Origin of the sequence: Candidatus Protochlamydia phocaeensis, assembly GCF_001545115.1 — a bacterium.
Classification (GTDB): domain Bacteria; phylum Chlamydiota; class Chlamydiia; order Chlamydiales; family Parachlamydiaceae; genus Protochlamydia_A; species Protochlamydia_A phocaeensis.
Window position 1 is genome coordinate 345,322 of the sequence record NZ_FCNU01000007.1, and the last position, 57,671, is coordinate 402,992.

General features: G+C 42.5%; 42 protein-coding genes and 3 tRNA genes (2 of these 45 only partly in view). 38 read left to right on the forward strand and 7 right to left on the reverse strand.

Features of this window, described 5'->3' with window-relative positions; genetic code table 11:
* A protein-coding gene (locus BN3769_RS02455; RefSeq protein ID WP_068467192.1) for a two-component system sensor histidine kinase NtrB crosses the window boundary here: on the reverse strand, nucleotides 1-172 show its 5' portion. It extends 1,109 nt beyond the left edge of the window; only the first 172 of its 1,281 coding nucleotides appear in the window; its start codon is at nucleotides 170-172; its stop codon lies off the left edge, out of view.
* A gap of 179 nt (nucleotides 173-351) precedes the next feature.
* On the opposite strand from BN3769_RS02455, the gene rpsD reads away from it, so the two are divergent.
* The 4 genes from rpsD (at nucleotide 352) to BN3769_RS02475 (ending at nucleotide 4,172) form a co-directional block, all read left to right on the forward strand.
* On the forward strand, nucleotides 352-972 hold the full coding sequence (gene rpsD, locus BN3769_RS02460) for a 30S ribosomal protein S4 (RefSeq protein WP_068467194.1): 621 nt from the start codon (nucleotides 352-354) through the stop codon (nucleotides 970-972).
* A 144-nt stretch (nucleotides 973-1,116) separates the two neighbouring features.
* The gene (gene yidD, locus BN3769_RS02465) at nucleotides 1,117-1,338 is read left to right on the forward strand and encodes a membrane protein insertion efficiency factor YidD (RefSeq protein WP_228840595.1); all 222 of its coding nucleotides are present in this window, start codon (nucleotides 1,117-1,119) and stop codon (nucleotides 1,336-1,338) included.
* A gap of 218 nt (nucleotides 1,339-1,556) precedes the next feature.
* On the forward strand, nucleotides 1,557-2,711 hold the full coding sequence (locus tag BN3769_RS02470) for a glycosyltransferase (RefSeq protein WP_079989370.1): 1,155 nt from the start codon (nucleotides 1,557-1,559) through the stop codon (nucleotides 2,709-2,711).
* A 597-nt stretch (nucleotides 2,712-3,308) separates the two neighbouring features.
* Nucleotides 3,309-4,172, forward strand: coding sequence for a class I SAM-dependent methyltransferase (locus tag BN3769_RS02475; RefSeq protein ID WP_195155530.1), 864 nt, complete (start codon nucleotides 3,309-3,311; stop codon nucleotides 4,170-4,172).
* A 47-nt stretch (nucleotides 4,173-4,219) separates the two neighbouring features.
* Here the strand turns inward: BN3769_RS02475 and BN3769_RS14895 are convergent, their stop codons facing one another.
* From BN3769_RS14895 to BN3769_RS02495, 4 genes are all read right to left on the reverse strand, one after another.
* On the reverse strand, nucleotides 4,220-5,620 hold the full coding sequence (locus BN3769_RS14895) for a LysM peptidoglycan-binding domain-containing protein (RefSeq protein WP_068467201.1): 1,401 nt from the start codon (nucleotides 5,618-5,620) through the stop codon (nucleotides 4,220-4,222).
* A 243-nt stretch (nucleotides 5,621-5,863) separates the two neighbouring features.
* Nucleotides 5,864-7,642, reverse strand: coding sequence for a phosphoenolpyruvate carboxykinase (GTP) (locus tag BN3769_RS02485; RefSeq protein ID WP_068467203.1), 1,779 nt, complete (start codon nucleotides 7,640-7,642; stop codon nucleotides 5,864-5,866).
* A gap of 42 nt (nucleotides 7,643-7,684) precedes the next feature.
* Complete coding sequence (locus BN3769_RS02490; protein ID WP_068467205.1) at nucleotides 7,685-8,776, reverse strand: rod shape-determining protein; 1,092 nt, start codon at nucleotides 8,774-8,776, stop codon at nucleotides 7,685-7,687.
* A gap of 70 nt (nucleotides 8,777-8,846) precedes the next feature.
* On the reverse strand, nucleotides 8,847-12,341 hold the full coding sequence (locus tag BN3769_RS02495; RefSeq protein WP_068467207.1) for a DEAD/DEAH box helicase: 3,495 nt from the start codon (nucleotides 12,339-12,341) through the stop codon (nucleotides 8,847-8,849).
* Nucleotides 12,342-12,997: 656 nt separating this feature from the next.
* On the opposite strand from BN3769_RS02495, the gene BN3769_RS02505 reads away from it, so the two are divergent.
* From BN3769_RS02505 to clpX, 7 genes are all read left to right on the forward strand, one after another.
* A tRNA-Gly gene (locus BN3769_RS02505) sits at nucleotides 12,998-13,070 on the forward strand.
* Between the two features lie 18 nt (nucleotides 13,071-13,088).
* A tRNA-Gly gene (locus tag BN3769_RS02510) sits at nucleotides 13,089-13,160 on the forward strand.
* 87 nt (nucleotides 13,161-13,247) lie between these two features.
* Nucleotides 13,248-13,319 (forward strand) — tRNA-Gly (locus BN3769_RS02515).
* Between the two features lie 31 nt (nucleotides 13,320-13,350).
* Nucleotides 13,351-14,667, forward strand: a complete 1,317-nt coding sequence (gene tig / locus BN3769_RS02520) for a trigger factor (RefSeq protein WP_068467212.1) — start codon at nucleotides 13,351-13,353, stop codon at nucleotides 14,665-14,667.
* A 594-nt stretch (nucleotides 14,668-15,261) separates the two neighbouring features.
* Nucleotides 15,262-16,053, forward strand: a complete 792-nt coding sequence (locus BN3769_RS02525) for a hypothetical protein (RefSeq protein ID WP_068467214.1) — start codon at nucleotides 15,262-15,264, stop codon at nucleotides 16,051-16,053.
* A gap of 302 nt (nucleotides 16,054-16,355) precedes the next feature.
* A complete protein-coding gene (locus BN3769_RS02530) occupies nucleotides 16,356-16,949 on the forward strand; it encodes an ATP-dependent Clp protease proteolytic subunit (protein ID WP_068467216.1) in 594 nt (197 codons plus the stop codon).
* Between the two features lie 177 nt (nucleotides 16,950-17,126).
* On the forward strand, nucleotides 17,127-18,368 hold the full coding sequence (gene clpX, locus BN3769_RS02535) for an ATP-dependent Clp protease ATP-binding subunit ClpX (RefSeq protein WP_068467218.1): 1,242 nt from the start codon (nucleotides 17,127-17,129) through the stop codon (nucleotides 18,366-18,368).
* A 62-nt stretch (nucleotides 18,369-18,430) separates the two neighbouring features.
* Here the strand turns inward: clpX and BN3769_RS02540 are convergent, their stop codons facing one another.
* Nucleotides 18,431-19,492, reverse strand: coding sequence for a hypothetical protein (locus tag BN3769_RS02540; protein ID WP_068467220.1), 1,062 nt, complete (start codon nucleotides 19,490-19,492; stop codon nucleotides 18,431-18,433).
* A 164-nt stretch (nucleotides 19,493-19,656) separates the two neighbouring features.
* On the opposite strand from BN3769_RS02540, the gene BN3769_RS02545 reads away from it, so the two are divergent.
* A complete protein-coding gene (locus tag BN3769_RS02545) occupies nucleotides 19,657-20,565 on the forward strand; it encodes a GNAT family N-acetyltransferase (RefSeq protein WP_068467223.1) in 909 nt (302 codons plus the stop codon).
* 6 nt (nucleotides 20,566-20,571) lie between these two features.
* Here BN3769_RS02545 and BN3769_RS02550 read toward each other — a convergent pair whose 3' ends face one another.
* Nucleotides 20,572-21,537, reverse strand: coding sequence for a GNAT family N-acetyltransferase (locus BN3769_RS02550; RefSeq protein ID WP_068467225.1), 966 nt, complete (start codon nucleotides 21,535-21,537; stop codon nucleotides 20,572-20,574).
* Nucleotides 21,538-21,872: 335 nt separating this feature from the next.
* Between BN3769_RS02550 and BN3769_RS02555 the strand changes: the two genes are divergently transcribed.
* A complete protein-coding gene (locus BN3769_RS02555) occupies nucleotides 21,873-25,034 on the forward strand; it encodes a hypothetical protein (RefSeq protein WP_068467227.1) in 3,162 nt (1,053 codons plus the stop codon).
* A gap of 67 nt (nucleotides 25,035-25,101) precedes the next feature.
* Nucleotides 25,102-26,346: a hypothetical protein gene (locus BN3769_RS02560; protein WP_068467228.1), complete on the forward strand. Its 1,245-nt coding sequence runs from the start codon at nucleotides 25,102-25,104 to the stop codon at nucleotides 26,344-26,346.
* Between the two features lie 110 nt (nucleotides 26,347-26,456).
* Nucleotides 26,457-27,923, forward strand: coding sequence for a hypothetical protein (locus tag BN3769_RS02565; RefSeq protein ID WP_068467231.1), 1,467 nt, complete (start codon nucleotides 26,457-26,459; stop codon nucleotides 27,921-27,923).
* A 193-nt stretch (nucleotides 27,924-28,116) separates the two neighbouring features.
* Nucleotides 28,117-29,472, forward strand: coding sequence for a hypothetical protein (locus tag BN3769_RS02570; protein WP_068467233.1), 1,356 nt, complete (start codon nucleotides 28,117-28,119; stop codon nucleotides 29,470-29,472).
* Between the two features lie 95 nt (nucleotides 29,473-29,567).
* Complete coding sequence (locus BN3769_RS02575) at nucleotides 29,568-30,857, forward strand: hypothetical protein (RefSeq protein ID WP_068467235.1); 1,290 nt, start codon at nucleotides 29,568-29,570, stop codon at nucleotides 30,855-30,857.
* A gap of 110 nt (nucleotides 30,858-30,967) precedes the next feature.
* A complete protein-coding gene (locus BN3769_RS02580; RefSeq protein WP_068467238.1) occupies nucleotides 30,968-31,546 on the forward strand; it encodes a SycD/LcrH family type III secretion system chaperone in 579 nt (192 codons plus the stop codon).
* Between the two features lie 256 nt (nucleotides 31,547-31,802).
* On the forward strand, nucleotides 31,803-34,064 hold the full coding sequence (gene sctE, locus BN3769_RS02585) for a type III secretion system translocon subunit SseC family protein (protein WP_068467240.1): 2,262 nt from the start codon (nucleotides 31,803-31,805) through the stop codon (nucleotides 34,062-34,064).
* 449 nt (nucleotides 34,065-34,513) lie between these two features.
* Entirely contained in the window at nucleotides 34,514-36,772 is a 2,259-nt protein-coding gene (gene sctE / locus BN3769_RS02590) for a type III secretion system translocon subunit SseC family protein (protein WP_068467242.1), read from the forward strand.
* A 15-nt stretch (nucleotides 36,773-36,787) separates the two neighbouring features.
* Nucleotides 36,788-37,393: a SycD/LcrH family type III secretion system chaperone gene (locus BN3769_RS02595; protein ID WP_068467244.1), complete on the forward strand. Its 606-nt coding sequence runs from the start codon at nucleotides 36,788-36,790 to the stop codon at nucleotides 37,391-37,393.
* An 11-nt stretch (nucleotides 37,394-37,404) separates the two neighbouring features.
* Nucleotides 37,405-38,085, forward strand: coding sequence for a hypothetical protein (locus tag BN3769_RS02600; protein ID WP_068467246.1), 681 nt, complete (start codon nucleotides 37,405-37,407; stop codon nucleotides 38,083-38,085).
* 33 nt (nucleotides 38,086-38,118) lie between these two features.
* On the forward strand, nucleotides 38,119-39,093 hold the full coding sequence (locus BN3769_RS02605) for a hypothetical protein (protein WP_068467248.1): 975 nt from the start codon (nucleotides 38,119-38,121) through the stop codon (nucleotides 39,091-39,093).
* Nucleotides 39,094-39,139: 46 nt separating this feature from the next.
* A complete protein-coding gene (locus BN3769_RS02610; protein ID WP_068467250.1) occupies nucleotides 39,140-40,243 on the forward strand; it encodes a hypothetical protein in 1,104 nt (367 codons plus the stop codon).
* 304 nt (nucleotides 40,244-40,547) lie between these two features.
* Nucleotides 40,548-40,934 carry a type III secretion system chaperone gene (locus tag BN3769_RS02615; protein ID WP_068467252.1) on the forward strand — a complete coding sequence of 129 codons (387 nt, stop codon included), beginning with the start codon at nucleotides 40,548-40,550 and terminating at the stop codon, nucleotides 40,932-40,934.
* A 38-nt stretch (nucleotides 40,935-40,972) separates the two neighbouring features.
* Nucleotides 40,973-42,916: a type III secretion system inner membrane ring subunit SctD gene (gene sctD, locus BN3769_RS02620; RefSeq protein ID WP_068467253.1), complete on the forward strand. Its 1,944-nt coding sequence runs from the start codon at nucleotides 40,973-40,975 to the stop codon at nucleotides 42,914-42,916.
* A 40-nt stretch (nucleotides 42,917-42,956) separates the two neighbouring features.
* Entirely contained in the window at nucleotides 42,957-43,202 is a 246-nt protein-coding gene (locus tag BN3769_RS02625; protein ID WP_068467255.1) for a DUF5398 family protein, read from the forward strand.
* 88 nt (nucleotides 43,203-43,290) lie between these two features.
* Nucleotides 43,291-43,749, forward strand: coding sequence for a CdsG family type III secretion system protein (locus BN3769_RS02630; protein ID WP_068467257.1), 459 nt, complete (start codon nucleotides 43,291-43,293; stop codon nucleotides 43,747-43,749).
* 100 nt (nucleotides 43,750-43,849) lie between these two features.
* Nucleotides 43,850-44,506, forward strand: a complete 657-nt coding sequence (locus tag BN3769_RS02635) for a galactosyltransferase-related protein (RefSeq protein ID WP_195155531.1) — start codon at nucleotides 43,850-43,852, stop codon at nucleotides 44,504-44,506.
* Between the two features lie 450 nt (nucleotides 44,507-44,956).
* Nucleotides 44,957-45,256 carry a DUF5407 domain-containing protein gene (locus tag BN3769_RS02640; protein ID WP_068467261.1) on the forward strand — a complete coding sequence of 100 codons (300 nt, stop codon included), beginning with the start codon at nucleotides 44,957-44,959 and terminating at the stop codon, nucleotides 45,254-45,256.
* Between the two features lie 155 nt (nucleotides 45,257-45,411).
* The gene (locus BN3769_RS02645; protein WP_068467263.1) at nucleotides 45,412-46,275 is read left to right on the forward strand and encodes a hypothetical protein; all 864 of its coding nucleotides are present in this window, start codon (nucleotides 45,412-45,414) and stop codon (nucleotides 46,273-46,275) included.
* Nucleotides 46,276-46,375: 100 nt separating this feature from the next.
* Nucleotides 46,376-47,689, forward strand: coding sequence for a flagellar protein export ATPase FliI (gene fliI / locus BN3769_RS02650; protein WP_068467265.1), 1,314 nt, complete (start codon nucleotides 46,376-46,378; stop codon nucleotides 47,687-47,689).
* A 19-nt stretch (nucleotides 47,690-47,708) separates the two neighbouring features.
* Nucleotides 47,709-48,206: a YscO family type III secretion system apparatus protein gene (locus BN3769_RS02655; RefSeq protein WP_068467267.1), complete on the forward strand. Its 498-nt coding sequence runs from the start codon at nucleotides 47,709-47,711 to the stop codon at nucleotides 48,204-48,206.
* Nucleotides 48,207-48,269: 63 nt separating this feature from the next.
* Nucleotides 48,270-49,520 carry a hypothetical protein gene (locus BN3769_RS02660; protein ID WP_068467269.1) on the forward strand — a complete coding sequence of 417 codons (1,251 nt, stop codon included), beginning with the start codon at nucleotides 48,270-48,272 and terminating at the stop codon, nucleotides 49,518-49,520.
* Nucleotides 49,521-50,141: 621 nt separating this feature from the next.
* A complete protein-coding gene (gene sctQ, locus BN3769_RS02665) occupies nucleotides 50,142-51,431 on the forward strand; it encodes a type III secretion system cytoplasmic ring protein SctQ (protein ID WP_068467271.1) in 1,290 nt (429 codons plus the stop codon).
* 242 nt (nucleotides 51,432-51,673) lie between these two features.
* Nucleotides 51,674-53,266, forward strand: coding sequence for a protein kinase domain-containing protein (locus BN3769_RS02670; protein WP_068467273.1), 1,593 nt, complete (start codon nucleotides 51,674-51,676; stop codon nucleotides 53,264-53,266).
* A gap of 196 nt (nucleotides 53,267-53,462) precedes the next feature.
* Nucleotides 53,463-57,671, forward strand: coding sequence for a secretin N-terminal domain-containing protein (locus BN3769_RS02675; protein ID WP_068467275.1), 4,209 nt, complete (start codon nucleotides 53,463-53,465; stop codon nucleotides 57,669-57,671).
* Nucleotides 57,668-57,671, forward strand: partial view of a tetratricopeptide repeat protein gene (locus tag BN3769_RS02680; RefSeq protein ID WP_068467277.1) — the beginning only. The gene runs 974 nt beyond the window's last position; 4 of the gene's 978 nt are visible here — the first part of the coding sequence; its start codon is at nucleotides 57,668-57,670; its stop codon lies off the right edge, out of view. The genes BN3769_RS02675 and BN3769_RS02680 overlap by 4 nt, the downstream gene beginning before the upstream one ends.

Here is a 57,671-nt window from a genome sequence, read left to right on the forward strand (position 1 = left end):
AACGCATATGCGATTCTTGCAGACTGCGCTGGATGCCCTTAAATTGTTCCTGCAAGCTGCCATAAGCAAGCTCTAAGCGTTCGGTTTCTAATGAAAATTGCTTAAAGGCCTGCGTCAGCACAATCCCTTGTTCGCTGCCTTCTTCTGGTCTGAGAGTTTGAGAATTAGTCATAGCTTTTAAAGAGAGTTCATACTATTTTTATTTTACTTGAAAGTTGAGAATAAAATAAACATTCGAAAAAAATCAGGAAAAAATTCAATATTCATTGCAAAAAAATCGATTCTTTTGTCATAATTCGCACTTGCGATCAATTAAATCATCGATCGCACTCGAAATCGTTAGGAGATAAAATGGCTCGTTATACAGGTAATAAAAATCGCATTGCCCGCCGATATGGTGTAAATATATTTGGGCGTGCGCGAAATCCTCTACTGCATAAGCCAAATCCACCAGGTGTGCATGGTGCTCGTCGACGTAAGAAGTCTGACTATGGCCTTCAGCTAGAAGAAAAACAAAAGCTTAAAGCAATCTATGGAATGCTAAGCGAAAAGCAGCTAGTTGCTTATTATAAAAAAGCACTTCGCTTAGAAGGCAATACAGCTAATCACTTTGTTGAAATGCTCGAATGCCGTTTAGATAACATCGTTTATCGTTTAAAGTTTGCTAGCACAATCTTTGCTGCTCAGCAGCTCGTTTCTCATGGACATATCCTCGTCGATGGCCAAAAAGTCGATCGCCGTTCTTTCCAAGTGAAGCCTGGTATGGTGATTTCTATTAAAGAGAAATCTCGCAAGATTAAAATTATTGGCGAATCGATGGACAGTCCTTCTCGCTCCGTTCCTGAATATTTATCTTTCGATAAAGATCATTTTTCTGGACAACTTTTAGCGAGACCAATGTTCGAGCAGATGCCTTGGCCGATTGAAATTAGTCTTCCTGTTGTTTGCGATTTCTTGGCTCATACGACCTAAGAAATGATTTAAACAACCCATCATCTCCTTTGTTTTAAGGCGATTGCTTTCGAGCAATCGTCTTTTATTTCTTCTTGATTGAGGCTATTTGATTTAATCATTAATTAAATGGACGCAATCTAACTCTCTAAGCTGCATTCACACGTGAAGACGATTCCTAAAAAAATTTTCATTTTTCTAATTAAAATTTACCAGCTTACAATTAGCCCCTTACTAGGACTCACTTGCCGTTTCTATCCATCCTGTTCCCATTACATGATCGAAGCCTTGCAAAAACATGGAATTTTTAAAGGAGCTTGGTTAGGTTTAAAGCGGATTGCCCGTTGCCATCCATGGAATCCTGGCGGACACGATCCCGTGCCTTGACAATTCGGATTTTGATAAGCGCATATCGTCGAATTTCTAATCGCCTAGATTCGAATTCTTTTCCCTAAGAGGAAAATAATCTCAAATATAGGTTATTATGGATTTTAACATCTCCTCTTAGCACGTCAAGAGCCAAAAATAAATAAAGATTTTCGACATAGGCTTGCGAAGCTTTTTTGGCGATAAGAAACGCGAATTGTTTGAGATGAGCTTTAACAATGAACAAAGAGAAAAATCCCTTGATTTACGCTTCCGCTCCACTCATTAGTGTGGTTATTCCCGCTTATAATCAAGCTCCCTTTTTACCTGCCGCACTCGATAGCGTCCTCGCTCAAACCTACACTTTGCTGGATGTCATTGTGATTGATGACGGCTCAACAGATGAAACCGCAGCTATTTGCCAACAATTCTCTAGAAAGGATCCCCGTATTCGCTGGTTAGCGCAGCCCAACCAAGGCCCCTCAGCTGCTCGCAACCGAGGCATAGCCCTTGCCAAAGGAGAATATATCTGCTTATTGGATGGAGACGATGTGATGGATTCCCGGCGGATCGCTTATCAATATGCAGTTTTTAAAGACAATCCGCAAGTAGATATCGTCTTCACAGCCTTGCGCATCATCGATATCGACGGACACTTTTTAGGAGAAATGCATAGCTTGGATTATCCACCCGAAAATTTTCTAGCTCACATGTTTTTTCGAAATGCTATTCCAGGGCCTAGCACCATTATGGCCAAACGGGCCTGCTTGATCACCCATCCTTACCATGAACAATTCAAACATGCTGAGGATTATGAATTGATGATGCGCTTGGCCCACCTCTACCGCTTTAAATATTTAGATATTCCTTTAACCAGCTATCGTCGGCATAAAGAGAATTTATCCAACGATTTAGCGGCTCATCGCCAAGCAGAATTGAAGGTCTTGCGGCAATACTCCCCTTCACATATTGATGCGGTCATTGAACGTGCAAATCTAAGTCCGCCAGAGAAAAAGTTGCTCAAAGGGAAAATTTTTTTTAATCGCGAGAATTTCAAAGAATCCTTAGAAATCTTTCAAAGCTTAGATATTCCCCTTGCCCATTTCTACGCTGGCAATTGCTACATTAAACTCAATCAATTCGACCAAGCTTTACGTGAGTATGTCTTTTCTCTCCAACAAGATCCTTCTAATGCCGCTTGTCAAAATAATTTAGGGGTAGTCTACGCTTACCAAAGCGATAACGAGCTGGCTAAAGCCTCTTTTGAAAAAGCTCTGAACTTAAAACCCGGCTATCTGGATGCTCAGCATAACCTTTCCCATTCATCCAGCCCACCTTCTTTACGCTTTACTTGGCGAGAGCTGCGCCAAGATCTTCTCCCTTATCAACCTTGATAACACAAATACAGACCAAGCCTCTCGCCGCATTCCCCATAGATTCATTTCTTAGGGATTGTAGATTCGACGACTGTTTATCATAACCGGTGTTTGAATTTTTTTTCCCTTTGGACTGACATAAAAGCTCTTGCCATTTTTTCATTTCCAAGGCTTTGACGCAGTCAAAAAAGCAAAAAAACTCAGGTTAATAGGTCATTCCTCTATTAAAATGACTAGTTATTTTTTTAAATTATTTTACAATTCCCATTTGATATAGGTTTTACTCAAACAATTTTAATTTAAAATGAAAATTTACAATAATAAATAAAACCAGCACATTTAAATATAAAAAATTAATTGGAAATTTAATCTATTAATTTTATGATAAAATTTAAATAAATAATGTGGAAAAGCCGGAACTTACTTTTTTTAATTCTTGCGTGCTTTTTGCCAGATATCTATCTAAATTTTAATTAATTCCTTTATTATAAGGCGGAAATGGAAAAAAAAGGATGAGCAAAGGACAAAAAATGACAGCTAATCCTTTAATCGCTATTATTCAAGCATTATTTATCTCGCCATTTCGTCTGACAAACCAAAGTCGTGTATATGTATATGTTTATTTTCGTATTTGCTTGCTCTTTATGTTGTATGCTAGAAGCGACAAACAATAAAGATGAACCTCTTTCCAATCAGGTGTGGTCCCAATTTGGCCCTCTTCGGCATGCTTATGTGGCAGGACGCAAAGAAAAGCCGCAAGAAGTATTTAATATTTTAAGATCATACGTCAGTTTGGATGCCCGAATTTTGGACTTAGGGGCAGGAACTGGAATTTCAACCAGGCAATTATTCAAGAATGGATTTAAGCATGTCATTGGCGTAGATCGCGACTTTTTAATGTTAGAAGAAGCGCGAGCGGCCAATACGAAGCCTTTTTCCATCAAATATCTTCAAGGAGATGTGGGCCAGGGGCTTCCCTTTCCCGATGCAGAATTTGATGTCGTTACCGCTTTTTCCGCTTTTCATTGGTTTGCCAACCCCTCCTCCATTCATGAAGTCAAGCGTCTTTTAAAACCCGGCGGCTATTATTTTATCGTTGGAGCAAATAGATATTCAAAAGAACAAAAGCCCGACAATCCACTAAGTTCTGGAATCAAAAAAATTATCGAAGAGGCTATTGGGCAAAAATTACCTAAAAAGAACGTCGATTCTTTACAAGATTTAGAAAGTCAGGGATTTAAAATTATCCTTAATGCCCGCATTCCCTATATCCACCAATATACGAAAGAAGAATATCTCGAATCCATTCAATCTCATAGCTATTGGAATTTTATCCGCAATGTCCCTCCTCAGGTACAGCAAAAAGTGCTGAGAAAGATCGAACGATTTGTCAATAGCTTTGTAGATGAAAACGGCCATATTCAGCAAGAGGGAATAGTTGTCGTTATTCTAGCCCAAAGCCCGGAATCATCCGATTAATTTAAAAAAATGAATAGCCATCGGTAGTTTTAGGACGGCTTCTTAGCTTAAGGAATTTTTAGAACCATTCCAGGTTTAATGGCGTCAGATTGAAGCTGATTGCCCTCCTTTAAAGCGTTCACGTCCACTTTAAACTTTTGGGAAATTTTCCAAAGAGAATCGCCTTTTTGAACTGTATAAGTACGAGTAGAGGAGATCGGCTGAGGAGGAGGGGCGGCTTTTTTAGCCGTGCGGGGCTTATTTGCCAACGGATCGTTTGAAAGGGCATCTTTAGCGGCAAGAGTTTTAGGTAAACTTATGGGGGCCTTCTCATTTATAGGTAAGGGACGCATAGGTGAAAGAGTTAGGGCAGGTGGCGGAGCAGTTAAAGGTAAAGAGGGAGAAGGAGATAATTTGACTTCGGACAACTTTTCGGGAGAAAAGCGTGCCAAAGCCATCTGGTAGTTCCATTCCTTGGGGGTTTGTTCGCCAGCAAATTCATATAGGCGCAAAGACGCTTGGCGCCAAACGCCTGTACTGCGCGGACTTATCAGCATTTCTTTAGCAAAGCGCTCGCTCTCAGGCGTTTTATCTAACAGCTGTAAAATGGCAGTGGCTTGGTTATCATCCAATTTCTTTACAGCAAAGTCCCAGTCAGACTTAATCATCCATTCGGCTGCCGATTTGGCCCCCTCTTTAATATAATCTAACAAAAATTTTTGTCTTCTGGCATCTGAAAGGTCGTGAAGCTGACGCTGTTGATCGGCAAATTGTTTTAACAGATCCCACTTGCCTTCTATTAAAATCGTTAGAATCTTTTGCTTGCTAATCGGTTGCTCGCTACGGCTGAATAAAAGCTCAACAGTCCAAAATTCAGGGGTAAGCATGAACGTTTCAACCAAATCGGGATCTAAATGCGCCTCCTTGCTTTGCCGCTGTAACATTAAAAATAATCCTTGGGCTGTCAGTGGCCAGCGTTCCGTTCTTGCAAAATGAATGAGTGCATCAAACTGTTTATCGCTTAAGCTCGGATAGACGGGCAGGTTGATCAGCTCGCCTGTGGCCGCATGCTTCCAGACTAGAAGCCTTTTTTGCTGAGGCTGATTATCTGGCGGAAGAGCGCGTTGAATATCAAAGTAGTGAAAGGCGATCAAGCACGATAACGCTAAATCCCGTTCGGCATATCCATTTTCGACGAGTTGATTGCGTGTGAGGCGATTGACTAGAGAATAGAAAGGCAGCTTATAAAGCTGGGCAACAACTTCGGTGCACCCGCGATGGTCTGCTAAAGGCAACTGTTGCTGGCTATCGCTTGCGGGCCTAAGTTCGCAGTAAGGAGTCGGGGGCCTCTCGCGCATCATCCAATACGAAAGAAGTCCTAAAACACCCATATTGAGCGCACCGCTAATGAGAAGCGCTTGCGTCAGCCGTCGAATTTTTTTTAATAACAATGAAGGGTCGTTTGTCATAATTTGAGCATCTAGTCTCAATCAATTGAGATAAATCCATTTTTGAGTTTTGCCCTTTGGACTATATCAAAGCATCGGATATGGCAAATGACAGGCAGGCACGCATGGCAACTAGGGGCCGGCTTATCATTTTTTATCTGCGAGAGCTTTACGTCGGTTCAAAGGGCAGAAAAATCAAAACTCAGGTTAAAAGCAATCTAGCCGAAAGATAAAAATAGCGAAGTTCAATTCGACTGATTGCCTTTATTTTTTTAATCGTTCTTTTAAGTCATTCAGTTCCTGGCGCACGCCATCTGGCAATCTATCACCGAATAATGCATAATAATGTTCTAATTCTTCGCTTTCCTTCATCCACGCTTGATTATCTACGATTAGCAACTGCTGCATGTCTTGCGGCTTGATGTTAAGGCTTGTGGTATCAATTGCGCCTTCTGCAGGAAGAATGCCTATTGGAGTATGGACGGCATGCTCTTTTCCCGATGTGCGCTCAAAAATCCATTTAAGAACTCGGCTGTTTTCTCCGAATCCAGGCCATAGGTACTGGCCATCTGCCCCTTTTCGAAACCAATTGACGTAATAAATTCTTGGCAATTTGGACGCATCGCTTTTTTCTCCTATGGACAACCAATGGGCAAAATAATCGCCCATGTTATAACCACAAAAAGGAAGCATGGCGAAAGGGTCATGGCGCAATTTTCCTACCTCGCCTGTTGCAGCAGCGGTTGTTTCCGATGAGATCATGGATCCCAAAAATGTTCCGTGCTGCCAACTAAAGGCCTCGTTTACAAGCGGAACGACGCTTGAACGTCTGCCGCCGAATAGAATAGCCGAAATGGGAACTCCTTTCGGATCTTCCCAAGAGGGATCAATGGCGGGGCATTGAGAAGCCGGTACTGTGAAGCGCGAATTGGGCTGCGCGGCCTTTTCACCGGACTGGGGATTCCATGAGTGGCCTAACCAGTTAATGGCGTGTGCAGGCGGGTTTTTTGTCATCCCTTCCCACCACACATCTTGATCGTCTGTTAAGGCGACATTGGTAAAGATGGCATTGCGCGTAAGCGTCAACATAGCATTAGGGTTGGAATCCATCGAAGTCCCGGGAGCCACGCCAAAAAAACCGGCCTCTGGATTGATTGCATAGAGACGGCCATCTGGGCCGAACTTCATCCAGGCTATATCATCTCCAACTGTCTCGACCTTCCAGCCAGGCAATGTCGGCCTGAGCATAGCTAAATTGGTTTTTCCGCAAGCGCTGGGAAAAGCGGCGGCTAAATATTTTTTCTCGCCGGCAGGATTGGTAATCCCCAAAATCAGCATATGCTCGGCCAACCATCCTTCATCTCTTGCCAAAACGGAGGCTATTCGCAAGGCAAAGCATTTTTTTCCTAGCAGGGCATTTCCCCCATATCCGCTTCCAAAAGACCAAATTTCGCGCGTCTCAGGAAAATGCACGATGTATTTTTCTTTATTACATGGCCAAGAGACATCGGCTTGGTCGGGCAAAAGAGGCATGCCGACCGAATGCAGGCAGGGCACAAAGTCTTGAGACTGAAGAAGATCCCATACCACTTTTCCCATGCGCGTCATGATGCGCATATTGCAGACCACATAAGGAGAATCCGTCAACTGAACGCCCAAACGTGAGATGGGAGATCCCACGGGCCCCATGCTAAAGGGAATGACATAGAGCGTGCGCCCTCGCATACAGCCTGTAAATAATTTATTTAAAAGAGCTTTCATTTCCTGCGGATCGCGCCAGTTATTAGTCGGACCTGCCTCTTGGGGAGTCTTCGAGCAAATAAATGTGCAATCTTCAACACGGGCCACGTCTTGAGGGTCCGACCGGGACAAATAGCTATTAGGCCTTTTATCTGGGTTTAGAGCAATAAAGGTCCCTTGCTCCACCATTTGCCGGCATAAATGCTGATATTCTAATTCCGATCCATCGCAATAGTGAATATTTTTAGGCTGGCAAAGAGCGGCAATTTCTTGAATCCACGCTTCTAACTGCGTATATTTCATACAACCTCTTTGTTTATGTGCTCTGAATCGGACCTTTTAAACTTATAGGGCTTTACGCTTTTTAAATTTATCTAAATATTCCAGCGCTTTTCCAGTTCCCAAGCAGACAGCTAGCAAGGGGTTGGGGGCAACAATGACTGGAAGCCCGGTCTCTTTGATAAGCGCTTTATCTAATCCCTTAATCAAAGCTCCCCCGCCTGCCAACACCATTCCTCTTTCCACAAGGTCGGCAGCCAATTCAGGCGGACATTTTTCCAAGGTCAATTTAACGCTTTCGATGACTTGTTGAATGGGCTCTGCCAAACATTCGCGAATCTCAACGGAATTGATGCGCTTTGTCACCGGCAATCCGGCCACTTGGTCCCTTCCGCGCACTTCCATTTCCAGCTCATTTCCCCCTAATGGGTAAGCTGAACCGATAGTGATTTTGATTTCTTCTGCAGTACGGGGGCCGATCATCAAGTTATACGTGCGGCGCATGTAATTGATGATGCATTCGTCAAATTCATCTCCGGCAATGCGCAAGGAGCGTGATTCGACAATACCTCCCAAAGACAAGATGGCAATCTCTGTCGTTCCACCACCGATATCAATGATCATACTGGCGCAAGCTTCATGAACGGGAAGATCTACTCCAATGGCTGCTGCCATGGGTTCTTCAATCAAAAAAACTTCTTGAGCTCCTGCATGCAAGGCCGAATCTTCCACGGCTCTTTTCTCCACTCCTGTAATACCCGAAGGGACTGCAATGAGAATTTTTGGTCTGAACAGACTGCGAGCAGGCGTTACCCGTCGAATTAAAGCCTTTAACATCCCTTCTGCTATTTCAAAATCGGCAATAACGCCGTCCTTCATTGGACGGACAGCATGGATCTTGCGCGGCGTCTTGCCCAGCATAGCCTTGGCTTTATGCCCGACAGCCAGAACTTCATTGGTCATTGAATCCACGGCAACAACTGAAGGTTCGGCTAAGACAATTCCTTTTCCCCTGACAAAGACCAGCGTATTGGCTGTCCCCAAGTCAATTCCAATATCGTTTGAGAAAACTCCTCTAAATTTATTGAGCTGTCCAAAGGCAGAGCGATAAAGCTGGTTGACCACGCCTTTAAAGCTCGTCTGATTTTTTTTACTCATTCCTTCCTCTCATCAAACGGAAATTTAATTCCGCCCGTTTCTCTGCCTCTTCTTTCAGAAACAAATGTTATTATGTTTGAAGCAATTCCAATACTTCTTCCCAAGTTAATTTGGCGATCATATCTTCATCGCGGCTGACCACTTCTTTGACCAAGCTTTTTTTGCGCTTGTGCAGCTCTAAAATTTTTTCTTCGATCGTATTCAGCGTAATCAATTTATAAGATGAAACTGAATTCTTCTGACCCAGACGATGAACGCGGTCCGTCGCCTGGTTTTCTACAGCCGGATTCCACCACATATCGTAATGAATGACTGTATCTGCTCCAACAAGGTTAAGTCCTGATCCTCCAGCTTTTAAGGACACCAAAAAAATGGGGATATTTTGATCTTCGTTGAATTTTTTGACAATGCTAAGACGATTTTTACTAGAACCATCTAGATATTCAAAGCGGATTCCCTGCTTTTGCAAATCTTCGCGCATAATGTTGAGCATACGCGTATATTGGCTGAAGATGACCGTTTTATGCCGCCCTTCCATTAAAGTCTGCAAAAGCTCCAATAGCATCTCGTATTTGGCCGAATCTCCATTCTCCGGACGGTCTTTTGCAAAAATCGCCGGATGGCAACAAATTTGCTTTAAACGCGTTAGAGTGGCCAAAACGTGAATTTGAACACGGTCAAATCCTTCTTTTTTAACAAGCTGGGATAACTCTTCGCGCGCCGAAGCGGCATAAGAGCGGTAGAGTTCTTGCTGAACGTCGGATAAATGGCAATGGTAAACAATTTCCGACACCGGCGGCAAATCGTCTAATACATCTTTTTTCATACGCCTTAGGATAAAAGGCGCGACCTTACGGCGCAAATTATCTAAATTCTTACCCGATTGCAGAGAGGGCGAATGGCGGATGTATTTTTCAACAAAGCGATCATATGTACTCAGCAATCCAGGCATGAGAAAGTCGAATAAGCTCCACAATTCTTCCAATGAATTTTCAATGGGCGTACCTGTCAAAATCAAGCGGTGGGCCGCCTGGATCATTTTGACAGATTGGGCATTGCGCGTTCCCCTGTTCTTAATGTGTTGCGCCTCATCCAGGATGGCATAACCAAAGGGAATAGTTTTATAAAATTCGATATCTTTTTGTAAAAGCGTATAGGACGTGATAATGACGTCATAATCTTCTATATCGCTGAGCAATTTTTTGCGCTGATTCGGATTGCCATCGACAGGCAACACTTTAAGATTAGGATTGAATTTGGCAAATTCCTCTTTCCAGTTATACACCAAAGACGTCGGGCATACAACGATGGATCGCTGCTCAGGATAGTCCAGCTTGTATTGCGTCAGCGTTGTAATTGCCTGAAGGGTTTTTCCCAATCCCATATCATCGGCCAAAATTCCGTTTAAATGCATATTGCGCAGGCGATCCAGCCAACGTATTCCATCTAATTGGTAGTTTCGCAAAGACGCTTGGATAACGGGTGGGATCTCGCAGCTGATACAGGGAATTTGTCCAAGCATCTGCTGCTGAATTTCTTTCAATTTAGCGGTCATAGAAAATTCAATCGGAAGGCCTTGGAATTGCTCTACATCCAAACTAGCCAAGCTCCAAAGCGGACGCTGCTCTACATGGTCATCTAAGCGGTTAATGCCCATTTCATCAAATATTTGTACGACGGGAGCGAGCTTTTCCAAGTCGAGAACAAGAATTTTGTGCAGCCCTTTTTTCTCTTCAGCCTTTGCCTTGCGCCGTCCCGATTTTTTCGTAGACAGCTCAATAAACGCCCGCTTTGAGGATAAGCAGTCCCATAGCAAATCTACCGTTACGCCATTGAGATAGCCTTCGACTTTAATCTCCACTTCGTACATGTCAATTCGATTGGTTTCTCGCAAGCGAAGAATAAAAGTGGAGTCATCATAAATAAATTGATCCAAGAGGTTTTCGGGGCAATTAAATTTGACGCGATGTTGATTGGCGGGAATCACCTCCGTCATGAATTCAACAATTTTTTTCTCATTTTTGGCACTATAAAGACCTTGAGCCGGATCATAAACAAAATCTTGAAAAAGCTGGTCGATAATCTTTTGTTCTTCCGTTAAGTTGCGGGCCAAAATTCCATCAGGCGTAACAAAGGTGGAAATGTGGTCAACAGTTAGCTGCGAGGCAGCAGCCGGAACTTTGACATTGCCATAAACAAAGCATAAAGACGCTTCCAACTCTCCATTTAAGTAATGAATATCGCATTCCGCTCCCACTCTTTCTACAAATGGCAAAGTCACAAAACGTTCGATAATTTCCTTATTGGAAACGTCTGCAAAGCGCTTTAATTCCGACAAAGCATTTTCCACAAAGGTTCCAAATAAAGGCTCTGGAATGGTCATATTGCGAATTGCAGGCAAATTGCGCAGATGCTTGCGTTTGATATTGGGCTGAAAGCGATGATAGATATTTTGATAGAGCATCCCAGGCTTAGCGCACTCAAATAATAAAGCCTCTTCGCTTGTGATAACTGCCTCATTGAGAAGAACAATCTTCGGCTTAAGCAAAATTTTAGGAGCAGGCACTTCCAAATAATCCAACTCAAAACGCAAAGCTGCGGGAGTCATAGCCAATTTTAAGGGCTCTTCTATAGTTCCACAATATAGACAAGGCATCGGATAGAGTTCCGATTCTTGCTCGCTCAAAGGCGCTGAACTGGAAAAACGCTCTTCCGCCAAAGTATAAGAAACCGCGAGCAGCGTTCCAAATGCCTCAATATCAATAAAGGCCGTTCTTTGCTGCTTGTCGCTTTTATTGTCTGGAAGGCGGGCAAAATCAATAACCATTTTGAGTATTTGGGAGCTGGCTTCATCAAAGGAGCTAAGCGAGAAGAAATAGCGTTTGCTTCCGATATAAAGCGCTTCGTTGTAGCGGACGGCATCTAAAAAAGTTTTAATTTGAGAAATATTCAAGGATTTCGATCGAAAAGGCAGCCGCAACGCCAATTGAATCTCAATTTGATCCAAATTTTTTTGTTGGGGAGCCGTAAAGATGACGGCCAGTTCAGCTTTGTCCTGTACAATCTCTTCTTCGGGATGAAAAAAAGAGGATTGCCCTAATAGCTGAGAAGCATAGATATATTCTTCCAATAATTCTTTTTGAAATTTCTTATCTTGCCTTGCATGCTCTTTGGTTTCGGCTTCTTTAAATGTTTCGCGCAAATGCTCTTTTTCTTGGTCGTCCACATGGGTGGCTTTATCTAAATCCGTTTCCTTGGAATAAGCGACCAAAATTTGATTATAGTGAGATTCTAAATGAAAAAGGACGGCCGCCAGATGTTGGCAATCGTATTTATAAGGACAATCGCAATCCGAATCAATGATAACCGATTCATGACGATCAATTTCAAGCTCTGATTCATAGCAATTATCAAAGCTTCCCATGACGCGACAGCTAAAACGAATTAAATCGGGCTTTAAGTTAATGATCTTAGTAGAAACTACCATCCCTTTATCGTAAAGGGCTTTTCCATCCTTTAAGATGGTCGGAGAAAAGTCATGCTTAAGCTTGCGAAAGTTTAACATTGTTCTATCTCGATCTATTGTGCGTTAATGTTAAAACCAAAGGCTATACACAAGGGAACTGGCAACTTAAGAATGGGCAACGCCCAAGAATCTGTTAAAAACCTTCTAATGGCTCAAATGCAAGCGATTATAAATGATTTAACAAGCTCTAAAGACTTCCTAGTCAAATTAAATCCTAAATTGATCAGTGTTAGATCATTTACAATCATTTAGCTCGAAGCCTTGGCGAAGCCAACAACCAACTTTTCAATTCCATCGCGTATAAATTTGGTTGAAGACCGTTATTAGCGAATCTGCATTAAATATGCGAACAAAATTTACTTTTCTTAGCTTTGCCCTAACATTTTTACCTGTTTTGATAGAATAATACAATAAAAACGCAATCAATAAGCTATTCCGATTTTCGATAAGCCATTCCCCTTTCGAAGTTTTAAGAGGGTGTATACAATCCCTAGCAATCGATATTTGAGAGGATTTTTCTTCTTAGGAAAAAGACGCGAATCTAAACCATTAGCAATTTTAATCCCCCTCTTAAAGGGTTTCTTAAAGGCTGCAGCGCTATTTTAAGGCAAATTTCAAGCCAACAAAAATTTTATGCTTGCTGAAAAAATTCTATAGTCCTTATAGTTATGCGTTCCACAAGACAAAAAAGTCTTGCGGGTGTAGCTCAGTTGGTAGAGCATCACCTTCCCAAGGTGAATGTCGTGAGTTCGAGCCTCATCACCCGCTAAAAATGGATATAATCTTGCGGGTGTAGCTCAGTGGTAGAGCATCACGTTGCCAACGTGAGGGTCGTGAGTTCGAACCTCATCACCCGCTATAAATTCTAACTGTTAATGTAAGGTAATTCAACTTCCATTAATATTGAAGCGAAGCATCCTTACCTTCGCTCACATCTAAAGCTTTGCGGGTGTAGCTCAGTGGTAGAGCATCACGTTGCCAACGTGAGGGTCGTGAGTTCGAACCTCATCACCCGCTAATTTTAAGATACCCATTATAAGAGGTTTTTGTGTCAACTCAAGAGACAGAAGTCGGTGTCCAGACCGTTAGCAATGATAATCTTAGCGTACAAGTAACCAAAAAGCCGCGTTGTCAAATAAAATTTGACATTACAGTCGCGCCGGCTGCTGTTGAAGCGGCCTATCATAAAGCTCTTAAGGCAATCAATAAGGAAGTCAATATTCCCGGCTTCCGCAAAGGAAAAGCGCCCGATCAGATTGTCTTAGAAAGATACGGCGCCTCGGTTCAAAAAGAATGCGTAGATATTGTTTTACAAACAGCTTTTAATGAAGCCATTCAGCTGACGCATCTTCATCCTTTAAAAGATGGGAACATTAAGCGACCAGTCGTCCATGAATGCAGCCGAGAAAAGGGCGCTCATGTTGTCATTGAATTTGAAGCCCGTCCTGTCATTCCTACTGTACAACCAGAAGACTTAAAGCTGAAAAAAGTGCAGCCTAACCCCATTACGGAAGAAGATCGCCAAAACGCCCTTCAGCAGGTTCTTTTGCAATTTACCACATATGAACCGATCGAAGACCGGGGTGTCCAAGAAAACGATTTTGTCGACTTAGACGTCACTGTTTTGGAAAATCCTCCCCGCCAAATCATTGATAATCAGCGTACGCAAGTCAATCAAGCGGGCCTCCCCTCTTGGATGCGCGAAAAAGTGATTGGACTAAAAGCCGGAGAGAGCGCGGAAGGACAGACAGAGCAAAACCCCGATCATCCAAATCCTGATTTCCAATCTGTGCCATTCCGAGTGACAGTCAAAGCAGTCTGGCAAGGTCAGTCTCCTGCTGTCGATGATGAATTGGCAAAAAAAGTGGGCTTGCAAACAATTGATGAACTTCATCAAAAAATTGAAGAGCGTTTAAAGAACGAAGTTCAAGACGAGGCTTACAAGCAGGAAGTGCAAGAATTAGAACAGCAACTCGTTGAGAAGTATCCGTTCGACTTGCCTCAATCTTATATTGATGCAAATAAGCAATCCCGCCTGGATGACTATCTTAAACAATTAGAATCGCGCAATCAAGAAGATTATGCCCAGCAAAATTACGAGCAGATCGAGAAGATGATCGAGCAAAGCACGTTTCATCACTTGCAGCTGTTCTTCCTGCTCCGCAAAGTTGCGGCAGACAATCACGTTGAAGTGACCAACGATGAAGTATCGGAAGAACTTTCTCGACAAATCGCCTTGCTTCCAAGCGGACGCAGCCAAATCGATATTTACAGCGACAAGCAGCAACTGCGCGAACAGCTTTACAACTTGGCCCTTGACCGCAAAATTAAACAATTTTTGCTGGATAAGGCAACTTGGAGTTAAGAAGTCCTACTTTACGAAGGTAGTTCTAAATAAACGATGACCACATCTCCTATTTAGAACTACCCACCTAAGAAGCAACTTTCCCTTCCTGTCTAATCTTTGAAATCTTCTGAAAAAATAAGATTATCTAAATAAAAAATAACAATGTCCTCCTCGCCGATAAATTTATAGTGCTCACCTTATAGACAAATAATTATGATAACCCGTCCATGGGTTTGCCTCCGCCTAAGCGGATGGTAAAATTATTCCTTTTTTTCTTCTATACGCTCTATAGCCAAGGCTTCCCCTTCTTTATCCTTAAGATCCGTTGTATACGACTTGATTATTTTTACTCCCTTTAGAGGGGATTAAAATTCAATTCAACACGAGTTGAATTTCATCCTATTTGAAGTTGATTAAATCAATTCAAAGTAAATATTTTATACCCATATTAAAAACAATTTTATTCAATCTTAACAAAAGACTTTATATAATAATTACATACAAACACATAACTAAAAATAATATTTAGCGCTTATTTTTAATAAGATTATTATTTTCAACATCAAATTAATAGCAACAAAATATTTCACTTTAATTTTAAAGGATTTTTATATGAGTTTTTCTACAAAATTAAGAGCAGAATATGCAGAACTTGCAAACCAATACTTGGATAATATCCCGGTTGAAAAATCGGAAGACTTTGAGTTGATTAAAGAGGCTTTACAAACAATAACGGATTCTTCTGTCGTTCATCCTGTGCCGAAAGCTTTAGAAAGCAGAGTGAAGGCGATAAAAGACCTTATTGAAGCGCCTGAATTATTCGTCCAAGATAGGAAGGATTATGATGAATTTAAAGGCATTATCCTACAACGAGTGGTTGCGAAAATTCAGGAAATCAATAATTTAAGTATTGCTGAAAAAGAAAGATATATTGCAGTTCAAAAAGAGCTTAAAGAGAAAACAACCCAAGAACAATCGATTATGGCAAATCGCCAACCACCCTCTGTAGGTAGCCCAGGACACGTTATTTCGGAAAGCGAATGGCATATGCAGCAGCAGGTATTGTTTCAACAAGAAGCTAATGTTAACCCAAATGCCTTACAAGGGGGAGTCGGGCAACCCGAAGCGTTAAACCGTCGAATTCAAGAGTCCATGCAGATAGTGGGGGAAATGAATAATGCCGGGAATGTCGATTATGAGACCTTACAGCAGCGGCTCCAAGCGGCTTTGCAGGACTCTCTGCAAATAGTGGAGGGAATGAATGCTCCGGAAATAAAAATTGAACTTCAAGAGACTCTGCAGATAGTACAAGACATGCTTATTCCAAATTCGATCGATCTATTTAGTGTTCAAATGAAATTGAATGCATTGAGTCAAATAATGCGGCTTAATTACAACCTGTAAAGCGGCCTTTTTCTTTAAAATTTTGGAGAATAAACGCGTTCAATCTAAGATAGCGGGCAATATTCATTCCCTATATCGCCCGCTATCTCCTATCGCTTTCTAGGGAAAAGATCTCTAATCTAGGCCATTAGCAGTTTTCATACACTCTCTTGAGGAGAAAAGACTTTCGCCTATATCAACCATTATGAGTTTTAGTACAGGTTCTTAGCTTGATAAATTCATAAGAATCCTTTATTCTAAAGCAAAGCCAACGATTTTATTAATAGAGGATTGCTATGTCACAACCTTATCCGAGACCAGAAATGTCGCTCACGCCTTATGTTATCGAAGACACAGGACGCGGCGAACGTTCGATGGATATTTATTCGCGCTTGTTAAAAGACCGCATTATTTTTATCGGAACTGAAATTACAGACCAGGTCGCCAACGTTGTTGTGGCGCAGCTCCTTTTCTTAAAGATGGAAGATCCTAAAAAGGATGTTCACATCTATATCAACACGGTCGGAGGCTACATCACATCGGGCCTGGCGATTTTTGACACCATGCAATACTTGGGCTGCAATATCAATACATATTGCATTGGCCAAGCTTCATCGATGGGAGCCCTTCTTTTGACTGCCGGCACAAGGGGAAAGCGCTTTGCCCTTCCCAATAGCCGCATTATGATTCACCAACCTTACGGCGGCATAGGCGGAACATCGGCTGATGTAGCTCTGCAAGCCAAGGAAATTTTAGAACTTAAAAAACGGCTCAACCAAATTATGGCTGATTGTACAGGCCAGCCTATAGAAAAAATCGCAGAGGATTCTGAAAGAGATTTTTATATGAGCCCCTATGAAGCCAAAGAATATGGTCTGATTGATGAAGTTGTAGTCCCCAAGAAAAAGACAACCTGATACAATAGAGAATAGGCAACGCAAATTTTGCCCAGTTGCGATTTGATCGCAAAAGCCGTTGTTAGCTTAAGCAGCTAGAATATGGCTTATCACGTGGCTCATTTATGCTCTCTTTTCAAAAAGAGTAGGCGTAGAAGAGCACTTTTATTTTAACCTTTTTGGGATAAGTAATGAAGCATGAGTAAAAAGTCTTTAACAACCAAAGATCTTGCTAGTTGCTCTTTCTGCGGACGCACAGAAGAGGCTGTTGAAAAATTAATTTCCGGCCCGAATGTCTATATCTGCGATAAATGCGTACGTCTTTGCACAGGTATTCTGGATAAAAAAACGCCGACCAATTATGAATTTAAAATTCTTAAGCCTAAAGAAATTAAGCAAAGATTAGATGAATATATTATTGGCCAAGAGAATGCCAAGAAGACCATTTCTGTCGCCGTTTACAACCATTATAAGCGCATCCGCTCAAAAAGCAAGGATCCATCGGTGGATTTTAGCAAGTCCAATGTTTTGTTATTCGGCCCAACAGGTTCCGGTAAAACATTAATTGCTAAAACATTGGCCTCGATTTTAGATGTTCCCTTTACAATTGCAGATGCCACAACGCTGACAGAAGCGGGTTATGTCGGAGAAGACGTTGAAAACATTATTTTGCGCTTGCTGCAAGCCGCTGACTATGATGTGGCCAAAGCCGAGCAAGGCATTATTTACATCGACGAAATCGATAAGATTAACCGCACGACCGCCAACGTGTCTATTACACGTGACGTATCCGGAGAAGGCGTTCAGCAGGCTTTGCTTAAAATTGTCGAAGGCACGATAGCCAACGTTCCTCCTAAAGGCGGACGAAAGCATCCCAATCAAGAATATATCAAGGTCAATACGGAAAATATTCTTTTTATTGTGGGCGGAGCCTTTGTCAATTTGGACAAAATTATTGCTAAACGCTTGGGGAAAAACACAATTGGATTTGACAGCAGCAACCGAGAGGTGATCGATCCTACGCAAAAAAGCTTGCTGCTCTCCAAGGTCGAGCCTGAAGACCTCATCCAATTCGGCATGATCCCCGAGTTTGTCGGGCGCTTTAATAGCATTGCCAATTGCAATGAATTGACTCTTCCCGATTTAATCAGCATTTTGACAGAACCCAAAAATGCCATTATTAAGCAATTCATTTCGATGTTTGAAATGGAAGGCGTGAAGCTGCAATTTACGGAAGAGGCCTTGGCCGCTATTGCTCAGCAAGCCATCGAAGCAGGTACAGGAGCCCGTGCGCTGCGCTTGATTTTGGAAAATCTCATGCGTGAGCTGATGTTTGAAGTCCCCTCTGATGAAACAATCAGCGAGATTTTGATCGAGAAAGAAACGGTGCTCGAGAAAAAAGCGCCTGTGATCAAGCGTACCGATCAAAAAATTGCTTAGAGGATTTTTTCATTCTGATCCAAGAGCGAAAAGAACGAGTGTCTCACTCGTTCTTTTTTTTATTAATCGATCTTCAAATTGGCATTTAGCTGACTTAATTCATTTTCTGAGAGAACAAGCGGCTGAATCTCCCCTCGTTGAATCTGCTTTCTGACTTTGTTCAAATTCAATTCTAAATTTAAAATATTCAAAAGATGAGCTAGGGTGACATAGTTATCTCTTTCTACTCCTCGCTTAATGGCAAGTTCGGCTAAATATTGCTCGAATTGAGGATGAAGCGGTTGTTGTAAATTCAAATTTTTCTCTCTACGCGCTGCCAGGACAAGGCGCTGAACAATTTGTTGATGAGGAAGAAAAGGGTGGAAGCTTCTAATAAGATCGGCCTGATCGGGAGTTTCATCACTAAAAAAATCCTCTTTAATCAGAATTTTTTGCAAGACAGGGAAAAAATCCTCATGCTGGCTTATTCCCATGAAAAAGGCCTTTTTTTGCTCTTCATCTAAATGAGTTAAAAAATTGGAGTTCAAATTTCCAAAAGGACTGAAAAGCAATTCTTTCACATTAAAGGCATCCTCTTTAGCCAGTTGTTCGATCGTAGCAGAATCTAAATGCTTAACCGCATTGAGAATGCGAGAGTCAAGAGGGTTAAAACTGCTGTAATTTTTGAAATAGCGTGTAATTTCATCCACATTCGGTTCATTTCTCACTTCTTCAACAATCGATTTAGCCCATTGCGCTTCGGTACGAAAACCATGCCCGCTCAGCCATTGACTCACTTTATGAAAAAATCGATGGACAGTGCCAAATCCCCGCTCTTCCTGCTCGCGCGCTGCAATCATTTCTTCCATTTTATGAATAACTGGCCCCTCGGCATGGTCGATCTGAATATTCTCCTTATAGTGTTTCACCCGCTCAGCCAAACTACCTAAATTAAAGTGAAGATGAGCCTTATGATTTTCAAAACTCGTATTCAAATCCATTAACGCTCTTGCCTTCGCCTGCTCTGTCAATTGTTTAATGCCGGGATTCTTCAATTCCGCATATTTCTCTATATTGATGGGCTGCCCGCAAAATATTAAAGTATCCACATAAGGATCAGATTGAAAATTAAGAGGGGTTGGCATAATAACACCTTATTAAATTTAAATTACAATATCATTATAATTAAATAAAATTTAAATTAACATTTTTATTTAATTATTTATTACAATGAAATTTAACACTTAATTTATTGCAGAATTGTCTTGTTCCTTGTGAATTTATCAAAAAAATGATAGAGATAAGGATCATGATTTTAGAATTAAAAAAGATACGTTTGACTACTTTAGAAGCGGGGCAAATCAAGGCTTATGAATCCCTGGCCTTGCCTTCTGCCCTTTTTCTTTTGCAAAGACCGCAAACAGAAGACGGATACAGTGTGGCAATAGAAGCGCGGCTAGGGAATCAGTTGGTGGGTCTAGCGCTGGCGGAAATTTATTATTTGAATCAAACCGCGCAACTTTTTTCTCTTTTCGTCGAAGAGGCTCATCGTCGGCAAGGCATTGGTCTCGCCATATTTCGCTTCTTACAGGAGTCTTTGGTTCAAGAAGAGGCTGTGCATGCGATTGGATTTGAATATGAAAAGCAGGCTCCTCATGCAGAAGCTTTAGAGAAAATTTTAGCTCACGTCGGGTGGATGCGTCCCAAGGTCTATCTAGTCCGCTGCCACTTCGATGCCTATGCGTTCAATCCTCCCTGGATTCGCTCATCCTTTCGTTTTCCTCCCGATTTGACTCTTTTCAAGTGGAGTGAATTGACGGAAAGAGAAAGGGAGCAAATTTTGTATAGGCAAGAGCAGGGCAGGTTTCTTCCCTATCTTTCTCCTTTTCGCGAAGAGAACATCATTGACTATCCGACCAGTATCGGCTTGCGTCGGAATGATCAAATCATTGGCTGGAGCATCACGCATCGGATCGATCCTCAGACCATTCGCTATACAGCTTTATACATTGATAGCTCCTTCCTTCTTTCTGGATACGGCATTCGCTTATTAGTGGAATCGATACGCCTTCATAAGCAGCTTCCCATTCCACGGGCCCTTTTTGAGGTCAATGTCGAAGAAATTGATCCATCTTGGCTATTTTTTGTTAAAAAACGGCTCATTCCTTATACGGATAAAGTCGAACGCATGAAATGGGCGCTGCGCATTTTTGTTTGATGCGTTTTAACTTCCTGGTCGAATGGGCCGCATATAGAGATGATTAAAAAATCTTTGCATGGCCCAATTGACCCGCTCGACTTTAAAGCTATAGGGAATTAATTTTTTATCTACAAAATGCTGCCAAGAAGGAGGGATAAGATTGACTCGAATCATAAAAAAGGCATAAGCAAACAGCTCCGGCCTAAGTTTTTGGCGGCGTATAGATTCTATCAGAAGCTGAATCCCCAATCCAACGGCTTTAAATTGGTCTAGAATAAAAAGATTGGAATAGCGGATCGTTCGAGGATCTACAAGATGAGTCAGGCACCAGCCAATCAGTTCTCCTTGATAACGCAATCCCAAACTTGTTGATTCACTAAGTGGATACTCTTCGTTCGCAAAAGGGTCCAAATAAAATGGAACTAAACTATCATCGAACATCTTTTTAATTCTTTCTCTATCTTGATCAGTCAAGTCTTTCCAACTAAATACCTCCATAGACGCAGGAAGCTTATGGGAATAGGTGCGATACCAAGGAGGGCAAAATTGCTCGGCAATAAAATAGCAGCGAGTAACGTAGAGAAAGGGAGCGGGCCACTTCTGATGAATCAAGATTTTTTCCATAGCCTCCGCTTCAGGGGTTCCCGAGACATACTCAAATCCAAGCGCACGTATTTGATTTTCTTGTACTAAATTATTCTGTAAATGGCGAAACAACGCCAGGCCAATGCCCTGCCGCCGGCAAGATTCGATGACAAATAAAGAATAAAGCTGAGCCGTAATCAACGCCGTCTCCATCTTCACAAGCGCTAGGCCCACGATACTTTTGTCTTGCCAAGCTTCGAAGACAACCCAGTAATGGTCCTTTTCTAACGGCCTCCATAAAGACGAAATAGCAGAGAACGCAAGAAGGGCTTGATATTTCATCAGCACGTATTTTCCATCAAAAATGGGTTGGCTTTTTTTAAATGTTAAACCTATTTCCGGCATTCCCTACCTCTTATCTAAAAATCTCCTCTATTTTTTATCCTTCTTTCTCATTTTTATAAAACTAATTTTTGTCATTTTTTCTTTTAGAATTTGAAAAAAAACGCATTTAACCAAAAACAAAAACAGCCAATTATTAATGTAATTAAATAAATTATATGCTAAAATAAAAATAAGGGCTTAGAAGAATAATTATTTTCCTCTCTATTGAACGTAACTATCAGTAATAGCTGATGGGATTATCTCATTCGTTATGCTGCCTCTCTAGGCTTGGCATTATTTGTGCACAACGGCAGTTAGACGGATGGGTAATAGACTTTGCACAAAGGAGAGATATCATGTCCGGTATTAATAATATAGGGGGATCTCCTTCCAGCGGTTTACAGCCTCTAGATCCGTCTACTGACCCTACTTATTTAAATAATCCAACCTTTAAAGCGTTACCTGCTTTTGTTCAGCAAGATTTGATTCAAGCCTTTTCAACCCAAGAATTAAATGCCGAATTTCCTAATTCGAGCTCACCTACTCTTGCAAATCCTAGCCTCGATGACTCCATGAGTACTTTTTTTAAGCTTATTACAGAGGCTAAGCGGAATCAGCAGCAACAATTAGCTGCATCAGATTTTATTGATCAGGCAACGCGTTCTAAATCAAGCCAGGCCGCCGCCTTACAAGCAGCTTCTTTAGCTGACGCAATCACACAGCGCAATGTCGCAGCAGCTAATACACAAGCTCAGGCTCAGCAGGCCATCAACGAACTGCAGCAGCAGTTAAACCAGATGCAAACTCAGCAAAATGGAGAGGAATCCAAGATTCAATCCTTAAATAATGGAAACGGGAGTGAGAAGTCTCAATTTGCTGCTTTAACAACCAATTATAATACTTTCATTACAGCGGTCAAAAAACTTCCCGGAGTTATCGATAATGGTAATGGGTATTATACAATCCCCAAAGACCAAACAGCTGCTTATAATTCTCTAGTGGCTACCTATCAAGGCCAGGTGAACAGTTTCAATTCTTATTGGGGCGGCAGGCTCGGCGATATCAATACTTATAATTCAAACACTAATACGTATAATTCTAATGTTTCGGTTAATAATCAATACATTCAAAATTTTATCAATCAATATAACTTAAATGACTCAATTGTAAAAAACAATGTGAACATTCCCACAGAAGTTACGGCAGGTTTACGCAACACATCTGGCTATTCGGGCAGCCAGTCCGCTCCCGGACAAATTCCGACGACAGGATTGGCTACGATCTATTCCTATCCTCCGCCTTCTTATGCCTACAGCATTGCAAGCTATGGTCCACCCGCTGTACAAGATCTTCCCACTTTTCCCACATACGATGCGCAACAAGTCTATCCAGCCGTTTATAGCGGTTTATATAAAGCGCAGGTCCAACCTCTTGACAATGCAATCGCTCTCAATACTAGCTATTGGAGCTTCTTATCTTTGCAAATTTTACATAGCCCTCCGGATTCAACCCCTGATCCGCTGTTAAATTTCAAGCCGATTGCAAGGCGCATTCTCCAGCCGACTATCGTTGACCCTGTCCAGCCTAATCAAACAGATCCGCAAGGCGCCGGAAGCTTGTCGGTCGAAGTCATTGGCTTAAGCAGCCCGCATATTCAAGGGCTGTTAGCTAAAGCCAGCTTAGCTCAAGCAGTGGAGAATTTATCCCTTAATTTAACACAGGAACAAAAAACCCAGCTTGTTAATCAGCTTTTAATTTTATCAACAGGATTGATCAGTACAACGAGTCTGGAATCTCTCTTTCCCAGCCTTGGACCTATTGCAGATTTATTAGCGAATTTGCCAAAGGACAGTCCGGCAATCAGCTTACTGTTTTCCATTGCTTTTTCCAACTCTATCCAAGAAGCCATTGGGCAAGGGTTAACTTTACAAGCTTTGCAAACGCTCATTCAAAGCAATCCTCTTTTACAGAATTTAACTCCTCAAGATTTATCAAACTTGGCAACCGCTCTTAATGTCGGCCTTTTACTAGTTGCAGCCAAATTATTGGAAGCCAATTTAGGCGTACCAGGCCTGCTTGCCAGTATCTTGCCTTCATTGCTTCCTCCCGAGTTACAAGCTCAGCTTTTGCAACAAGTCGGAAACGGTCAACAGCAAAATCAGACGGATCTGGTTGCCCAGCTCCAAGCTGCATTTATTAACCAAGGATTCACGCCTCAAGTGGCTGCTTTTTTAGCTAATTTTGCCGTCAATTTGAATAACCAAGGCCTTTTGACTCCTAATAGCCCCGTTGTTTCTCCTAATGACATCAATCAGCAGCTATTACTCGACTCTATTAAGGCAAACTTGCTCTTAGGGGGAGCACAAAGTAGCGATCTTGCTCAACAACCGGGTCTTAATAATGCTTTGAATGGCGATCTATTTAATCCGGTTAATCAAAATGTTGACATCAGCAATCCAAATATTCTCAATAACGCTTTGAATGGCGATCTATTTAATCCAGTTAATCAAAATGTTGACATCAGCAATCCAAATATTCTCAATAACGCTTTGAATGGCGATCTATTTAATCCAGTTAATCAAAATGTTGACATCAGCAATCCAAATATTCTCAATGACTCTTTGAATGCCGATTTACTTAATGCAGCTAATCAAAGCGCTGATATTAATAATCAGAGCATTCTCAATGATTTTTTGAGTGCTGACTTAATTAATTCAGCTAATCAAGGGGCGGACATCAATCGTCAGGCGATTCTCAATAATTCTTTAAATGCTGATTTAATTGCCTCTAATCAAGTGCTTAATTTGATTCAGGCAGATGCCATTGCCCGAGAAGCTCTGCAACGCACATTTGCAGAAGAAAGCAATAATGCCGTTCCCGTATCAGCCAATCAGTTTAAATCTGACTTGCAAAATAATTTGATAGATCTGGGAGTCTCCACTCCGATCGCCCTTTCAGTGGCAAGAGAAGCTGTCATTATTCCTCGAGAGTCGGTGGGAATTCCTCCCCTTACTTCCGCGGTCGCAAATACGGCAGGACAAGCTAATGCAGCCCAACCCGCAGCCCAGCCTGTGGAAACACCAACTCCTTCCACCCGTCTATCGCGCGAACAATTACTGACAATTTTAGAGCAACTGTTTCCTAAATTGGTTTTGCCTCACTTAGGAGAAGAATTAACCAGGCTGGTCACCCTTCAGTTAGCCAATACTTTATATGGCACCCCTAATCCAGACTCTCGCGATTTAGATGACGTTAAATCTCCCTTGTCTTTAATCAACACGCTCCAAAATCAACTCTACCATTTGAATATTCAGCAAGATACGAAGCAGGCGACAGCCATTACAGATGCTTTTAAAGAAACCTTATTGCCCACAACAGATTTTTATGCCTTCTCATTGAAGGTCATGGACCCCGCCTTCTTATTCATCTACTCAGGCAATACCGGAATTATGTATTCAGGCATCTCTCAACCCTCCAACTTAAATAATTGGAAGAGGTCTATAGATATAGCGGTTTAAAAAAGCCGCGGAAGAATTAACGAGTGCCTCTTCATAAGAGGCACTTTAGCCTTACAGGAGAAAATGTATGGAAGTGGATATCGTAGGCATAGGAGCCACTCAAGCCAACTTTAGTGAATACACGAGTCCTCAGCTGCTAAATCAATATACGCAAGCGATCCTTCCTTTAAAGCTCGTCTTTTCGCAAGACCCGAACCAAATCACATCCTCCGATTATGATATTATTCTCAGTCAAATCAACACCATTCGCCAGCTTGCCCAAAACGGTGTGATAGATTCAAACGGGCAGACGCAATTTCCAACCTATTTTAATGAAGATATGGTGACGAAATTGAACGATATTATGCGCACGCTTGCCTTTGTCAATATTCCTCCCGCTCCAGGCTCTCCCCCTTTAAGCGACCAAGACAAAGTCAATACAATTCGAATGTGGCAAAACTTATCCCAGTTTGGAGTAGATGTATCGGGAGCTCTTAATAGCGCCCTGACTCTGGAGTCCTCCTATTATAGTTATGATGCCCAAGTTCAACAAGCAGGAACAGGCCAAATCATTACAGTCCATGTCTCGGGCTCTCCCACTCGCACCTTGCAGAGCATGCTGCAATTAGACTATATTGGCTCAGGCAACTCAATGATGGCAGGCCACATGAGCTCTTTGCAACAAGCGCTTACCTTATCGCAACAAGCCCTTGCCTCTTTAACTGCCGTACAAAACCTATCCAATCAACTAAAAGTCACTACCCCTCAGCCCCAATTCCAGCTTCCCTCAACCGACAACATTGACGATTTTAAATCTGAATATAAAAAAGCAGCCAGTGCTTACTTTGCACAAATTTTCCCTTCCGCCACGCCCGTCGCCAATGCGGCCAATCAGCTTTTGCAAGTCAAGCAAGACATGTGGCAAGAAATCCTAGACCTAGAACAGGCCAATCCCAGTACAAACCGCAGCACACCCGGCAGTTTAGCCAATGCCCTCTATATCGTCGTAAAAGATATCAGCGCCGCTTTTTCGGGTATTTCTACAAGTAACAACCCGCAGCTTCAATCACAGCTTTTCGATGCCGTCAAAAAATGGATCATGGATAACCAAAACGTCAGAATTGATGAAACGGGAAGCGACAATAACTCGCTTACCATTCAAAACCACCTCTCATCCGCTTTAACCACAGCCGAAAATTTGGAAGAGAGCCAGCGAGACGATGTACGCCGCTATTTCTTTATCTTTCAACAGTTTTATAAATCAGCGGCTACCATGATCCAATTATTAGGAGATATGTTTGATAAGATGAATCAAGGCATTAGCCAGCAATAAATGGCATAATTATTGCAAAGAAAACTGCTCTGCAGATGGATTTACTTTTGCCGATTGCTTTTTTTCTCTGGCAATGCTTGTATTAGGCCCTTAATGAAAGGAGCGCCGCCATGGGTTTCAATATCACGGGAATTGGTCCCGTTCCCTCAAACGTTGCTGAATACACGACAGGCCAGGTTCAGCAAGAGTATTTACAGGCAGTGGCCATTTTGAAGCAAATTTTTGATAAGCGTTCCGACAATCCCGATCCCAACTCTCAAACTGTTACCGCGTCGGACTTTAATACGCTCATTTCAACCCTTCAAAATCTTCGCACATTGGCTCAAAATGGAGCAACCGATCCCATTTCGGGAGCGCAATTTTACCTGACCAATGATATGGCCATTAATTTGGACCTCATTTTTCGATCCTTACAGGCTGTCGGCATTACCCCCGATACCACTGTGACGGATCCCACCACCCAAATTAGCTTGCTTAAAAACTGGCAAAGTTTAGCCGGCTTTGGAGTCGAAGACATTTTAACTCAAGCCAATAGCATAACAGGATCGACCCGTACGCTTCAAAGCATGGTGGAAATCGATTACGTCAAGCAGGGAAACGATATATTGGCTAATAAACTAAGCGGCTTGCAAGGGCAGCTGCAAACGACCCAAGATATTCTAGCGACGCTGACGACTATTCAAAACATCGGCAATCAAATCACCGTGACCAATGCCGGTTCATTTGCCTTTCCTCCTACCAACGATAATGAAATTCCCTCAGCAGCCGTTGGACAAATTCAGAGCATCATGAATCAAGTCGTTAAGGATTGGGGCCCCCTAAAACTTTCTCAGGATCTGATCAATCAGTTGTCTAGTTTTGCCCAAACCTACTTCAGTGAGGTAAATTCAGCCAAAACCCAAGCCACCAGCAATGGAACGACATTCAGCGCAGAATTTTCAAAACTGCATAGCGCATCCGACATTATAAAAAATTTGAACAATACCGAGCTGATTAAGCCCGGCGGTAAAGGTAAAAACGGCGGCGGCCCCTCAAACTATTCTATTGCCTACTTTGAGGCGATGTACAAAGCCATGGCAAGCGCGCATTTCCATCAAATTTTCCCTGTCGCCACCCCAACAAGCACAGCTGCTACAGATCTACTAGCGGCCAAAAAGCAGCTCATGCAAGAGCTGGTTGACTTAGAAGTGCAAAATCCAGGCGCGACCCGCAGCACGGCAGGTTCATTGGCCAGCTTCATTTATCAAGTCGCCTTAGACATCAGCACCCAATTTAAAGGCGTCACGGCCAATATGACCAGCGCAGAACTAAAAACGGCTCTTAAGAGTGCCGTTTCTTCCTGGATCATGGACAATCAAAACCAGCTCATCAGCTCTACCGCTTACAGCGATACAGGATCCATTCAAAATAACATCACCCAAGCCCTTAGTTCGGCACAGACGCTCAATGACCAACAAAAACAGCTCGTTCAAAATTATATGTTTATCTTCGAACAATTCTATCAGTCCGCCAGCATTGTTCTTAAAAAAATGATGGACACCATTGAGAAGATGACACAAGGAATTATGGGAAGCTAGTTATTATTTAAAACAACACTTAATAAAGTGAGAGTGTAAATAAAACAAAGATAAATTGATATTTTAATTAATTTTAGTTAAAATATTAATTAGAGGATATTAACCTTCAACGACTTTAGCTTTATCTAACGCTTCTTTTCTTTTCCGACAGTGCTTTTAAGTCAAAAGCCGTTACTCATAAAAGGAGCTCATCATGGGTTACAATATAACAGGGATTGGACCTGTTCCCTCTAACGTTGCTGAATATACGACGGGAGAAGTTCAGCAAAAGTATTTGCAATACGTCAATATTTTAAAGCAAATCTTCGATAAGCGGGCAGATAATCCGGATCCGAATTCTCAAACATTGACGGCATCGGATTATACGACTTTAATAACCACGCTTCAAAACCTGAAGACGCTGGCTCAAAATGGAGCGACCGATCCGCTTTCGGGGGCTCAATTTTACTTGACGAGTGATATGGCCATTGACTTGGACTTAATTTTAAGGTCTTTAAGTGCGTCTGGTATTAACGTTGATTCTTTTATTGGAGATCCCCAGGCCCAAATGAATGCCATGAAAAATTGGCAAAGCTTAGCGGGCTTTGGCGTTGAAGACATCTTGACGCAAGCTACTAGCATCACGGGAGGCACGCGGACTCTCCAAAGTATGATCGAGCTGGAATATGTCAAGGAGGGAAATGATCTTTTAAGCACCACATTAGGGGGGCTGCAAGATCAGCTGACGACCACCCAGGGCATTTTGGATACCTTGACCGTTATCCAAAATATTGCCAACCAAATCACGGTCATGAATCCTGGCGACTTTGCTTTTCCACCTCAGACAGACGGACAAATTCCTTCTTCGGCTATCCACCAATTAGACTCCCTGATTGGGAACAACTTATATGGTACCTGGACAACAGACGTTGCGACTGCAAAAGCCCAGGCCCTAGCCAACCACACGAGTTTCAGCACGGAAATGGCCAAATTGCATGCCGCCTCTGACATCATTAAAAATTATGTCGGTAATGATTCCACGCATTTTATCAACACTTACAAAATCATGGCCAGCGCGCAATTCCGCCAAATCTTTCCGACCGCATCCCCCACCAGCACAGCCGCCAACGATTTGCTCAACGCCAAGCAAAAGCTCATGCAAGAATTGGCTGACTTGGAAAAGCAAAATCCAGGAGCGACTCGCAGCACGGCAGGATCATTGGCTAGTTTTATTTATCGCGTTGCTTTGGACGTCAGCAGCCATTTTAGCGGAATTAACACGCAAGGCATGTCAAGCGCAGCTTTAAAGACAGCGCTGTCCGCAGCAGTGTCAGCTTGGATTTTGGATAACCAGAACCAAAAGGCCGGCTCTCAAGCAGCCAATAGTGCGGGATCCATCCAAAATAACCTGACGCAGGCAATCAGCGCAGGTGAATCCTTGAACGACCAGCAGAAGCAGCTTGTGCAAAACTACATGTTTATTTTCCAGCAGTTCTACCAATCAGCAAGCGATGTTTTGCAAAAAGTCAACCAGGTCATTCAAAAGCATGCTCAAGGAATTGCTCGTTAATAATGGCATACTTATTGCTATAAGAAAAAAATTAAAATTTTTGAGAGTATTTTCCTCATTGTCTTTCTCTCAAGAAAATTGTGGAGAAAATTTATATGACAAGTCCTACACCCAATGTCACTTTTGATGACGGATTTAATCAGGCGAGTTTCTTAGACAGCCTGCAGTATATTCCTACCGCTGTAACCAATTTCACTTATCCACAGGCGGTAACGAATTATTATAACCAAAATGGGCTCTCTCCTTTGCCGACTAGTTTTCTGCCTTTTAATACAGGAAATGAGCTTAGCAGCTTAGAAAATGGCCTCTCCGTCGCCCAAGACTTTGATAATTATTTATCGGGATATAGCCTGCCTCAAACTCCGGGTGCGACAACGCCGACTAAGGCTTTTACAGATTATAGCAGTTTTGCAGCCGGCTGGTATCAATACATGCAATCACCTAATAATGGAGGCCTCTATCAAGGGTTGCTAAACGATTTTGCAACGGCCATGGGGATTTCTTTAGGCAGCAACAATCAGATGGTAGCTGGAGACTGGATATATTTGAATAAATCCCCAGGAGTATCACCCCCCATTGATTTTACAAGCCCTTCTGCAACCAACAACCCCATGATAATGGCTTTTCAAAAGTTTTTGGCTCAATACAAATATCCTCCTGGCGGACAAGCTTCATCAGGCTCGAATTTGCCTTATTACACGGATTTCATTAATCAGTGGCATCAATGGCTTGGCGGTATCGCGACTTTGAGTAATGGAAACACGCTTGCCAGCTATCAAGCCTTTTATAACAGCTTTGCTAAGAATACTTCTCTGCCGGATTTTACGGCTCGCCTCCAGAAGTTTTACGAAGATGAAGTGGCCAAAAATGGCTATTTTCTTCCCAGCCAAATGTTTTCCGACTGGGTCGACACCATTCGCAATGAGAATGGATTAAACGTCAATACCGCCTTGATTGGTTCTTCTCTAGCCGGCAATGATTCCGAAAAAGCCATCATTTTGAACCGCATTATCTTATTGCTGATTTCCATGATTCAAACCCTGCAGAACGTTGGTATCGCGCAGGCCAACCGTCTGACTTATGTCACTCAATATCAAAACGCTTATACAGGCCTGCAAACTCAAGTTCCCGTTTTCTTAAAAGACGGAAGCAACCCCATTGGTGGAAGTTCTACAGAAGCGGGCCAGGCAAGGAACGACTTGAACTCTTCTTTCAACGGTATTTTAACAGATAACTTGAGATCCTTAAGGGGGATTCAAGAAGATAACGCGAAAAAGTTGCAATCAAATGTCAACACGACAAATGATGCGGTTAACCAGCAGACGGATATGGCGACAACCTTTTTACAGCAGTTAAATACTCTGCTCAGCACAATTTTGCGCTAATTTACCGTTTTTGGATTCATGCCTATCATTGAACTTAAAGAATTGAATTTAGACGATTCCGGCATTATAAGAGCTTAGAATTTTAGCAATTTGATAAGAAGGAGGCTGCTATGAAGGGTTCTCGAGGAACAAGAGGCCAAATGAGAAAAGAAACTTTAAATATTTCTGCACAAAAAGATGAAAAACTGGATAAAGCCTATGGCGACCTCATGAACAGAATGTTTAAGGATGGTATGGCTCCCAAAGATGCCATGGGCATCAATAACAATGTCCTAGAAAGCGTGTATGCACAAGCCTACCGGCTTTATAACACGGGAAAATATATCGAGGCGACCCATCTTTTCCGCATTCTCATTATGATGAATGTGTCCGAGCCGAAATATGTATTAGGTTTGGCTGCCTGTTTTCATATGATGAAAGAATATAAAAATGCGATTCAAACCTATACCATGTGCAGTGCTATTGATCCCAATAGTCCTATTCCCCATTATCATTCCTCTGACTGCTTCATTCAAATGAAAGATTATGTCTCAGCCATGCTTTGCCTACAAATGGCCATTGATAAAGCAGGTAATAAGCCGGAATATGCCAAGATTAAAGAAAGAGCAGCCTTAAGCTTAGAAAGCTTAAAGCAGCAAAAACTCCCGTCGGTGCCTGTAAATATGGAAGAGGAAGCCCAGGAATTATAGTTGGGTTTGATCTAAGAGGATTTTTTAAAACCGGTAATGGCCTAGATTCGAGATTATTTTCTCCTTAGAAGAAAACGTGAGATAGAGGGCCATATTTACCTCAATCTGGCTCTCTATCTCACGTTTCCTTCTAGGGCAAAAGAACTCAAATCTAGGCCTTTATCCGTTTTAAGAAATCCTTTAAAGGAATTGGCCAATGAATCGCTATTGACAGCCGCTATTTACCTCCGTTTAGCGAATCGATTAAGAGGTCATTATGTCCATTAGTCAACAGTTTGGCATGCCAGATTTTACATCGATAGGCCAAAAAGTAGATCAACCGCCTATTGCCGAATTGCCGTTTCAGGCTTTTGAAAAGTCACTCGATAGCATGGGGGCTTTTAGCTTTGCCCCTTTGCACTTCGCCCCCTTTGCACCTTACGACTCTAGTAGCTCTACCCCTATTTTAGAACCGCAAGCACAGGGTTCCTCAAAGGGTCCGATGCCCTATGGGCCAACCGAGCAGAAAATGGTTAAATACTTTTTCTCCGATCAGGTGCTTGCGCAATTACAACACAACAGTTCTTTTACACCTGATCAAGCAAAAACTATTTTTAACGCTGTTATGGAAGGCAATCCCTTGCCAGACCCCGTTCTTAATTCGATTGCAGCGAATATCAGCGTCCTGGTTACCAAAAAAACCATTGATGAAGGCAACCTTCCTCAAACTTGGACGATTACTTCTACGGATGCAAAGGACTGGACTCCGCTTCCCATTCAGCCCTACGGTGAGACTGAACAAGCTCAGATCGGCGCATACTATGACCAGGCCTTGTCGGATCAAGCAACTGCCTATCTGGAGCAGCACATAGGAGATCTTACCCCTGAACAAACCCAGCATCTAATAACAGCCCTTCAAACAGGACAGATCTCTTCCGATATTGCCGACATTTATGTTAATGTAAGCCAAAATGCGCGGATAGAAACGCAAACGGCTTTTGGTTTGCCAAGTACTTGGTTTAAAGGAACGGCCAATGTAGATGATTGGAGTCCTATCAATTTGGGTATTATCACGCCCAGCAAAGTCGCAGAAGCTAAAATTTCAGATTTGCTAGATCATGCCGAACAAGTCCTAAAAGACATTCAAAACGCCACCACTACTTTATTGGCGGGATTGACGGCAAATAGCCCCATTCGCGGCGCTCTTACGGATTTTCTTAAAATCATCGGCGAAGCCATTCGGGATTTAAAAACAGCTTTAAGGCAATTGCAAGTAAAGGATGCAGAAAAGACCGAGCAGAATTCTAAAGCTAAATTTTCGGAATTGGCAGACCGCCAAATCCGCGCAGGCGAGCAAATGGACAAGATGATGCAAATGGAAGCCAAGCAAAAAAGCATGAAAGGCTTCGGCTTGGCCATGAAAATTATGGGCCCTATCATCTCGGCAATTGTCACTGTAGTCTCAACCATTATTGGGATCATCATCGCCGCTGCCACACTTGGCGTTGGAACGCCTGCAGCCATTGCCTTTATTGCTGTGGGTGCCGGTATCTCCCTTGCCATTGGAACGGCCTTAACTGTCTATTCCGTCGTCGACAGCGCGACTAATTTGACTCAGAAGCTGGTCAAACTTTTTGATAATACCATTAAAGCCATGATGCCCAATTCTCCCGAGTGGGCGCAAAAACTCGTCAAAGCGGCCATTATTATTGCCGCTGTTGTCTTGTTAACCGCAATTGTCATCATTGCCGCCGTTCTAGCCTTTGCAACCGGATCAGGAGAATCAGCAGCCGTCAATGCCACAACCCAAGCTGTGATAATGGCTATCACCAAAGCCATTTTGCAAGGCGTACAGCAAATGGCCGCTGCCTTAGCTGCCGCCCTTTTGATGAGTTCGAACGCTTTGCCGGAACTCATATCCTCTATTCTCAAAGCGGCAGGTGTCGGCAAAGAAGGCCAGCAAGCCGCAGCCATTCTCATCTCGATTGCAACTATGCTCGCCATTACAGTCGCAATGGCCGCTTTATCCGCCGCTTCCGGAGCAGCTGGCAAACAAGCCGCCTCTGCTGCGACTGAGGGCGTAGAAACGGCGAGTAAGGGCATTGGAGAAAGACTTAAAGAAGCCATGGATTCCATCGTCCAACAGGCAAAAGATATCATGGCTAGAGTAAAAGAATTCCTTACAGACTCTTTGGCAGACAAGGTGAAGACAATCGTCGACTATTTTAAAGCCAGCGGATTGCAATTGCTCAATACCATCGTCAAAACAATCCCAATGGCCGTTCAAGGCGTGGCCAGCATCGTCAATGCATCCATGAATCTTGTCGTTTACAAATTGCTTCTCGATATCGGCGAATTGACTGCTGCTGAAGATCTCTTAAAATCCTTAATTGAAGCCTTAGAAAAATTGCTCAAAAATCTTCAAGCCGGAATGTCGACACGCAATGATTTCATTGTCCAGCTGCAGCAAACTTTTGGCCATATTTATAACGCAGCCAACCAAAATTATGGCAAACTGGCACAAGCCTTGCAAGGCTAATAGGCAGGCACAAGACTAACATCTACTCTGTTAGGATTGATAAGACTTTTAAACCAGACATTAATAGCAAAAGTAATCTTTACTAAGCAAACTTAATTAAGTTTAATTTTAAAATCAATTAAATATAAAAAAAATAATTAAATATTTGTTAAAATATTATTAGACAGTATTCAACAATTCAACAAAAGAATTATAAAGGAATTATCTTTGATAAATTATGAAAGTTTGGATAGCAAGTCAATGACACCGATGACCTGGCCCTTGTTTTACTGACATCTTTTCCACTGACAAGCGCTTATTTCTTCCTTAACGGCTGATCTAAACTTACCTGAATGGTAGAGAAAAGATAGAGCTCGTTCAATTGTCTTCTTATCTCGCCATTAACTTTAACAATTGTTAGTAGCACTATTCAATTATTGATTAGTCGCCCTAAATATTATGAGGTATATATGGGAACTGATATTACAGGTGGTAATTATTCATCAAATGATTCGTTTGGCTTTTTTACCACTCAAGGGCAAGGACAGCAGGGTGGAACGGGAAGCGTCACAGACGGAAATCAAGCGCAAATTCAATTTAATATCTTTGCACAAGGAAATGACACCATTTCTTCTCTTGTAACCGCCTCTTTCTTAGCTGCTACTTTAGAGTTTGGTTTTAAAGATGTGTATAGCGCTCCTGAAGGGTCTCCAACGCTATCGCAACCTGATCCAGATAATCAACCCGCAGTATCGCCTTATGGATCAACCGAACAAAAAATGATCAAGCAGTTTTTTTCCGATCAAGTCACTACGCTCCTACAACAAACCAATCTTTCAAGCGACGAAGCGCTGGCTGTTTATAATTCCATCATTAACGGCACACCTTTATCCGATCCAAATTTGAGCAATATCGCCGCCTCTATTAGTCAACAAGCCACACAAACAACAATTGACGAGGGCAATCTGCCCGATTCTTGGACAATTAATTCGACAGATCCTAATGACTGGACTCCCCAGCCGATCCAGCCTTATGGCGATAACCAACAGACAGAAATCAATGAATACTACGATCAAACCTTATTAAATAATGCAACCAATTTTTTGGAACAAAATGCTCTTGAATTGACTCCGGATCAAGCCATCAATTTGATGAATGCAATTAAAACCGGTCAAGTCTCTTCGGATATTGCCGATATTTACATTCAATTAAGCCAACAAGCGCGCGTAGAGACTCAGACAGCCTTTGGCCTTCCTAGCACCTGGTTCCGCGGAACAACCAGTGTCGATGACTGGAAGCCCATCAATGTCGGCATCGTTACGCCAGGCAAGGTAGCTGCCGCTAAGCTGCAGGACTTGCTCAATAATGCCGATCAAGTCTTAAGCGATACGCAAGCGGCTGCCAAAAAACTCTTGGATGGCCCTCCACCCCTACCAGCAAATGATCCGCTCCGTGGAGCTTTGACAGACTTCCTTAAAGTCATCGGAGATGCGATTAGGAACTTGAAGGCAACTTTAAGGGAACTCCAAGTAAAAGACGCCGAAACATCCAAAGAAAACTCTAAAGCGAAATTCTCCGAATTAGCCGACCGCCGCATCCGAGCGAAAGAGCAGGAAGAGAAGATGGAAAAAATGATGAAGAAGCAAAAGGAGATGAAATCGCTGGGAATTGCCATGAAGATCATCGGTCCGATTATTGCCGCATTGGCAACATTGATTGGTGCTCTCATCGCGATTGCGAGCTTGGGTACAGCGACCGCGGCCGGCGTTGCGCTAATTGCTGCCGGTATTACGGTCGGTATCGCCATGACTGCCTATTCGATTGCCGATAGCGTCACAGGCTGTACGCAAAAACTGGTTGAAGCCTTTACGAAGGCTTTGGACAACATGATGCCGGATGCTCCGGACTGGGCAAAGACACTGGTCAAGGTCATTATTATTGCAGCCATCGTAGCAGTTTTGGCAGTCGTCATTGCAATCGCCATGGCAACAGGCGGAGGCGAAGGCGCGGCGACCAATATGGCCACTCAAGCCGTTGCCCAAACCGTGCGGGAAGCTGTAATAGAGACGATCAAGCAAATGGCTATCCAGCTCATGGTCATGGTCATCATGAGCAGCAATGCCTTGCCAGAGCTTGTCGGTAATATCCTTAAGGCTGCAGGCGTCGACAAGCAAGGCCAAGCGATTGCGCAAGCCATTGTCATGGCCATCACCTTGCTAGCCGTTATCATCGCCATGGGCAAGATGAGCGGAGGCGGAGCTACACAAGGCGCGGATGAAGCCGCACAAACAACTACCCAGGCTGCAGAGGATTCCGTCAAGAGCTTTTCTCAGCGCGCGACTGAATTGCTTGAAAAAATCAAGGATATGCCAGGAGATTTTGCAAACAGTGTAAAAGAACAAGTAAAGGCTCTTAAAGAAATGTCAGGATTGTCCTATCTTAATGCTGCCGTTAAAACAGCCCCCTTGGCCGTTCAGGCTGGAGCCGGTATTGCTAACGGGGTCATGAATTTAAAAGTCCATGATTTGCTTCTCCAAATCGGAGACTTGCAAGCTGCCGAGGATCTATTAAAAGCTTTGATTGCAGCTTTGGAAAAACTGTTGAAGAATATTCAAACAGGAATGACCGACAGAGACGGATTTATTCAGCAGCTCCAACAGGTCTTTTCTCACATTTACAATGCAGCTACACAGTCATATGGTAAACTTTTCCAAGCTTTACAAGGTTAAAATAAGGAGGGGATCATGGACGGCAATAGCGTACGACAAGAAGTTAAAACTGCGATGGATAATCTAGGGAATATTCCACCCCGAGCCCAAAAGCTGGTTGAAGAAGCCGCAGTTAAAATTAAGGAACAGCATTTGTCGGCTAAAGAAGCTTTAAACTTTACTCCTGCAATGATGGAGGAGATTTATAAATATGGTTTTAAACAGTTTCAAGGAGGAAAATACCACGAAGCCCTTAAAGTTTTTGGTTTCCTACGACAGCTAGACGTTAATCAAATGCGCTATTCATTTGCTATTGCGGCTTGCCATCAATATCTTAAAGAATACTCGGATGCAGCTGCCAACTATATTATTTGTACCTATTTGGACCGCTTTAATCCCATCCCTCGTTTTCATTTATATGACTGTTTTATGAAATTAAATCAGCCTCTTTCTGCCCTGCGAGCTTTGAATGAGACAATTGAGCTCGCGGGGTTGGATTCTCGCTATGAAGAACTTAAGGCAAAGGCGGTTTTAGAGCATAAAGCTGCAGAAAAAATCGTCAAGCAATACTTAAGAGACAATTTCGAAACCGACCCCGAAGCAAAAAAGCGAAAAATAGAAGAGGATGAAGAGGCAAAATAAGGAGAGCTATTATGAATACTCCTTCGGTAGGAGTTGGATTTACCTCCAGCCCTAACTCGCCTGATTACATTGATCTTAGCTCTAAAGATCAGGTGCAGGAGACAACCAATAACCGCATTCCACAAGGTGCCCCTTGGAATAAAGGGGTCATTTTGGCCAAAGATAGCTTAGAAGTTCCAATAGAAATAGCCTTTGGCATCAATAATGACCGCACAGAACCTGGCAAGCCGTCTCTGCTGCCTCTTTTCCGCACGCGCTTTGTGGACGACCATCAAGTCGAGGATTTAAGCAGAAGCTATTATTTGGAGCTGCGCGATAACTTGCCGACCGATCTGCAGAAAATATTAAGTCAAGATGAGGCGAAGCCGAACATAGAAGATCGCGATCCGGATTTAATGGCTTTGGACAACAGTTTGAGATTTGAGGCGAATATTCTGGCACTGGCAGATCATTTATCTGTTCCCCAATCAGACGAAGGCGTGTTAATTGGAGCTCAGCAATTTTTAGCCTTGCCCACTCTTGTCAAGCAGGAACTGCTGGCTTATGGAGCAAACGTGGGCCAATTTCTCGATCGTTACTTGGCTGAAATAGGCCCCAATGATCCTAGTTATGATTTGCTGCTCAATGTATCCAATCAAATGAAGGAGGCTTATCAGTTATTTAACTTATCCAATCCGGACATTGCAAGTTAGAAAAATGTTGAAGACAGAAAGATCAGGTGAAAAATGCCTTCTAAGGATGAAGAGAGATATCAAAGCAATTTGGCGCGTATAGGGCGTCAGCTAGCATTATCAGAAGCCCTTTTGCAAACTCATCCTCTTGTGCAAGATAAATTGAAGATTTTGCAGACTGCTTTGCACTATTTTACTTTGCAAACCCAGTGGCAGTCTGCCGGATCTTTAGCTCGTCTTTTGCTAACCTTTAAGACGGCATTGCGGGCGCAAGAAGTTGGAGAAAGCGCTTCGGGATTCATTGGTCCGTCGTTAGGCCGGATGCAGAAAGCCGTGGCACAGTTAATGCAAACGACATTAAAGCCTTCGGAAAGACAATTGACGGAATTGCTATTGACCTTCACTCAAGTTGTCACGCTTGTAATGGTCTATCTTGCCACTCAAACATTGGGCAACTGGAAGGGATTATTTCCTCAAAATGATCCGGGGGCTGCTAAGAAGGCCGGTTTACTGCTAAGAGAATTAGGGCTGACCTTTATATTGGGCTCTCATCTCGTTGAAAAAACTTTTCGTTTGGTTGCTCAAGGATTGGGAGTAAGCGAGCAAAGCCAAAAAGGCATTAGTGCTATTGGCCTTCTGTATGTCCTCATTTTATTGGCAATGATTCATGAAGAGGACGATCAAAATAACGAGGAGCTATTAGAGATTCTTTTGCCATTTATGAAACCGACGCTTGATTCCTTAGACCAGGCCGTCCAACAAGCGCAAAGCCAAGCAATAATGGAAGAGGAAAACGCTTCTTTAGCATTAAGCCAGTTGCAATTGATGCGACAGGTCCTTGAAAATGCAGATTTAAAAGGCCTGAAACAAGCAATAGAAAGCAGTTTTCAAGCCTTAGAATTACCTTATCAAGAGGTAAAAAAAGATTTAAGAAAGCTGATTGAACTCTGTTCTCAGCTAAATAGCAGTTTTAGAAATATTTTCTATCAAAAAGAACTGTCGGTGACAACGATGACGCAAGCGGCCTAAACGACACTTAAAACAGCTTCACCGTCCATAAATAAGGAGAATTCCCATGCCAGACGTTAATTTAGGCGATAGCAGCAATAATAATTTCATGGATTTTGTCGGCAAGTATCAAAGCGGTGATGGCTCTCAAGGAGAAGTAGATGTCATCGGTAATAAGGACAATGCCCTTATCATCATTAAGCAACAAGATCCAACAAAAACCGATACCATTACGCAGATGACAATTATTGAAATGCAGAATGGACGCTTAACAGGTGTCTATAGCTTTTCTGCCACTAATCCTTCCCTTTTCCCTCCGCAAGATGATCAAACTGATATAGACGGGCAAGGTAACCAAGGCTCATCCGTAAATGGCGATAATAGCACACAAGGCAATCAAGGAGGAACCCCAGCTCAGCAACTGCAAGCCAATCCTTGGTTCAACGTCTCTTTCTTGGCTGTCTTTAATAATATCATGACCGAAATTTTGGGTTTGGAACAAAAGAACCATTACATGGAAGCCCAGACAGAGATGCAATCGCGCGTCAATATCATTGCCATTTCGCAAACGCAATCTGAGTTGACCAAAGCGCTTTACGACACCAGGGCCGAAGAAAAAATGGTGGAAGCCATCACGTCCTTTGCCCAAGCCGGAATGGCAGTCGTTCAAATTGGAATGACCTGGAATAACGCATCCAGAGCGGAAGTGGCGGCGAACAAGGCCATGCAAGAGGATAAAACCGCACTTGATAATGCGCTTGCGAAACATCCTGAGTTAGGAACAGATATCAATGCCATTAAAGACCCTCCTCCTGATGTAAAAGCCCATTTAGAAGCCTATAATAAGACGCAGACAGAATCGTGGAGAAGGGAATTTGTTCAGTCAAAAGTGACTGAATATAACCGTCTTTCCGATTTGAACAATGAAGTCGTCAAAAACGCCATTAACGGTGTCAGCCAAACCATCCAAGCCGGTTTGATCGGTAAGGAAGGAGAAATCGATGCCCTTAAAACGATAAATGACGGTTATTTGCAAGTTTTAAACAAATATGCCGAAAATACCGCTAAATCGCGAGATGATGCCAAAGCCAACTTCGACCGCTTTGTCGATTTCTTGATGAAGATCGTCGATTCCGACTTCAAAGCTCACTCTATTGGCCAAGGCGTTTAAAAAGGAGACGAATCGATAATAAGAGGGTGTATTAAAACGGCAAATGTCCTATTAAAGTTCTTTTCCCAATAAAAAGGGGAACCGAGTAAGGGGCAATATTAAATCCGATATAGCTTCCCTAATCGGTTCCTCTCTTCGGAAAAATAATCTGGATTAGGCATGAGGAGTTTTAATTATTCCCTCTAAGGGTGCGAATAGCACCCTCTCATATTAAATATGTTATAATTAATAAGGGATGTTAAAGACCGTTGATGTATAATTAGCTTCGTTCTTTTTCATCCTTTATTTATGAAGGAGCCTATTTATGCTTGATGCGCTTGTCCGCCAATTAGGCCAAGAACTTGAAATGGAAGATCTGATTGTTTCACCTGAGCCAGGCCATTATACGGTTCCTTTTGATGAGAATATTGAAGTGGATCTTATCCAGTCCCCACAAAGTTATTTATTTAAAGGAGTAATAGGAGCCTGCCCTAAAAACAATCTCGAAGCTTTTTTGCTTAAAGCAATGGAGGCCAATCTATTTGGCCGAGGGACAAGAGGCGCAGCAATAGGGTTAAATGGTGAAGGGAATTTATTGACGCTTTCGCTAGAGCTGGATTACAATAGTTCTTATAAGGACTTTCGGGAAAAGATGGAAGACTTTATCAGCGTGTTAGATTTTTGGCGGAAAGAAGCATTGAAACACCGTTAAAATTCATTTGTTATGCTTTTTAAATTAATGGGTAGATTATGGTTGCAAGACTAGTGGCAGAAGAAGGTGATCTTAAAGGGCTTATCCTCTCCTTGGATAATGGCGACAGCTGGATAATCGGACGCGATCCCGAGGAATGCCAACTTGTCATACAAGATCCTCTTACTTCGCGCAAGCATCTCGTTGCACGTCGCACAAACGAAGGCATTTTAGTTGAAAATTTAAGCCAAACCAACCCGATTCAAATCAACGAAGAGGAAATCGGCAGTCAACCCCGCCTTCTTCAGCAAGGAGATACGGTCAAAATTGGAAACGAAATTTTCCGCTATTACACCGATACGTCGGCCCATATCTTAGACGAAAGCTTGCCTTCCATGATTGAAGATCCGACAGAGTCCGATCCTGCCATTGAACGCGGCCCAGAGCCCAATTCTCCCCTTATTAATGGAGACAAAAATTCCGAACTAGAGCATCCGGAGACACAAGATCAAGATGTACAAGATCAAGAGGTTGAAAAGCAAGAAGCGAGAGAAGAAGATAAAGACCATGATACCATTTTTGATGACGATGCCAATTTTTTGCCTTTAGCGGAAATAAATTTTGGCATTGTCGAAACAGGACGCTGGCTCCTTAAAGTAATCGGAGGCCCTAATAATGGCGCTGAATTCTATATGCAAGCAGGCCATAGCTATATTCTGGGTACCGATCCTCATAGCTGCGATATTGTTTTTCATGATACAAGCGTTTCCCGCCAACATGCCAAAATCACTGTAACAGCTGAAGATTCCTTGACTATTGAAGATTTGAAAAGCCGAAATGGAGTATTAATTAGCGGAACTCCTCTAGAAGGCAAGCAAACGTTATCTCCAAGCGTTATCGTGACCATGGGAACGACCTCTTTTGTCGTTTATGACAGGGAAGGCGAAATGCAAACGATCATTTCCCCTCTTTTGCCCTCTATTGTCAAAGTGCTGCAGCAAGAAGAGACGCCAAAAGTTGAGGAAGTTCCACCTGCTTCACAAGGTGAACAGGAGCCGATTTCCACTCATGCCCCTACAGCTATTCCAGAGCCTGCACCGGCCCAACGCCACTTTGGCCCTTTAATTCTGCTCTCTATCATTACCGGCTTATTCCTTTTGGCAGGAATCGGAACGTTTTCGCTTTTTAAAAGTGAACCGATCATTACACATACGCAAGAAAATGCGACGCAACTTATCCAACAAGCAGTCGACCCATTCCCGGCGATTAGGTATTCTTTCAATAAAAGTACAGGCGGTCTATTGCTATTAGGACACGTTTCTACAGCTGCGGATAAGAATCAGCTTTTATATAATTTACAAGGATTGAAATTTATTAAATTCATTGACGATACGGGTATTGTCATCGATGAGTATGTCTGGCAGGAGGTTAATTCTATCTTAGCTAACAATCCTGCTTGGAAAGGCATTACCATTCACTCTCCCGCAGCTGGCCAGTTTGTTTTATCGGGATATTTAGAAACACGCAAGCAGGCCGAACAGCTATCCGATTATATCAGCGTCAATTTCCCTTATCTGGATCTCTTGAAAAGGCAAATTGTTGTGGAAGAAGATGTTGTCAACCAAATTAATGTCTGGCTGCAAGATGCCAATTTGCGCAATATCACAGCTAAAATGTCTAATGGGGAAGTGACTTTGACAGGCAACGTGCCAGCCGACCGCAACACGGAGCTTAACGAAATCATGACGCGCATTAAAGGTATTCCCGGCGTCCGAATTGTCAATAACTTTGCCCGCACTCAAGCGCCTGAAATGGGGATTATCAATATTTCCAACCGCTATGAAATTACGGGACAATCTCGATTAGGGGATAAATATACCGTTGTCATTAATGGACGCATCTTATCTTCAGGAGATGTCTTGGACGGAATGACAATTACTCAAATTAAGCCCAATACAGTTTTCTTAGAAAAAGATGGAACAAAATACCGTATCGATTATTAATAAGGAGAAATCAAATTTTCTCTTTTAAAGTGAGGTCACAATGTTCGGTTTAGAAAGCCAAAAGAAAAAAAAGCCTATCGAAGAATTTGTCTTCGATCTGGAAAAAATGCTTGTTAATCCTGAAGAGCATAAAAAACTAAGAGAAAAAATTGAAAATCGCATTCAAGAGGTTAAGAAATACCTACGCTCGGGAGAAAACCAAGAAGAGTTTGACCGATTGGGCATGCTTCTTCATGGCTATACGTCTTTACTTAAAGTAATGTCCCGTTTTAGTTCTAAAAAATAATCTCTTGCAGGCTTATTTTCTTTTCTCTAGAAAGGATGAAATATAAAAGAGATTCATCTTGTTGTAATACGAAAAAAGGACTGTTTTTATGGATCAAGAAACAATACAAAATTTTAAGGAAGATTTTTCTTTACTTATCGAGGCAGGATTTGTAGCAGTTAAACAACTTGATGAAACAAGCGCGACGCGCATTTTTCACGCTGCACAAGCATTAAGCCCTAACAATACTGCCCCACAAATTGGTCTGGGCTATATTGCCTTGAATAAACTGGAAATCAAAGAGGCCACTCGCATTTTTGAGTCGGTGGTTCAAGTTGAACCCGAAAACCACTTAGCCCAAACATTCCTCGGCATGTGTTTCTTATTGACAAAAGGCAAACACAAAAAAGGAGAGAAAATTATTCAAGAGGCCATGGAAAAAACAACCGATCCTACGATTAAAAATCTAGGAGCCATCTCTCTTGAATGGGCAGAGAAAGATCTCTCCAAAAAGAACAAAGCTCCCTTCTTTGCTCAGCAGACCCAGCCGTCTGAAAGTGAAGATTAATAAATATTGCATAATATTAAGACCGAGCGTTTTTTTTCCTCTAACTTAAAAATTTGGCTTGAAAGCCGGCTTCTCATTCCTTTTGCGTAATATGAAAAAAATGGCTCTTATTATTCCTTACCGAGACCGCGAAGAGCATTTGCAAACATTTTTGCAAATCTTTCCTCCAAGATTGAAAACTCTTTGCCCTCAAATCGAATATGCCATTTTTGTTATCGAACAAAAAAATGAGAAATCTTTTAACCGCGGCAAATTGCTGAATGTGGGGTTTTCCCTTCTTAAAGATCAATTCGATTATTTTTGTTTTCATGATGTGGATATGCTACCCACCTACGCCGATTATTCCTATCCCTCCATTCCCACCCATTTAGCGGCGGACGTAAGTCAATTTAGGCAATGGAAGGGCAAAGGCCTTGCCTATTCTAATTACTTTGGCGGAGTCGTCCTGTTCAATAAGAAGGACTTTATAACAATTAATGGCTATTCCAATCATTATTGGGGATATGGCATTGAAGATGACGATTTGCTCGTCAGAGTAGTGGAACATGGACTGAAATGGACGAGACGTCCTGGCGTATATGAAAGCCTTTTCCATCCTCCTACAGGCGGAACACTTGAACATAAAGCCAATAAAGCCCGTTTTCTGAGCATCTTAAAAGGGCAAGAAGCGGATTCTTCCGGCCTTTCTGATCTCGAATTTATTGTCAAGGATGAAAAAATCTTCGAAACCCATAAGCTTTATCAAGTAGATATTTAATATCTTTTAAATAGATTTTAACAGAAAAACAACAAAAATAAACTAAACTACATTTAAACTTAAAAAAAGTAAATCACATCTATTTAAAGCAGAATAAATTAATAAAATTTATTTAATAAATTCACCCATAACTTGATTTAATTAATAATAACTGCTATAATAAAAATAAGGGTAAAAGGGATTTTAGAGATCAACCGTTCATGCTTATAGGGCTTAGATAAACAGGTTCAATCTGTCGTCCTAAAAAGTGTGACTAAATAAATTAAAAGTTATAAAATTAAGGGCTTTCAGAGTTTTCTGAGTCCGAAAGATTTTTTAAGTGTTGTAGCGTTTCAGAAGCGAAGCTACTGGGGTTTCTCCTTCAGGCTTCAGGAAGTGTAATTTCCAAAATCTGAATTCCCTACTGAGCTTATTATCTTAAATTAATAAGAACAAAAGTAGGAGGAAATCATGGGCACGCCCGCCGGACAAAACACTACAGGTGGTGGACCTAATACACAATTTCAGGGTAACTATGTAGAACAAGGCTTTAAAGTCGACTTTCTGATTAGCATTGTCAACGATGCAACTGTCAGTGCGAAAAGAAAGTTGGAAATCTTAAAAGCCAGACGTAGTTCGATCAGTATTGCTGATATGTTTGATATGCAAATGCTGATGAACCACCTTTCTCAGTTATCAGAAATGTCAACGGCTGTTGTAAGTGCATCTAACTCAGCAATTTCATCAATGGCTCGTAACGTTAAAGGATAATCGCCTGCTGGTTAAACGTTTGTTTAACCCTGGCAATTTGGCCCTGGGATATCAGTTGGATTCTCTTGATGCTTTTAGTATGGAGGGAAAAAAACACGTGTATCCCTGGGTCATTGGTTATCTTTTCAAGATCCTTAAAATAAGGAAAGTCTGTCATGGCATTAGAAGGTAAAATTGAAGCAGTTAAAAAGGTGAGCGCAGCGCTGAATAAGCAGCCGATTACGCCTCCCCAAGAGCAGCTTGAGCGTGTTGCTCCTAATAAAGAACATTTTCAAGCGCTTATGGACTCTTCATATCCTGGTCAGTCAACTTTTCAAAAACTCAATGGAACAACTATTGCTCCTGAGGGTGTTCAACAATTAGAAAATAATCCAATTTTTGCGGAAAATAACGTCAGCGTTCAAGGCAATGGCTCAGCTACAGACCAAGACAGCCAAAAAAAGCGTCATTCCGAGGATGACGAAGTAGAGGGCATTGCAGCAAGTGGGCAAAAAGAGAAAACGCCGGCTTCTTTAATGGAAGAAGTCAAGAAACTAAATAGTCAAGTTTCCAAAGTTTCCAGGCTTAGTCCCGAAGAGCTAAAAACTCAAGCGCAGGCTGTTATTGCTCAAATTGACTCGGTAAAGACGCAATTAGGCAATGTGCAAAGCGGGGATATCAAAACGTCCTATCAAACGCTTTTACGCAATCGTTTGACTCACATTGATGACAATTTAAAGATCGCTTTATCCAAAGCAGGTGTTGAATACACCCCTCCTTCGCCTAGCCAGGTAGCTGGAATAAACAGCCAAAATCCCGTCGAACGCTTTATTGGTTACTTGACTCATAGTCAGTATCAACTAGAGCATTTGAGTGATATGGTTGACAATTTAAATTTGAATAAATTTCAAATGACTCCAGCAAGCATGCTCGCTCTTCAAATTAAAGTGGGTTATGTTCAACAACAAATTGAATTATTTACAAGTTTGCTGAATAAAGCTTTAGAATCTACCAAAACGATCATGAACGTTCAGGTCTAACTAAAGCGTCGACTGGCCTTCATTTCTCAATAAGGATAAACTTGACGGAAGCGTCTTTTATCCTTATTTTCGCTATTTGTTCTCCAACCAAGGATTCTACATGTTTAATGATGAAATTGACAAACTCCTAGGCGACCTTGAAGAGCTCCAGCTTACAACAATTAATGGACGGATTACAGAAATTGTAGGGATGCTGATTAAAGCTGTCGTCCCTCAAGTCAAGATCGGCGAAATCTGCCTTATCAAGAGAGCGGGCGATCCGCTCCGGGCCGAAGTTGTTGGCTTTACTAAAGACGAGGTCCTGCTTTCTCCTTTGGGAGAAATGACAGGAATCGGCCCATCCTCCGAGGTTATCCCCACTCATCTTCCCCTTCACATCAAGGTAGGCCCTCAGCTGCTGGGAAGAATCTTAAATGGATTGGGAGAGCCCTTAGACGAGCAAACAAAGGGCCCCTTAATTCTTGACGAAACATATCCCGTCATTCAAGCCCCTCCCGATCCGGTCAAGCGCATGCCCATCAATAAACCCATTTCAGTGGGAGTACGGGCAATCGATGGCGTATTGACAACAGGGCTTGGACAGCGTGTAGGCATTTTTGCGGCAGCCGGCGGCGGTAAGTCTACCCTGCTTGGCATGATTGCCCGCAATGCGGTAGCTGACGTCAATGTAATTAGCCTAATTGGGGAACGCGGTCGCGAATTGCGTGAATTCATTGAAAAAGATTTAGGGCCTGAAGGGCTTAAACGCTCCGTGTTGATCGTTTCCACCTCTGACCAAGCTTCTCAACTGCGTTTGAACGCTGCTTATGTCGGAACGGCTATTGCCGAATATTTCCGCGATCAAGGTAAATCAGTCATTTTGATGATGGATTCTGTTACGCGCTTTGCGCGGGCCTTGCGGGAAGTTGGACTAGCAGCGGGCGAGCCCCCTGCCCGTGCCGGATATACGCCTTCCGTATTCTCAACTCTGCCCAAGCTGTTAGAAAGGACGGGCAATTCGGATAAGGGCAATATTACGGCCTTTTATACTGTCCTCGTTGCAGGCGATGACATGAATGAGCCCGTTGCCGATGAAGTTCGTTCCATTTTGGATGGACACCTTATTCTTTCCAGCGAGCTGGCTCGTCAATATCACTATCCGGCTATCGATGTCCTTTCTTCTGCCAGCAGGGTTATGACTTCAATTGTCCCTAAAGAGCACTTGCAATTGGTCGGTAAACTAAAAGAAGTTTTAGCCAATTACAAGAAGAATGAATTATTGATCAAAATTGGAGAATATAAAAGAGGAGCCGATAAAGCAGGCGATTTTGCCATTGACCACATCGAAAAAGTATTAAAATTCTTGAAGCAAGGGGTTGATGAAAAATGTTCTTTTCAAGAGACCGTGCAGCTTTTAAAATCCCTTTTTAGATAACTTTGACTAAGGCATTCCCATGAATAACGTTGTTTATCCTTTAAAGCAAGTCATCGATGTCAAGCAAAGGCGAGTAGATGAAGCGGAAAAAGTCGTCAGGGAAAAGCAACAAATTCTGGAAGGAGAAAAGCAAAAACTTGCGGAAAGAGAAGCGGAGAGAGATAAAGTAAAAAAACATTATCAAGATAAACTCAAACAGCTTAGAGATACTATTGATCAAGGAACAACTAGCCCTAAAATTCAACAAATGAAAGTTTACATTAAAGTTGTAGATGAAAAATTAAAGGTAGAGGAAAAAAAAGTTAAGGATCAACAAGAGCAAGTGGATTTAGCCCAAAAGAACTTAGATAAAGCTAAAGAAGACTTGCGCATTAAAAGACAAGAAGTGGATAAACTGTTAAACCACAAAAAAGACTGGGAAAAAGAAATGCGTAAGGAATTGGAAATTATTGAGGGGCGCGAGCAAGATGAATTGGGATCTATTATTTATGTATCCAATCATCATAGAAACCGCTAAATCTGCCATTACTTTAGTTTTTAGTTTTAATCTATATGATTCTTTTATAGGAATAACGATAATATGACAGCAAATAATAATCTTTCTCCTATTAAGCCTAATACTTCGACGGGAGAAACAAATAAATTTAGCCGACTGAAACCGGATGGTTCCCCTCGATCAAATAAAAAATTTGATCAGATGGTCAACAAAACTGGCGACAGCGTCGCTAGAGAAGACGAAGAAGAAATAGAAGAAAACGGAGAAAAGCCAGCACCCTCTCCTTCGCTCTTCGATTTGGCTAAAACAACGCCTAAAAAGCCATTAGGCAAAACCGGTATGCCAAAATATACCTCTCTTCCTGAAAGTCAAAGCTTACAAGAGTTAAAAGAAAGCCTACAAGATACAGATTCTTCTTTTGCCGATTTCGGGGTCACGGAAGAGGATCATCCTATTTTCTCTGCTGATGAAGAGGGAGCGAAAAGCGACCTTCTAGCTGATAATTCTTTAAAATCCACGCCTTTTACGGGCGATCAAGAACCTATTGAAAAAACTCCCTTTTCAGAAGAAGCGGCAGCTATGCAAGCAAAGAAATCCCGTTTGGATGCCTTGCCTTTAGAGACAGATGCCACTCTTTTAGCTTCTCAAAAAAAAGAAGCCTTATCTCAATCCTCTGTTAAAGGCGCGCGCTTGCAAGGAGAAATAATCCAAGAATCAGTCGTCACGCAAGGAAAAAAAGTACACTCCGATGTACTCTTAGACACAGATTCTACGACTTTAGCCTCCAAAAAAGAAAAAGGCAAGATGACCTCGGCGCGCTCTACTCGATTCTCTCAAGAGAATGCGGACCTATCGGCCATTAATCCCAATAACGCCCATCAGCCTATTACCTTTGATTCCAATAAAATTGATTTAAAAGACGAGCAAGTGGCTCATTCTACTGTACGGGACATTATTGCCCAGATCGTTGAACGCATCCATACTGTGCGGACAGAAGGTAAAACAGATACGGTTGTCACCTTACGCTATCCCCCTTTGCTGGCCGGTGCGACAGTCACCTTGTCAACTCTCGATGGAGCCAATCGGGAATTTAATATTGCCTTTGCCAATTTAACGGAATCAGCTAAACGATTCTTGGATCAAAGACTAGCCGAGAATTCTCTGACTGATGCCTTAGAGCGCAAGGGAATCAATGTATTGGGCATTACCACCACCACTTTGGCAGAAGCGCCGATGAATATCGAAGCCGAACAATATTTTGGACGCGGTAATGAACGCGAGCAGCGGGAGCAGCAAAGGCAGAATCAGCAAGATTTTGAAGAAGAAAGTACCTAATAACTGGAGTTTGGAGTTTTTTGCCCTTTCAACTAACATGAAAGCTCTTGCAGGTGAACGAATGGCAAGGCGGTGCCTATTTTTTAATAGGGATCGCCTTGCCATTTGTTCACCTCTGAGGCTTTGAAGCAGTCGAAAGGACAAAAAAACTCCAACCTCCCGTTAATATCGAGTCTGAGCCTATGGGGCTAATTAGCGGCATGTCCAGGCTTGGAATGAAATCGGTTCTTTTTGCCAATCCTATTCATTGGATATAGATGAATGAATTGATTTTCATTCTACTCCATGAATATTATTCCCTTTTGGCAAAAGTCTTTTTATTGTACATATTTAATAGATTCCTTAAGGAAAAAGCGAAAAGGCAAATGACTGCCTTATCACTTTTATTCGGAATTTGAGTTTATTTACCGCTTGTAAGAAGATATAGTAAAACCCATGATAAAACCCATATTCGAGATTATTTTGTCCCTAGAAGAAAAAGAATTCGAATCAAGGCCATTAGCGGTTTTAATACATCCTCTAAACAGGCAGAATAGCTAAAATTTTAGAAAGAGCCAAACTCACATTCCATTTAATAAAGTATAAATTTAGATAATCGACTTACCAACCAATTAGATTAAGATGGCTACACCTCCTTTATCTTACGACTGGCTCCGCGAAATTAAACCCGAATTAAAGGCCTTGGACGACATTCCCTTGACAGGGGCCGCGCCGCCCTTTCCCTGGGAAGATTTATCAGCCCGCATTGGACAAGCCTTTGAGAGGGAAGGATTCTCCATTCAGCCCAAGGAACTCATGTGGCGCTCTAAAGAGCAACTGTATGAGGGATTGGGGGATGCTCCATTCCCTTTAACATTCGCCATCCCGTCTTTAAGAGGAACGGTGTGCTGGGTCATGCCGGAGCAAGAAATGGCTGTCTTAGAAACATGGTTATTGACCAAGGAATCCCATCCCATTAGTTTTCAAGATCGTGCTTTGAGCGAGAGCTTTTATCGTTTTTTGGCCTTAGAAACGCTTTATCACATGAGCCAATTAGCATTCGATAAAACAATTGCTCCTGTTTTAATGAAGGAAAGCACTTTGCCTGCAGAAGATTCGCTTTGCTTAGATATTTCCTTAAGTTTTCAAGAACAAACGATTTGGGGACGGCTGATCATTTCTCCCGATTTAAGACGCTCTTGGGTTGAGTATTATGCGCAAAAGGGAACATCGGAATTAAGCCAAAAAATGGCGCAAAGCATAGAAGTCATCCTTCATATAGAAGCGGGCAAGACATCCTTCAGCTTGCAAGATTGGAAAGCCGTTTCCTTAGGCGATTTTGTTCTTTTAGATCACTGCTCCTTAAATCCTCAGGACTTCTTTACAGGCCGCGTCATGCTAACTATTAATGGAAGACTGGCATTCCGAGGAAAACTTAAAGATGGTAATATCAAGATTCTTGAACTCCCTTTATACCACGAGGTAAATACTCCTATGGCTAAAAATCCAGATGAAGACGAAGATGAAGATGATTTAAGCGATCTGGACTTGACAGAAGATGAAGAGGATTTAGATTTAGAAGAGGAAGACGAGTCTTTCGCAGAAGGAGAAGAGGAAGAGCTCTTAGATGAAGAAGAGAGAGCTTCTGAACCTGCCCCAACCAAAGACCAAGAGCATCCGGCTCCTTCTAAATCCAAATCTGAAGGTCCTCTTACTCCAGGACAAATCCCGGTTTCTCTAACCGTAGAAGTTGGCCGCATTCAAATGACAATGGAGAAATTGCTCCAGCTAGAGCCTGGCAATTTACTTGAATTAGATATCCATCCTGAAGATGGGGTCGATTTGACCATCAATGGAAAAGTCGTAGGCAAGGGCGAGCTGATCCGGGTCGGCGAATCATTAGGGGTAAGAATCCTAGAGATTGGGCATTAATTCCTGCCGGTATCTAATAGAGAGTATTAAAACCGCTTCTTTTCTCCTAGAAAGAAAAATAGCCTCAAATATAGGGATGATGGGTTTAATAGCCCTCTAAGAGGATTTCTTAAAACTTAAATAGGCCATTAGCAGTTTTAAGAAATCCCCTAAGAAAATTTTAAGGGATCTTAGCGGTTTTTAGGACAGCTTCTTGAAGCTTTAAACGAGGTCCCATTGACAACTTCGGTGATTTCAAATTTATGGTTGAATCAGACTTTTCTAAACAAAAAACCCTTCCAACAGCTAATGAACAATCTTTTTCAACCAATAAAATTCCAGAAAAAATAGGGCCTTATAAAGTTGAAGCTCTCCTAGAAAAAGGCGGAATGAGCCTTTTATATTTAGCCACTCATCCGGAAACCAAAGATCCCATTACGATCAAGGTCCTTTTTCCTGAATTTGTTTCAAATCCGGAAATGGTTCAGCGCTTTTTAAGAGAAGCGGAGATTATTGCTTTGGCCGATCATCCCAATATCGTCAAGCTATACGGCCAAGGGGAATGGGAAGGCGGCTTATATATCGCCATGGAATTCATCCAAGGTATTTCTCTTCGGCAATATTTATTGCGCAATTTAATTTCCCTCAAGCATGCGTTGGAATTAGTAATGGAAATTTCAATGGCTTTATGCCATCTCCATGCGCATGGCGTCATTCATCGGGATTTAAAACCCGAAAATATTTTAGTCACAGAAACCGGCGGAATAAAGGTGATCGACTTCGGCATTGCCCAACTTCTGACGGACAACCATACGGATCCTCAATCTCAGCGGCGTTTGATCGGAACCCCCATCTACATGAGTCCTGAGCAAAGGAATAATCCCGAGTCTACTTCTTATCCATCCGATATCTATTCTTTAGGGATCATTACCTATGAGCTTGTCCTTGGCAAGCTAAGCCATGGCCAGATTCATTTATCCATTATGCCAAAGGGATTGCAAAAAATCTTAGTCAAGACCTTGCAGCAGCGTCCGGAAGATCGCTATCAAGACATTGTTGATTTTATGACAGATGTATCCGCCTATTTACACTCTCCCGCTCTTTTAAAGGAAAACAAAGAATTAGATCCTTTAAGCGATCTATCGGAAAGCCTGCGCCATGCCCAACATTCTTTAGTTCCTCAAAATCCCCCTCATTGGCCTAAAATGGAAATTGGGCTGGCTTCCTATAAAAGCTTGGGAACATCGAGCCTTTATTATGATTTCTTTGCCTTGCCCCAGCAAGCGTATGGGATTATCATAGGAGAACCCTCTATTAAAGGCGCTCCAGGAATTGTCTATGCATCAGTTCTAAGAGGAATGGTACGCGCCCTTTGCCAATTGACACAAAAACCGGAAGAAATGGCGGCTATTCTAAACGCATTGCTTCTCAATGACCCAATGAAACAGCATTTTGCCTTTAGCTATTTAATTCTATTGCCAAAAGAAAATATTTTCCGCTTTATCTCCTGCGAATGTGGCCATCTCTGGCATATTTCGGCAAATAGCCAAACGATTCAACCCATTCTTTCCCATAACAAATCACTAGGAATTGAAGGCCACATCAAATTTACTGAAGTTCAGCAACCTTGGCAAATAGGCGATACCCTCCTTTTTTATGCTTCTTTAAGCTCAAAGGCTTCGGATTCACCGGACCCTTTAATTTCTGAAGAGCAGTTGAGAGGCAGTTTAGAAGAAACCTCTTCCAACGCTCCCCAGAAGCAAGTAGATGCCATCTTGCGTAAAGCAAAAATTAAACTTAGCAGAATAGCAGACGAACGCTCTATTATCTTATTAAGTCTCCTGCGTAAAGATTAATAATCATTCGCTTCGGGATATTTATTACCGTAACAAGCTTAGACAGCTCCACTAAAAAAACAAGTTTCTTTTTTGTAATTGATAGACATGCATTTTTTGTGGAAATAAAAGTCCAGGTTTGGAATAAAACAAGACTCTATCCTTAGAAAAAGGAAATGGCCTTTCTTTCAAAAATGCGCAAGAAAATTGAAAACTCATGAAAAAAATTACACTCTCTCCTCAGTTTCTCCTTAAATGCTGGCTGCTATCAATGGCCTGTCGCTCCGTGGAAAGTCTTAGTGCTTTTGATGCGTCTTCCGAAGAACAATTTCCAAGGTCAATTGAGGACAATTGGTCTGCAACAGAATTCGAACAGAATTTGAACTCCTATTCTTACCAACCAGAATTTTACGATACGTCACATGAAGAATACAATCCTTACGGTTCTTCTTCCTTTGATCAAGCCTCTTATTCTTCTCAGAATTCCTCATTTGCTCCTTCTTATCCAAACAGCGGCAGCGAGAGCCTGCAAAGAGGATTCTATTATCAAGGAGATTCCTCTCCGTATTCCTATAGAGAAAATTCTTCCTATTCAAGCCCAACTCCTTCTTCTCAAGAAGACTACTACTCGGATTGGAGTCAAGAGCCTTCTTATAGCAACCAAGAAAATTCTCTTTATTATTCCGAACAGAATTTTTCGCAACCAAGCCTCCTCTCTCAAGATTCTCCTTTTATTTCTTGGCAAGACGGGTCAAATAATCAAGCGCCTGCTACTCAAGAAAGAGCGGAATCCTCTTATTTGAACAACGACAATGGAAGCCTGCAGACGAGCTCTTATTACCAAGGCTATTCGTCTTATTCGTCTCAAAGGGATACGCATTTAGAGCCTCTCTATTCAACACCAAATTCGTCTGTAGAGAATCAAAGCTCTTTTTACTCCAGCCAAGAAGAAAATTCTTCTTATGAGACACCCATTCCTCAAATTGAAACGCCCTTTTATCAAAACAATGAGAATCTGTCATTGAATGAAACATCCCTAAAGAGAGAGATGTTCCAAGACGAGCGCTCTTTGCCAGAGCCTGCTAGGGATAAGGTTTCAGAACAAGAGCCTGCTATCCCCCTTCAAAGCCCTTCAAATCAATTAAATAGCCATCCATCCAGCTCGGATATATCCAGCCAAGGGCAATCTTATCCATTTGAAGAAAAGCGCTTTGATTGGAATACAACTCAGACGGAACCGCCTGTTGAGCAGCAAAAAAAATGGATTACCCCTGTTCCCGTCACAACTGATTTTACTCATCCTGCTTCTCAAAGCGAGGTAAAGTCTTCCGAAGCAAATTCTTTAGATACGAAATTGACAGGCAAAGCAGGCGAAGAGGCCCAAATTAAATCCGCTTCCGAACTTAAAGACGATCAGAAGAGTGCGGAAGACCTCAAAACAGAAGAAAAGAAATTAAATTTAAATCAGGGAAAAGGGAATATTAAAATTATCAAAAAATCCCCTGCTCCTTCAACCGACAAAGTGCCCCTTCCGTCCGGTGATAAAGCGTTGAATATAGTGGGGAAGAAAACCATTACAGCGCCTGAAGTAGGCTTAGTCGACCCGATCCCTAGCTCTTCCTCTAAATCCATTATTGCTGAAACAGTTGTCGATAAGGGTTCTTTAAAGCAAGTCCCTCTTTCTGATAAGACTATTTTAGAGCCTAAGCAATCCTCCGGTTCAACAGTTGCTTCCAAGGCTTTAGATAAACAATCCCTTTCATTAGCGATAGAAAAAGAGGAAGAACAGAAAAGTGATTCGGTTGTCGCCCAAACAGCCCTTCCGGAAGCCCCTCTTTTACCCCCGCGGGCCCCGATTCCAGCTCCTGCCCACCCGGCTCGCGCTGCAGCCCGGCCAACAATTGTTACCCCAACCGATCCGGATCCCCATCCTGCAGACGCAGCTTCTCCGCAAGGACCAACGATTAATTTTAATAATGTGGCTATGATTGAATATATCCGTTTCATCAGCCGCATTTCAAACCGGAATTTTATTTTTGATGAAGAGGACCTGCAATTTAATGTAACGATTATTTCCGAAGAGCCCACTTCGATAGATAATTTGATGGCAGCTCTTTTGCAAGAATTGAGGATTCGCGATTTATTAATCATTGAGCAAGGCAATAACATTATCATTCACCGCAATCCTCGCATTCGAGCACCTGCTCGTATTGTTGTCGATGGCACAGAGCCTTCTTCTCCGAGAGATTCAGAACTTGTTACTCGCGTTTTCAGGCTCAATACGCTGGATCCCGGGAAGGCAAGTGAAATTATCAAGCCTTTGCTTTCAGACGATGCCTTAGTAGAAATTTTAAGGGATTCCAATAACCTTATCATTACCGATATTGCGGTCAACGTTAATAAGATTGCTCAGCTCATCGCCAGTCTGGATGCGCCTAATAGCGGAGTGACGGTAGGCCAATATGTGGTACGCAATGCCTTTGTCACCTCGTTAGTCGATCTGGCTGCCAAAATTTTGCAACCTATTGCGCAAGGCAATCCCTTTGTGCTTGTGCCGCATTCAGCAACCAATAGCATTTATATTGTTTCCAACCCTTTCATCGTAGAAAAAGCGCTTGCGATTTTGGAAAATCTCGATATCAATGAAGGGCGGACAAAAATTTTAAGCTTAGAAAAGCTGAGATTACAACAAGAGGCAGGTCCTGGAGGCGCTATGGCTCCCGGAACTTTGGGCGGAGGCGCCGGAGGAGCGGGAGGACCAGGAGCGGGTCCAGGCGGAGCAGGTCCTGGCGTAGGGCCGGGTGGACTGGGTGGACTGGGTGGTCCAGGCGGCCCTGGAGCAGGAGGTGTGCCCGGTGGGCCGGGAGGAGCCGGAATGATAGGAATTCCTAATGTTCCAGGAGGAGCAGGCGGAATTAATGTTCCTGGCACCCCAACTTACAATCCGGCCCTTCCCAGCAGTTATCCGATAGGTCCGACGACTCAAGCTCCCGGCACTCTTAACATACCAGGCTCGCCCACTTACAATCCGAGTCTTCCTCCTAGCCTTCCCTTAGGCCCTGGAGGAATTGGAGTAGAAGGCCGCCAAGCCCCGCCGAGCGCCATGTTCGAAGAGGGCCGCGAGTTCATACCAGGCGGAATTTCCGTCGCTCCGCGTTGGAATCAGGAACTGCCTGCCGGGCACATTGAGCGTACGCTGTTCTTCCTATATAAACTAAAGTATCGCCGTGGAGACCAAATTGAAATCGCCTTGAGGCGCATTGCTGACAGTTTGGCGGCAAGCGGAACGGCCAACGCCGATCTTGTAGCAGCCATTCTTAGCAGCCAATGGCTTGAAGCCTCCAATTCCTTAATTTTTACTGGAACGGTGAGCGCACTTGAAAGGATCAAAGAATTGATCTTGGAAATTGACACGCCTCTCAGGCAAGTGTTCATCGAAATGCTAATCTTGGATACGTCTATTCAAGACTCTTTAACCTATAGCGTTGACTGGGGACAGCGTTTCGGAGGAGGCAATACAGCGGGTGGCGAGGCTTTTGTCAGCGGAAACACAACTCTGGCAAGCAACCTGGATTCAGGAACAAATGCAGGAGCGGCAGCGACTACGGCGACTAATACCGCCCAAACCTTCACGGGGCCAACATCGACTGGATTATTCGGGGCCCAAGGATTCACTTTGGGCGTCATCGGCCGCCATCTGACTCACAATGGTTTGCATTTTAATACTATCGGCGCTTTGGTCCATGCCTTGCATACGGATACAAAAGTCAATATTATCATGAACCCTAAAATTGTGACTGAGGACAACAATACAGCCGAAGTATTTGTGGGTTCGACCGACCGCTATAAGACGCAGTCCATTGCAAATGATCTGGGAACAGTTATTACAAACAACTTCCAATTCATCGACGTGGGAACGACGCTACGCGTCACGCCTTTAATTGGAAATAACGATATCATTACGCTTGACATTATCGAGGAAGTGACCAATGACAGCGGAGCTGCCAATGCCACCTCAGCCAACGCCGCTGCGACAGATGTCAACCTCGTTCCCGTCCTTTCCAAAACGCGAACTACAACGAGAATTCACGTTCCAAATGGCTTCTTTGTCATTTTGAGCGGAATGATCTCGGGTACAGAATCGAGAACCCTTAACCAGATTCCTTGCCTGGGAGGGATTCCCTTGATTGGCGGCGTTTCCAAGCAGAAAGGAAATGCGGATAGCAAGCGCAATTTGATGATCTTCATCCGTCCTCTAATTGTTGATACAGAAGAAGATCTAGAAAACCTAACCAAACGCCAGCAGGACGTATTCCAAGAAAAGTGCAAGTTTAGAAGAAGCTGGAACTATGAAATCGATGAAGCTCTAGATTTCATGAGCATTAGACCAACAGATCCCGATGAAATTGGCTGTAGAATAAAATGA

Excerpts from the sequence above, each read along its gene's own strand:
- rpsD (WP_068467194.1), top strand. The coding sequence starts at position 352 with ATGGCTCGTTATACAGGTAATAAAAATCGCATTGCCCGCCGATATGGT.
- BN3769_RS02470 (WP_079989370.1), top strand. The coding sequence starts at position 1,557 with ATGAACAAAGAGAAAAATCCCTTGATTTACGCTTCCGCTCCACTCATT.
- BN3769_RS02475 (WP_195155530.1), top strand. The coding sequence starts at position 3,309 with ATGTTTATTTTCGTATTTGCTTGCTCTTTATGTTGTATGCTAGAAGCG.
- BN3769_RS14895 (WP_068467201.1), bottom strand. The coding sequence starts at position 5,620 with ATGACAAACGACCCTTCATTGTTATTAAAAAAAATTCGACGGCTGACG.
- BN3769_RS02485 (WP_068467203.1), bottom strand. The coding sequence starts at position 7,642 with ATGAAATATACGCAGTTAGAAGCGTGGATTCAAGAAATTGCCGCTCTT.
- BN3769_RS02490 (WP_068467205.1), bottom strand. The coding sequence starts at position 8,776 with ATGAGTAAAAAAAATCAGACGAGCTTTAAAGGCGTGGTCAACCAGCTT.
- BN3769_RS02495 (WP_068467207.1), bottom strand. The coding sequence starts at position 12,341 with ATGTTAAACTTTCGCAAGCTTAAGCATGACTTTTCTCCGACCATCTTA.
- BN3769_RS02525 (WP_068467214.1), top strand. The coding sequence starts at position 15,262 with ATGAGTTTTTCTACAAAATTAAGAGCAGAATATGCAGAACTTGCAAAC.
- BN3769_RS02530 (WP_068467216.1), top strand. The coding sequence starts at position 16,356 with ATGTCGCTCACGCCTTATGTTATCGAAGACACAGGACGCGGCGAACGT.
- clpX (WP_068467218.1), top strand. The coding sequence starts at position 17,127 with ATGAGTAAAAAGTCTTTAACAACCAAAGATCTTGCTAGTTGCTCTTTC.
- BN3769_RS02540 (WP_068467220.1), bottom strand. The coding sequence starts at position 19,492 with ATGCCAACCCCTCTTAATTTTCAATCTGATCCTTATGTGGATACTTTA.
- BN3769_RS02545 (WP_068467223.1), top strand. The coding sequence starts at position 19,657 with ATGATTTTAGAATTAAAAAAGATACGTTTGACTACTTTAGAAGCGGGG.
- BN3769_RS02550 (WP_068467225.1), bottom strand. The coding sequence starts at position 21,537 with ATGCCGGAAATAGGTTTAACATTTAAAAAAAGCCAACCCATTTTTGAT.
- BN3769_RS02555 (WP_068467227.1), top strand. The coding sequence starts at position 21,873 with ATGTCCGGTATTAATAATATAGGGGGATCTCCTTCCAGCGGTTTACAG.
- BN3769_RS02560 (WP_068467228.1), top strand. The coding sequence starts at position 25,102 with ATGGAAGTGGATATCGTAGGCATAGGAGCCACTCAAGCCAACTTTAGT.
- BN3769_RS02565 (WP_068467231.1), top strand. The coding sequence starts at position 26,457 with ATGGGTTTCAATATCACGGGAATTGGTCCCGTTCCCTCAAACGTTGCT.
- BN3769_RS02570 (WP_068467233.1), top strand. The coding sequence starts at position 28,117 with ATGGGTTACAATATAACAGGGATTGGACCTGTTCCCTCTAACGTTGCT.
- BN3769_RS02575 (WP_068467235.1), top strand. The coding sequence starts at position 29,568 with ATGACAAGTCCTACACCCAATGTCACTTTTGATGACGGATTTAATCAG.
- BN3769_RS02580 (WP_068467238.1), top strand. The coding sequence starts at position 30,968 with ATGAAGGGTTCTCGAGGAACAAGAGGCCAAATGAGAAAAGAAACTTTA.
- sctE (WP_068467240.1), top strand. The coding sequence starts at position 31,803 with ATGTCCATTAGTCAACAGTTTGGCATGCCAGATTTTACATCGATAGGC.
- sctE (WP_068467242.1), top strand. The coding sequence starts at position 34,514 with ATGGGAACTGATATTACAGGTGGTAATTATTCATCAAATGATTCGTTT.
- BN3769_RS02595 (WP_068467244.1), top strand. The coding sequence starts at position 36,788 with ATGGACGGCAATAGCGTACGACAAGAAGTTAAAACTGCGATGGATAAT.
- BN3769_RS02600 (WP_068467246.1), top strand. The coding sequence starts at position 37,405 with ATGAATACTCCTTCGGTAGGAGTTGGATTTACCTCCAGCCCTAACTCG.
- BN3769_RS02605 (WP_068467248.1), top strand. The coding sequence starts at position 38,119 with ATGCCTTCTAAGGATGAAGAGAGATATCAAAGCAATTTGGCGCGTATA.
- BN3769_RS02610 (WP_068467250.1), top strand. The coding sequence starts at position 39,140 with ATGCCAGACGTTAATTTAGGCGATAGCAGCAATAATAATTTCATGGAT.
- BN3769_RS02615 (WP_068467252.1), top strand. The coding sequence starts at position 40,548 with ATGCTTGATGCGCTTGTCCGCCAATTAGGCCAAGAACTTGAAATGGAA.
- sctD (WP_068467253.1), top strand. The coding sequence starts at position 40,973 with ATGGTTGCAAGACTAGTGGCAGAAGAAGGTGATCTTAAAGGGCTTATC.
- BN3769_RS02625 (WP_068467255.1), top strand. The coding sequence starts at position 42,957 with ATGTTCGGTTTAGAAAGCCAAAAGAAAAAAAAGCCTATCGAAGAATTT.
- BN3769_RS02630 (WP_068467257.1), top strand. The coding sequence starts at position 43,291 with ATGGATCAAGAAACAATACAAAATTTTAAGGAAGATTTTTCTTTACTT.
- BN3769_RS02635 (WP_195155531.1), top strand. The coding sequence starts at position 43,850 with ATGGCTCTTATTATTCCTTACCGAGACCGCGAAGAGCATTTGCAAACA.
- BN3769_RS02640 (WP_068467261.1), top strand. The coding sequence starts at position 44,957 with ATGGGCACGCCCGCCGGACAAAACACTACAGGTGGTGGACCTAATACA.
- BN3769_RS02645 (WP_068467263.1), top strand. The coding sequence starts at position 45,412 with ATGGCATTAGAAGGTAAAATTGAAGCAGTTAAAAAGGTGAGCGCAGCG.
- fliI (WP_068467265.1), top strand. The coding sequence starts at position 46,376 with ATGTTTAATGATGAAATTGACAAACTCCTAGGCGACCTTGAAGAGCTC.
- BN3769_RS02655 (WP_068467267.1), top strand. The coding sequence starts at position 47,709 with ATGAATAACGTTGTTTATCCTTTAAAGCAAGTCATCGATGTCAAGCAA.
- BN3769_RS02660 (WP_068467269.1), top strand. The coding sequence starts at position 48,270 with ATGACAGCAAATAATAATCTTTCTCCTATTAAGCCTAATACTTCGACG.
- sctQ (WP_068467271.1), top strand. The coding sequence starts at position 50,142 with ATGGCTACACCTCCTTTATCTTACGACTGGCTCCGCGAAATTAAACCC.
- BN3769_RS02670 (WP_068467273.1), top strand. The coding sequence starts at position 51,674 with ATGGTTGAATCAGACTTTTCTAAACAAAAAACCCTTCCAACAGCTAAT.
- BN3769_RS02675 (WP_068467275.1), top strand. The coding sequence starts at position 53,463 with ATGAAAAAAATTACACTCTCTCCTCAGTTTCTCCTTAAATGCTGGCTG.